Genomic DNA, 55083 nt, shown 5'->3' with positions numbered 1-55083 from the left:
GCCCATCAGCGACGAGGCGGTCCCCGCCATGTGGGGATAGCGCTGCAGCGCCATGGCCATGGAGTTGGGGCCGATCAGGCTGATGGTGGCCAACTGCGGCACGAGGCAGAGCAGGAACGGCCACAGGCCGATCGCGCCGGTGCGCGCCTCGATCCAGCCCATCACCATCGCCGCAGGGCCGGCGACCGCCGGCACGATCACGGCGTAGCGAAGAATCCTGCCGGCGCCGAACACCGGCGCGAAGCGGGCATTGAGCAGGCTGCCGACCGTCATGAACACGACCATGCCGCCGAAGATCAGGCCGAAGTGGCGCGGCGCCACGCCGTAGCGCTCGATGAACACGAACGGCGATCCCGACAGGAACGAGAAAAGCGCAGCGAACTGGAACGCGCCGGTGAAGGCGTACCCCATGAACGCCTTGTGCCGGAACAATTCGCCGAAGCGCTTCAGGATGGACGACAGCACCAGCGGCTGGCGGTATTCCGGCCGCAGCGTCTCCGGCAGGCGGATCCAGGCGAGCACCAGCGCCATCGCGCCGATCGCCGCCAGCACCCAGAAGATGGCGCGCCAGCCCAGGAACCACAGGACCTGCCCGCCGATCAGCGGCGCCAGCATGGGCGCGATCGAGGTGCAGGCCATCATCAGCGACATGGCCCGCGCCGCCTGGTCCTTTTCGGCGAGGTCGCGCACCATCGTACGCGCCAGCACCACGCCGCCGCAGGCCGCCAGCCCCTGCATGAACCGCAGCCCGACCAAGTGCCCGGCCTCGAGCGCGAAGGCACAGCCGATGCTGGTCACGACGTAGATGGCGAGGCCCACCAGGACGACCGGGCGACGGCCGAAGCGGTCACCGGCCGGGCCATAGAAGATCTGGCCGAGGCCGAAGGCGATCATGAAGGCCGAGAGCGTGAGCTGGATGTCGCCCGCGGTGCCCCTGAGATCGACGGCGATCACCGGCAGCGCCGGCAGGTACATGTCGATCGACAGCGGCGTGAACGACGACAGCAACGCCAGCAGGATCAACAGGACCGGCGTCAGGGTCGGGCGGCCACTGGTCGAAGTTGGGGTCGAGGTCATCGGGCAGGCTGTAGCAGCATTGGTCGCATGGTCCCATGCTATAAGCGGACCATGACGTCGCTGCCCGACCTCACCGAGCCGCAGATCCGCCGATACGCGCGCCACATCGTGCTGGCGGAGATCGGCGGCGTGGGCCAGGCGCGGCTGATCGCCGCGAGGGTACTGGTGGTCGGCGCCGGCGGCCTCGGCGCACCCCTCCTGCAGTATCTCGCCGCCGCCGGCATCGGCACGCTGGGCGTGATCGACCACGATACGATCGACCTCTCCAACCTGCAGCGCCAGGTCATCCATCGCACCGCCGATGTGGGCGTCTCCAAGGTGGAGAGTGCCCGGCGCGCGCTCGGCGACATCAATCCGGAAGTCCACGTACGCCCGCACGACGAGCAGCTCGCCGCGCACAACGCCGAGCGGATCCTCGCCGACTACGACATCGTGGCCGACGGCAGCGACAACTTCGCCACGCGCTATCTGCTGAACGACACCTGCTATCGCCTCAAAAAGATTCTGGTTTCTGCCGCGATACTTCGTTTCGACGGCCAGATCTCGACCTACAAGGCGTGGCACGGGCCGGAGCATCCCTGCCTGCGCTGCATCTTTCCGGCAGCTCCCTCCGAAGACGCCGTGCCGAGCTGCGCCCAGGCGGGCGTGCTGGGCGCGCTGGCCGGCACCCTGGGGGCGCTGCAGGCCACCGAAGTGGTGAAGGAGATTTTGGGCATCGGCCGGTCCCTGTCGGGCCGGCTCGTGACCTACGACGCGCTCGACGCCTCGTTCGAGGAGATCGCGATCACCAAACGCGCCGACTGCCCGACGTGTGGCAAGTCATGATGGGCAGCAAGCCATGAAGACTCCGGAAGGCGGTCTCTCGATCATCCTGCGCGCCGGCGACTATGAGAGCGCCCACTACGCCCTGGCGCTGGCCGCCGCGGCGCTGGCGGTCAACAAGCCGGCTGTCCTGTTCTTCACCATGGGCGGCATCCGCGCCCTCACGGGCCCGCCGCCGGCACTCGAGGATTGGGGCCGCGACGTGATCAACCGCGAGCGCGGCGTCGGCGACTTCGAAACGCTGCTGCAGGCCTGCGTGGAACTTGGCTGCCGCTTCATCGTGTGCGAAATGGGCCTGCGCTCGCTCGACATCGACCGCGCCAGCCTGCGCGCCGACGTTCCCTTCACCATCGCCGGGATCGTGACCTTGCTGGAAGAGACCAAGCCGGGCATGCACCTGGTTTCGCTTTAGGGTGGATTTCGCTTACATGGCGTCGTCCTTCGCCGCACATCGGTGTCATCCCGAACGTAGTGAGGGATCTTTTACTGCAGATGACCAAGGGTCCCTCGCCACGCTCGGGATGACATCGGCTTTTTGATGACGTCCAGTCCGAACACGCTTGCAGACATTCAGGAGATTTCATGACATCCGCCGCCTTCGACGTCCTGGGAATCGGCAACGCCATCGTCGACGTCATTTCACATTCCGACGAGGCCTTCCTCGGCCAGCATGGCCTGGTGAAGGGCAGCATGATGCTGATCGACGAGGCGCGGGCGGAGACACTCTACGCTGCCATGGGTCCCGGCATCGAAGTCTCCGGCGGCTCCTGCGGCAACACCATGGCGGGCGTCGCCTCGTTCGGCGGCAGGGGTGCCTACATCGGCAAGGTGCGCAACGACCAGTTGGGCTCCGTGTTCGGCCATGACATCAAGGCAATGGGCGTGTCGTTCGAAACGCCGAGTGCAACGGAGGGCCCGGCCACCGCGCGCTGCCTGATCATGGTGACGCCCGACGCGCAGCGCACCATGAACACCTATCTCGGCGCCTGCACCGGCCTTGGGCCGGCCGACATCGACGCCAAGCGCGTGGCGAGCGCCCAGGTGACCTATGTCGAGGGCTACCTGTGGGATGCACCGGCCGCCAAGCAGGCCGTGCTCAAGGCCTTCGACGCCGCCCACGCCGCCGGCCGGCTGGTCTCGATCACCTTGTCAGATTCGTTCTGCGTCCACCGCTACCGCGACGAGTTCCGCGCCCTGATCCGCGACAAGGTCGACATCCTGTTCGGCAACGAAGCCGAGATCAAATCGCTCTACCAGGTCGAAACGTTCGAGGAGGCCCTCGAGGCGACACGCCTGGAAGCCAAGATCGCCGCCCTCACCCGCAGCGAGAAAGGCTCGCTCGTCATCAAGGGCAAGGAAACCCATGCCGTACCGGCAGCACCGGTGGCCAAGGTCGTCGACACCACGGGGGCGGGCGATCTCTACGCCGCCGGCTTCCTCTTCGGCTTCACGCACGGCAAACCGCTCGCCGAATGCGCCCGGCTGGGCGGCGTCGCCGCCGCCGAGGTCATCTCCCATGTCGGCGCGCGGCCCGAGCAGGCGCTGAAGGGCCTGATTTGATCACCCCCTCCGCCCCTTCGGGGCACCTCCCCCGTATGACGGGGGAGGAGATGAATCCGACTCCTCCCCCGTCTTCGGGGGAGGTGGCCGAAGGCCGGAGGGGGTCATGAGCGACGTGCAGACCCGAAGCTGGCGCGAGGCGCTGGCCACCTACGGCCATCCGCGGGTCGTCCAGCTGTTGTTCCTGGGCTTCTCGGCCGGGCTTCCGTTCCTGCTGGTCTTCTCCACGCTATCGGCGTGGTTGCGCGAATTCGGCATCAGCCGCACCGCCATCGGGTTCGTGAGCTGGATCGGCATCACCTACTCCTTCAAGTTCGTGTGGTCGCCGGTGGTCGACCGCGTGCCGCTGCCGCTGCTGACGCGCTGGCTCGGCCGCCGCCGCTCGTGGATGCTGCTGGCGCAGACCGGCATCGCGGGCGGTCTGCTCGGCATGGCGTTCTGCGATCCACGCACCGATCTCTGGTGGATGGTGGCCTTCGCGCTGCTCGTCGCCTTTTCCTCGGCGACGCAGGACATTGCCCTCGATGCCTTCCGCATCGAAGCGACCGATGCCAGCCTGCAGGGCGCTACCGCCGCCACGTACCAGCTCGGCTATCGGATCGCCGTGCTCGCGGCTGGCGCAGGCGCGCTCTACATCGCCGAGTTCGTCTCCTGGCTCGCGGCTTACCAGACGATGGCGGCGCTCGGTCTTGTCGGCATCGTCACCACATTCGTCATCTCCGAGCCCGAACGAAGGATCTCGGCGGGCGCCGCCGAGGTCGAAGGCAAGGTCGCGGATTTTGCCGACCGCACCGGCCATCTGCCCAACTGGGTGCGTCAGGCGCTGGTCTTCGTCTACGGCGCCATCGTCTGCCCCTTCGTCGACTTCTTCGTGCGCTACGGCTGGCTGGCGGTGGTCCTGCTGCTGTTCATCGGTCTCTTCCGGCTGTCCGACATCGCCATGGGCGTCATGGCAAACCCGTTCTATATCGACCTCGGGTTCACCAAGGACCAGATTGCCAACGTCTCCAAGATCTACGGCTTTGTGATGTCGATCCTGGGCGCGCTGCTGGGCGGCGCGCTGGTGTTCCGAATGGGTGCCGCGCGGTTGCTCATGCCGGCGGTCTTCCTGATCGCGGCGAGCAACCTCACCTTCTCGTGGCTCGCCCTGGTCGGCAGTCCCGACACGACGATCCTCACCATCGCCATCAGCATCGACAATCTCGTGGGCGGCATGTCGGGCTCGATCTTCATCGCCTTCCTGTCGGGACTCACCAACACTGCCTACACGGCCACGCAGTACGCGCTCTTCACCTCGATCATGACGCTGCCCGGCAAGCTGCTGGGCGGTTCGTCGGGCTGGGTCGTCGATCGGCTGCAGGAGGAATTCTCCGCCACCTACAAGTTCGGCGGCTACGCGATCTTCTTCGTCTACACCGCGCTGCTCGGCCTGCCGGCCTTCGTGCTGGCGATGGTGGTGCGCCGCCGCTTCGAAAAAGAAACCCCTCCTTCCTGAGGGAAGGAGGGGCAGTAAATCGGCGTCGGGGTGTCACCGCGCCGGGGGAACCTGCCCGTTCCGGGCGGGGCGTGGGGTTGCCGGCCGGGAACGCGCAACCCCGTTTAAGGGCCGGACGCTACAAAACCGTGACTGGCAGTGTGGAAAACCTCCGGGGCCCTCATCCTCCGAAAGCCCTCTCCGCCTGCGTCTTCGCGGGGGGAGAGGGAGGGGACCCGCGCGTGAGCGTGGGGTCGGGCGGGGTAATTCCCCGCCCTGTGGTGAGGTGGGTCTTCGCGCTCACAACCCGCACATCGCCTTTGTATCCAGCACCACCTCACCTTCCCATTGCTGCGCAATGGGCCCCTTCCTCTCCCCCGCTACGCGGCGGAGAGGATCATTAAGATGGGTTAGCGGAAGAGAAGAATGAATCAGCCCGGCGTCGAGTCCAGGGCGTAGCCAGCGGCGCGGACGGTGCGGATGAGGTCGGCCTGGCTCTCGCCGTTCAGCGCCATGCGCAAACGGCGGATATGGACGTCGACGGTGCGGGCCTCGACATAGACATCCTTGCCCCACACCGAATCGAGCAGCTGCTCGCGCGAGAAGACACGGCCGGGATGCTCCATGAAATGGCGCAGCAGACGGAATTCGGTGGGGCCGAGGTGAACGGGCTTGCCGGCCCGGATGACCCGATGGGCCACCAGGTCCATCACGATGTCGGCGTAGGAGAGCGCCTCGTCGGCGAGCGCCGGGCGGATGCGCCGCAGCACGGCACGGATGCGCGCGACCAGTTCGGTGGGCGAGAACGGCTTGGAGACGTAATCGTCGGCGCCGGCGTCGAGCCCGCGCACCCGGTCGCCTTCCTCACCGCGCGCCGTCAGCATGATGATGGGCACGTTGGCGGTCGAGGTCTGGCGGCGGAGCTGGCGGCAGACCTCGATGCCCGACATCAGCGGCAGCATCCAGTCGAGCAGGATGAGGTCGGGCACATCGTCCTGGACCGAGGCCAGTGCCTCCTCGCCGTCGCCGGCGACGGCGACGCGGAAGCCCGACTGCTCGAGGTTGTAGCGCAGCAGCTCGACCAGTGCCGTCTCGTCCTCGACGATCAGCACGCTGGGCTTCATCGACGACGTCTGGCTGTCGCGCCGGGAGGTCGTGGCCCCTGCCATGCTCACGGCGCGTTGCCCGTCGCGTACATGGCGGCACTGCCCTTGGGCCGCGCCTCGTCGAAGCCGTGGCCGGTGGAGCGGAAGCTCACCAGCTCGGCGATATTGGTGACGTGATCGCCGGCGCGCTCGATGTTCTTGGCCATGAACAGCAGATGGGTGCAGGCCGTGATGGTTCGCGGATCCTCCATCATGTAGGTCAAGAGCTCGCGGAACAGGCCGGTGTAGACCTGGTCGATCTCCTCGTCGCGCTCCCAGACGGCGTGCGCCTTGACGACATCGCCCTGGGCGAAGGCATCGAGCACGTCCTTGAGTGCCGTGCGGACCAGGCGGCCCAGCCGATCGATGCCGTTCACGGCCGCGACCGGCGCCGTGCCCTGCGTGAGCACGATGCTGCGCTTGGCGGTATTCTTGGCGTAGTCGGCGATGCGTTCCAGCGCCGCCGCGATCTTGATCGACGACAGGATGACGCGGAGATCGACCGCCATGGGCTGGCGCAGCGCCAGGAGCTTGACCGTCTGTTCCTGGACGGCGATGTCGAGGGCATCGACCCGCGCATCCTCGGCGATCACCCGTTCCGCAGCTTCGGTGTCGCGTTCACGCAGCGCGACCAGGGATTGCGCGAGCTGGCTCTCGGCCAGGCCGCCCATCTCGCTGATGGTGGCGCTCAGCCGCTCCAGCTCCTCGTCGAATCGCTTCAGCGTATGTTCGGCCATGTTCTATCCCTTCTGATGCCCGGCGCCGTCTCAGCCAAACCGGCCGGTGATATAGGCCTGCGTGCGCTTGTCCCGCGGGGTCGTGAAAAGCGTTTCCGTCGCGCCGAACTCGACGAGCTCGCCGAGATACATGAAAGCCGTGAAGTCCGAGACGCGGGCGGCCTGCTGCATGTTGTGGGTGACGATGACGATCGTGTAGTCCTTCTTCAGTTCGTCGATCAGCTCCTCGATCTTGGCGGTCGAGATCGGATCGAGCGCCGAACACGGCTCGTCGAACAGGATGACCTCGGGCTTCACCGCCACCGTGCGGGCGATGCACAGGCGCTGCTGCTGGCCGCCCGACAGGCTCTGGCCGTTGGCGTCGAGCTTGTCCTTGACCTCGTCCCACAGCGCGGCACGGCGCAGTGCCGATTCCACGCGACCATCCAGTTCCGAGCGCGGCAGTTTCTCGTAGAGGCGGATACCGAAGGCGACATTTTCGTAGATCGTCATCGGAAACGGGGTCGGCTTCTGGAACACCATGCCGATGCGCGCCCGCAGGAGATTGATGTCCTGCCCTTCCCTGAGGATGTTGTCGCCGTCGAACAACACGTCGCCGGTCGCGCGTTGCCCCGGATAGAGGTCGTACATGCGGTTGAGCACACGCAGCAGGGTCGACTTGCCACAGCCCGACGGGCCGATGAAGGCCGTCGCCTTGTTGGCATAGAGCGACAGGCTGATGCCCTTGAGCGCCCGGCTGTCGCCGTAGAAGAACTCGAGGTTGCGGAGCGAGATTTTCTCGGGCAGCCCCGTCGTATCGATGCTGTGGTGCGCCGCAACCGGCGTGGCGAAGGTCGGGGCAGCCCCGGAGGTCATGGTCATGACGACTTCCTCGGTGAGGTGAGAGAGCGGGCTATGATGCTGAGGGCCAGCACCGTCACGGTGATGAGGAGCGCGCCGGTCCAGGCCAGCTTCTGCCATTCCTCGTAGGGCGACAGGGCGAACTGGAAGATGACCACCGGCAGGCTGGGCATCGGCGCGTTCATGTTCATGCTCCAGAACTGGTTGTTCAGCGCCGTGAACAGGAGCGGTGCGGTCTCGCCGCTGATGCGCGCGATGGCCAGCAGGATGCCGGTGACGATGCCGGCCTGGGCGGCGCGGTAGGCGATGCGGACGATCATGTGGGCGCGCGGCAGGCCGATCGACGCCGCCGCCTCGCGCAGCGTATCGGGCACCAGGGTCAGCATGTCCTCGGTCGTGCGCACGACGACCGGGATCACGATGACGGCCAGCGCCACGGCGCCGGCCCAGCCCGAGAAGTGGCCCATCGGCGCCACCATGATCTCGTAGATGAACAGGCCGATCACGATCGAGGGCGCGCTCAGCAGGATGTCGTTGATGAAGCGCACGACGCTGGAGAGCTTGTCGTGGCGACCGTACTCGGCGAGGTAGGTGCCGGCCAGGATGCCGATCGGCGTGCCGATGATCACCGCCAGGATCGTCAGGACCAGGCTGCCGACAATGGCGTTGAGCAGGCCGCCGGCGGCACCGGGCGGCGGCGTCATCTCGGTGAACACGGACAGGGAGATCCCGCCGATCCCCTTGTAGACCAGGATGCCCAGGATCAGGACGAGCCAGCCGAGGCCGAAGATGGTGGCGGCCAGCGCCAGGCTCTTGGCGATGGCATTGCGGCGGCGGCGGCCGGCATAGAGCGGGCTGTTCGCAGAGGCGATCGATGAGTCGGCCATGGCGTTACCCCGCCCGCATCTGCAGGCGCATCAGCATGTAGCGCGCCATGGCGAGTACGCAGAAAGTGATGAAGAAGAGGATCAGGCCCAGCGCGATCAGCGAGGAGGTGTAGAGATCGCCCACCGCCTCGGTGAATTCGTTGGCGATCGAGGCCGAGATCGTCGTGCCCGGCGCGAAGAGCGAGGCGGAGACGTGGTGGGCGTTGCCGATGACGAAGGTGACCGCCATGGTCTCGCCGAGCGCGCGGCCGAGGCCCAGCATGAAGCCGCCGATGACGCCGACCCGGGTGAAGGGCAGGACGACGTAGCGGAACACTTCCCAGGTCGTGCAGCCGACACCGTAGGCCGCTTCCTTGAGAACCGGCGGCACCGCGTCGAACACGTCGCGCGAGATCGAGGTCACGAACGGCAGCACCATGATCGCGAGGATGAGGCCGGCGGTGAACATGCCGATGCCGTACGGCGGGCCGGCGAACAGCGTCGACAGGACCGGCACATTGGCGAATGTGTCGATCATGAAGGGCTGGAAGTATTGCTGCACGAAAGGCGCGAAGACGAACAGGCCCCAGATGCCATAGATGATGCTGGGAATGCCGGCCAGCAGCTCGATGGCGATGCCGATCGGGCGGCGCAGCATCGGCGGGCAGAGCTCGGTCAGGAAGAAGGCGATCATCAGGCCGACCGGCACGGCGATCAGCATGGCGATGGCCGAGGTCACCAGGGTGCCGTAGATCGGCGCCAGCGCCCCGAACCTCTCGGTGACCGGATTCCAGGATTCATCGAAGAGAAAGCCGAAGCCGAACGTGCCGAGTGCCGGCGCGGCGCCGACGACGAGGGAGATGATGACGGCGCTCAGGAGGGCCAGCACCATCATCGCCGCCGTACGCGTCAGGCCGTGGAAGACCATGTCCGTGACCCGCAACCGCTTGAGCACGGCGCTGCGCGAGGCAGCTTCCGTCGCCGTCACGGTCGAGCCCTTCAATACAACTTCGCTCACGTCGCGCTCCCCCGAGTCCATGCCCCTCCCCGCGAAAGGGGACGGATGGAGACCACCCGCCCCCGCGTTGTCAGTTGGTCGGCGAGAACAGGGGCTTGCCGCCCGCGTCCTTGACCTCCTGCGACCACATCTTCTGGATGTCGTTCACGACCTTGTCCGGCATCGGCACGTAGTCGAGGTCTTCCGCCATCTTGTCGCCCTTGGCGAACGACCAGGCGAAGAACCTCAACGCTTCGGCAGTCGCCGCGGCATCGACCGGCTTCTTGTAGAGCAGGATCCAGGTGGCGGCCGTCATCGGCCAGGACTGGTCGCCGGGCTGGTTGGCGAGGATGACACCGTAGCCGGGCTGCGACTTCCAGTCGGCGTTGGCGGCGGCGGCCTGGAAGGTCGCCGAATTCGGCTCGACCGTCTTGCCGGCCTTGTTGATCATCTTGGTGTGGATGAGCTTGTTCTGCTTGGCGTAGGCATACTCGACATAGCCGATCGAGCCCCTGGTCTGGGCGACGTTACCCGCAACGCCTTCGTTGCCCTTGGCGCCGATGCCGACCGGCCATTGCAGCGCCGTGTTGACGCCGACCTTGGACTTCCACTCCGGGCTGATGTCGGCGAGGTAGTAGGCGAAGTTGTAGGTCGTGCCCGACCCATCCGAACGGCGCACCGGCACGATGGCCTGCTTCGGCAGCTTGGTGTTGGGGTTGAGCTTGGCGATTGCGGCATCGTCCCAGCTCTTGATCTGGCCGAGATAGATGTTGGCGATGGTCGGGCCGTCGAGGGTCAACTCGCCGGGCTTGATGCCCTCGAGGTTCACCACGGGGACGATGGCGCCCATCACCGCCGGGAACTGGGCGAGGCCCGACTCGTCGAGCTCCTTGCCCGGCAGCGGCGCGTCGGTGGCGCCGAAGGTCACGGTCTTGGCCTTGATCTGCTTGATGCCGCCACCCGAGCCGATCGACTGGTAGTTGAGGCCGTTGCCGGTCTCTTTCTTGTAGGCGTCCGCCCATTTGGCATAGATCGGGTAGGGGAAAGTGGCGCCGGCGCCGGAAATGTCGATGGCGTGAGCCGTCCAGGACACAAGCGCGAGGGCGGTAGCCGCCACAGCGATCTTCGCGAATTTCATAGGAACCTCCTTGGTGCGAGCACGAGGCCAGTCACGTACGGGGCGGGTGTCACTCTCCTATGACGGTTACGTGACACTACGATGACACTCCCGGCGGCCTTGAGGACTGATCCAGCTTAAAATGGGGAAAACTATTATTTCCGTACTTCCGGAAATACCGTTGACAACTCCGGCGGAGCTGCCTATTTAAATTTTATGAATCTCGACGACGCCGCTGCGCGCCTCGAAGCGCTCGGGAACCCGACCCGCCTCAAAATCTACCGCACCCTCGTGCGGGCAGGTGCAGAAGGTCTGTCGGTCGGTCGCCTGCAGGCCAGCATCGACATCGCCGCCTCGACCCTGTCGCATCACCTGAAGTCGCTGGTGATCGTGAACCTGGTGACGCAGACCCGCGAGGGCACCACCCTCGTCTGCCACGCAAACTACGACCTCATGCGCGACCTGCTGGGCTACATGGTCGAGGAATGCTGCGCTGAAGGCACCTGCGCGCCCGTCGTACTGCCCTCCGTCAATATGGCCAAGGTGGCCTGAGTTTTTTTGCCTGCCTATTTCGATGATTCTAGGAGAACTGGAGTAGATCATGACCGAAGCCAGCAAGATCAAGACCGTCGCCATCCTGGGCGCGGGCCCGGTGGGCCTGGCGGCCGCCGCGCATGTCCTGGAGCGCGGCATGGAACCGGTGGTGTTAGAAGCCGGGCCTACCGTGGGCCATGCCGTGCGCCAGTGGAGCCACGTGCAGGTCTTCTCGCCCTGGGAATACAACATCGACAAGGCGGCCGAGCGGCTGCTGGTCGAGACCGGCTGGAACAAGCCGCAGCCCGACCACTACCCGACCGGCGCCGAGTTGCTGGAGCAGTACCTCGAGCCGCTGGCCACGCGCACGAAGCTCAAGGACCGCATCCGTACCCAGAGCATGGTGACCAGCGTCGGCCGCGTCGGCTTCGACAAAGTGAAAACGAAAGGCCGAGAAGCCGCCCCCTTCGAGATCTGCTACCAGAACGGCAAGGGCCCCGAGATGCTACGCGCTGATGCGGTGATCGACGCCACCGGCACCTGGTTCTCGCCCAACCCCGCTGGCGCCAACGGCCTGCCGGCGATCGGCGAGCGCGAGGTCCAGGACCGCATCGCCTACGGCATGCCCGACGTGCTGGGCCGCGACCGCGCGCGCTACGCCGGCCGCAGCGTCGCCGTACTGGGCGGCGGACATTCGGCCATCGGCACCCTGATCGATCTCGCCAAGCTCAAGGACGAAGTGCCGACCACCGAGATCGTCTGGCTGCTGCGCAGCGAGGACCCGTCGAAATCGTTCGGCGGCGGCTCGGCCGACCAACTCGCCGCCCGCGGTGCGCTGGGCAGCGCCTTCGCCGCCCTGGTGGCGAGCGGCAAGATCAGGACCGAGACCGGCTTCCGCGTCTCCCATCTCAGCCGCGACGGCGAACATCTGCGCATCGGCGGCGGCTCGGCCTGCTGCGGCCGCTACGGCACCGTGCAGGAGCTGATCGTCTCGACCGGCTTCCGGCCCGAACTCGATTTCCTGCGCGAGATTCGGCTGTCGCTCGATCCCGCGCTCGAATGCCCGCCGACCCTGGCGCCGCTGATCGATCCCAACGAGCACAGCTGCGGCACGGTGCGTCCGCACGGCGCCCGTGAGCTGGCGCAACCGGAGCCCGGCTTCTACTTCGCCGGCATGAAGTCCTACGGTCGCGCACCGACGTTCCTGATGATGACGGGCTACGAGCAGGTGCGCTCGATCGCTGCCGAGGTCGCGGGCGACCATGAGGCTGCGCGCAAGGTCGAACTCGTGCTGCCGGAGACCGGCGTCTGCAATGGACCCGGCCCGTCGCTCTCGGAAGCCGGCGAGCCCATTGCGGCCGGCTGCTGTGCCCCGGCGGCGAGCGCCCTGCCGGTGGTCGGCTGCGGCGCATCGGCGATACGAACCGTCGACACGGGCAAGAAGGCGGCCACGGGCTGCTGCGGCTGAACGGGAACAGCGAGGAGGCTGCCATGTCGTTGGTGGAAGCGAAGACCGGACCTCCGATGCCACCGGGACCTCTCGGCGGCTCCTTCGCCTGGCAGGCCGAAGCGTTCCACGACTACGATTCCTGGGCCCTGCATGTGACGGCAGCGGACGTGGCCGAGATCGAGGCCGCCGCTGCCGCGACCCAAGCGGCCGGCCTCGACATCCGCAGGATCGAGCGCAAGGACTTCCCGCTCCCGGGTTTCGCCCCGAAGCTCGCGACGCTCCGCCATCGCATCCTGGGCGAGCTGGGCTTCGGCTATGTCCGCGGCCTGCCGGTCGAGCGCTGGGATCCCGACTTCCGCATGCGGGTCTATTGGGGCATCTCGCGCCACATCGGCGATCCGGTGCCGCAGAACCGCAACGGCCACCTGATCGGCCATGTGATCGACATCGGCACCTCGGTGAACGACGCCAACAAGCGCATCACCCAGACCAATGCCGAGCTCTCGTTCCATGTCGATTCCTGCGATGTCGTGGCGCTGCTCTGCCTGGCGACCTCCAAGTCGGGCGGCGAGAGCGCCATCGTGAGCGGTGTCGCCGTGCACGACGAGATGATGCGCACAAGGCCCGACCTCTGCGCCGCGCTCTACGGCCCGATCCCGATGGACCGCCGCGGCGAAGTACCGGCCGGCGGCAAGGGCTGGTACGAGATGCCACTCTTCAACTGGCACCGCAATTCCTTCACCGGCTTCGCGCCCGTGCGGCTCTACGTCGAATCCGTGCGCCGCTTCCCCGATGCGCCGCCGCTGACGCCGATTCTCTCGGAAGCGCTCGACCTCTTCTACGAACTCTGCGCCGATCCGCGCTTCTGCCTGATGATCCCGTTCCGGCCGGGCGACATCCAGTACATCCACAATCATGTGGTATTCCACGCCCGCACCGCCTACCTCGACCATCCGCCGCCCGCGCCCAAGCGCCATCTCATGCGCATGTGGCTGTCGGCGGCCGACGGCCGCGAGTTGCCACAGGCACTGTTGGCCAAGTGGCCGGTGGTCGAGCGCGGCAAGCTGCGCGGCGGCGCCGTGATCGCGCCCGACCGCGAATGGATCGTGCCTCTGGAAGCCGAGACGCCCGCCTATTGATGGACAAGTCCGTCCGGGGCGCTTCTTCGACCACCCGCGGGGGCATCGTTGCCGCAGCGGCGCTGATCGGCGTTTTCGCCACCACACCCGGCCAGACCGTCGGCGTGTCGGCCTTCATCGACCCGATCGCCGCCGATCTCGGTCTCAACCGCGCGCACGTTCTCGTTCTCTATAGCCTGGGCACGTTCCTCGGCATCCTGGCGGCGCCTCTCATCGGCCGCCTTGTCGACCGGTTCGGGCCGCGCCGCCTGATCGTGCCGGCGGTCGCCGCCGTCGCTGCGGCCTGCGGCGTCATGAGCCTCGCCCACGGCGCCTGGTCGCTGGGACTGGGCTTCCTCGTCCTGCGCGCCGCGGCCATCGCCGGCTTGAGCCTCGTCACCATGCAGATGGTCAATCTCTGGTTCGACCGCTTTCGCGGCCGCGTCACCGCGCTCGCCATGATGGGACTGGCGCTGGGCGGCCTTGTTATTCCGCCGCTGGTCGAGCCGATCATCCAAGGTCCAGGCTGGCGCACCGCCTATGTCGCGCTGGCAGTCGGTGTCCTTGCGATCATGTTGCCGGTGGGGCTCGCGTTCTATCGCAACCGGCCGGAGGAAACGGGCGCCGCCCGCGATTTCGGCCGCGCTTCCGCCGGCCGCGGCGCCATGCCGGCGATCAGCCTCACGCTGGCCGAAAGCATGCGGACGAACGCCTTCTGGTACTTCAGCGCCCTCACCGTGCTCTCCAACGGCGTCGGCACCGCGCTCATGCTCGACCATGTCCGCGCCATGGCCGAGGCCGGGCTGGCGCGCGACAACGCCATCGGTCTGCTGGGCGCGATGACGACAACGCAGGCAATCGCCACGCTGTGCAGCGGCGCGCTCATCGACCGCTTCGGCGCGCGGCCGATCGGCCTCCTCGGCCTCTGTCTCCTCGGCTTTTCCGTTGCCTGCCTGTGGACCAGTCCCGCGCTTGCCGGCGGTCTGGCCTACGCCATGACGCTGGGCGCCATGATCGGCACCTTGCAGATCGTCTATTCGGCCGGGCTCGCGGAGTCCTTCGGCCTAAAACACCTCGGGACCATCCGCGGCACCCTGTTCGTGGTCGGTGTTTCCGGCGCGGCGGCGGGACCGCTCGCGTTCCTGTGGTCACCGGCGGCGGCCTATTCGATTTTTCTTGGGATCATGGTCATTGCTGCCACACTCGGCCTCGTCGGCATGCGGTTCAGGGCTCGAGAGACGTGATGGGGACAAGCGGAGCACAGTCGGGCGCGAGGCTCGTCGCCGTCGTCTGCACCGCGCAGATCTTCGTGCAAATCGGCGCCGGCTTCTGGCCGGCGCTGCTGCCGCAGATGATGCAGCTCTGGCAGCTCTCCAACAGCGAGGCCGGCTGGATCACCGCGATCTTCTTCGGCACCTACATGGTCTCTGTGCCGGTGCTGGTGACGCTCACCGACCGGGTCGACGCCAAGCGGGTCTATCTGTTCGGTGTCGCCTGCACGGTGGCGGGCCATCTTCTTTTCGGCCTCTATGCCGACGGCTTCTGGTCGGCGCTCGCCATGCGCGCGCTGGCCGGCATCGGCTGGGCCGGCACCTACATGACCGGATTGAAACTGCTGGCCGACCAGGTCGACGCCAGGATGATGTCGCGCGCCGTCACCGGACACGCCGCCAGCATCGGCATCTCGGGCGCCCTCTCCTTCGTGCTGGGCGACGTTCTGGCCGAACATTTCGGCTGGCGCGCGGCCTTCACGATCTCCGCCGGCACGGCCCTCATCGCCTGGCTGATGGTGGCCTTCGTCGTGCCGTGGCGCGCCGCCCCGCCGCCGCGCGCGAAGGGGCCAGATGGAAAACAGGCCGCCCTGTTCGACTTCCGACCGGTCGTGCGCAACACGTCGGCATTTGCCTACTCCATCGTCTACTGCGTGCACACGCTCGAGATGAGCGCGCTGCGCGGCTGGGGGGTGGCCTTCCTCGCCTTTGTCGCGAGCTACACCGGCCTCGCGGACGAGACCCTTTCGCCGGCGCTGGTCGTCACGCTGCTGGCGCTGCTCGGTACCTTGACCAGCATCGGGGGTAACGAGGCCTCGATCCGCTTCGGTCGGCGACGCCTGGTGGCCACGGCCATGATCCTGTCGATCCTGTTCGCAGCCGTCGTGGGCTTCGTGGGCTCGATCAACTACTGGCTCGCCGTTGTCCTGCTGATCGCCTACGGAATGGTGGTGTGGCTGGATTCCTCGTCGGTAACGGCAGGTGCGGCCGGCAACGCCGAACCGTCGCGGCGCGGCGCCACCCTCGCTGTCCACTCGACACTGGGCTACGCTGGCGGCTTCGTCGGGCCGCTGGTCGTCGGCTGGACGCTCGACCTCGCTGGCGGCATGTCGCCCACGGCCTGGGGGCTCGCCTTCCTCGTCGTGGCGGCGTTGATGTTGCTGGCGCTCGGAGCGTTCCTGATCATGCGGCCGCGCGAGCTGGAGGGCGACCGCGGTCGCTGAGAGCGGCGCCTGAGAGAGTTAGGTCTCAGTTGCTGTTCACGATGCGCCTGACGACGAAGCTCCGACCCTCGCGTTCGACCTCGAAGCGCACCTTGTCGCCCGGCGCGAGGCTGGTCAGCAGCGCGGCGTCCTGAACGGCGAAATTCCGGGTACCGCCCTCCAGCAGGAGCTGCGGAATCGGTGGATATTCGAGGGTCACCTTGCCGGCGGTGCGGTCGACGGCAACGACGCGACCGGACGCAAACGATCCGCTCTGCGCGGACTGCGCTGAGCCCAGGGTTTCGTCTTCGTGGGGCCAAGGATCGTACATTGTTTCCGCCGCCACGACCGACCCGGCCAAGCCAATCGTCGCAATCAACGTGAGTATTCCGAGAATCGATTTTTGGGACATTGTCATCCCTCCGTAGCCTCATCTGGGAACTCTCGGGTCGATTGCCAGAGGTTTCGTGAGGGTTACCGGCACGCTTTCCCTCACATTTTCGGGAGCAACGTCGTTACGCAGCCTGCTTGGAGTCGTCGATCCCGTCGACATGCACCGGCAGCAGGAACGTGATCGCCCAGCAGGCGGCTAACATGACCGCGGATCCCGCGAGACAGGCCGTCATGCCGCCAACCTGATAAAGTGCGCCCGACAGAAGGATTCCAATCAACCGGCCGGTCGCGTTGGCGGCGTAGTAGAAGCCCACATCCTCGGCGGCTTTCTCGGAGCCGGCATAGGCGAGGATCAGATAGGAGTGCAGCGAGGAATTGACCGCGAACGGCAGGCCGAACAGCGCAAGACCCACCACCACCACAACGTCCGGCTGCCAGGAATCCGGGCTCTGTAAAAGGACAATAAGCACCACCGGGATGGCAACGAGCAGGCCCGCCCAAAGCCGCGAGTTCGGCACCTCACGGCTGAGGCCGTCGGAGCTGCGGGCGACCAGAGCCGGCGCGATCGCCTGAATGCCACCGTAGGCGACGGTCCATGCTGCCAGGAACGCCCCGACTTCGACGAAGCGCCAGCCGGCGGCATAGAGAAAGACCGGCAGGCCGACCACGAACCAGACATCGCGCGCGCCGAACATGAAGACCCGCGCTGCGGCGAGGAGATTGACGCCGCGCGATTTGGAAAACAGCTCACGCATCGTCCTGGAGGACTTCGCCTTGCCGAGCTGCCGCGGCAGCAGCAACAGTCCGGCAACAAGGATGACGCCGATCAGCGCGGCCATCAGCCAGAGTGCAGGCTTGAAGCCGATCACATCGAGCAGCAGGCCGCCGACGAAGAAGCCGACACCCTTCATCGCGTTCTTCGACCCGGTGAAGTAGGCCACCCACTTGAAGAGTTGCCCCGCGCCTTCTGCCGCCGTCGCCTTGATGGCCGACTTCGACGCAGTCTTGGTGAAGTCCTTTGCCAGGCCGGCGATGCCCTGAGCCGCGACGACCCAGGCCACCGAAGCAGCAGCGGTCCAGGCCGGGTCGAGCGCCGACAGCATGACGAGACCGGCGACCTGAAGGGTTTGGCCGGCCGCCAGCATGCGCGGGATGCCAAAGCGCGTCGCCAGCCAGCCGCCGGCGAGATTGGCCACGATGCCGGCGAACTCATAGAGCAGGAACAGGAACGCGAGCGTGAACGGCGAATAGCCCAGCTTGAAGAAATGCAGCAGGACGAGCATCCGCAAGGCACCGTCCACCAGTGTGAATCCCCAGTAGGACGCGGTGACGATGAGATAGTCGCGAACCGCCGGCGCCATCACGCCTCCGCTTCGATCACCATGCTGGCGATGTCCACCATGCGGCAGACATAGCCCATCTCGTTATCGTACCACGCATAGACTTTGAGCAGCGTGCCGTCCGTCACCATGGTGCTGGGCGCGTCGACGATCGAGCTCCGCGTGTCGTTACAGTAGTCGGCCGACACCAGCGGCCGCGTCTCGTATCCCAGGATCCCGGCAAGAGAGCCCTTGGCAGCTGCCGCGAACAACTCATTGACCTCGGCCTCGGTGGTCGGACGCTTGAGCTCGAAGACGCAGTCCGTAAGGCTGGCGTTGAGCACCGGCGCACGAACGGCATGACCATTCAATTTGCCCTTGAGTTCCGGATAGATCAGCGCGATGGCGGTGGCGCTACCCGTCGTCGTCGGCTGGAGCGAGAGCATGGCCGAGCGCGCGCGGCGCAAATCCTTGTGCGGCGAATCGACGACGACGTTGGTGTTGGTCGGATCGTGTATGGTGGTGATCTGGCCATGCCTGATCCCGATGGCCTCCTGGATCACCTTGACCACGGGCGCCAGGCAATTCGTCGTGCAGGAAGCCGCGGTCACCAGCCGGTGGCGTTGCGGATCATAGAGCTGGTGGTTGACCCCGAGGACGATGTTGAGCGCGCGGTCGTCCTTGACCGGGGCCGCGACGATGACCCGCTTCACGCCGCAGTCGAAGTAGGCGCCGAGCTGCTCCGGCTTCAGGAACTTGCCGGTGCATTCGAGAACGATGTCGCAGCCGAGATCGCCCCAGGGGATGTCGGACGGCGATGCCGCCGAACTGAAGCCGAGATACTGGCCGCCGACCGCGATGCCCTTGTCGCCGTCGACCTCGAAGGAGCTGTGCCAGCGCCCATGGATACTGTCGAATTCGAGAAGATGAGCGGTCGCCGCGGCGCCGCCCTTGATCTCGTTCAGGTGCACGACCTCGAGACGATTGCCGGCACGCGGATCGTCCGCCCCGCGATGCACCCCACCGAGCGCCGCGCGTAGCGCCAGCCGGCCCATCCGGCCCATGCCGTTGATGCCAACCCTCATGCCGTTCTCCGCTAGACCGATGCCCTGGTGCTGTCACCGAGTTCGTCGAGACGCTTCTTGAGCGCCATCCGATCGAGCGAGGCGTAGGGCAGGTTGATGAAGATCTCGAGCCGCCGGCGGATCATCCCGTAGAGCTCGTTGATCATCGTGGCCCGCTCGATCGCCGTGCCGGAGAATTTGGCGGGGTCCGGAAGCGGCCACGCGGCCGTGACGGGTTTTTCACCGAAATCCGGGCAACGCTGACCCTGGAGCGTGTCGCACAAGGTGATCACGAAATCCATGCGCGGCGCATTGGGCCCCGCAAACTCATTCCACGACTTGCAGCGCAGCTCGGAGACGTCGTGACCGAGGGTCTTCAGCTTCTCGATCACCTCTGCCATGGGGGCCCGTGCAGGCTCCGATCCGGCCGAATAGGCGTTGAACTTTCCCTTGCCGATATGGTTGAGGATGGCCTGGGCCACCAGCGAGCGGGCGGAGTTGTGCGTGCACAGGAACAGGACATTGAATGCGGGCGTCATACTTTCATCCTCCAGCGTTTCCTCAGGCAGCAGCCGCACCAAGTCACCGCACAAGTCCGGTCGTCCGGCACAGCAGGTCTCGGTCAGGAAGCTGAAGAGCGCGCGCAGGCCGGCGAAGCGCACCGCGTAGATGACGTGCCGCCCCTGACGGGTGGACTGCAGGAGGCCCGCCTGCTCGAGCGCCGACAGATGGAACGACAAGGTCGAGGGTGCCTGGCGCAGCGCGGCGGCAAGATCGCCCGCCGCCATGCCGGAGGCGCCCCTTGTCGCCAGCAGCCGCATCAGTTGGAGACGCGTCTCCTGCGACAGTGCCGCAAATCCCAGGGCCGCATCCGTTGCTTCCATTCTTCTGGAATAGTCCAACGGTATGACAAGGCTGTTACAGGGGCGGCCCCTTGGCCCCCCCGACGCGCCGCGTGACGGCGGGTCCGGCCTCGTACCAGGGCTTGCTGGCGTTCACGATCCAGACGACCGAAAGCATCACCGGCACCTCGATCAGCACGCCGACCACGGTGGCCAGCGCCGCGCCGGAGGAAAATCCGAAGAGGCTGATCGCCGCAGCGACCGCGAGTTCGAAGAAGTTGCTGGCGCCGATCAGCGCCGACGGTGCTGCCACGCAATGGGCTTCGCCCGTCGCCCGGTTCAGCAGATAGGCAAGGCCCGAGTTGAAATAGACCTGGATCAGGATGGGCACGGCCAGAAGCGCGATGATCATCGGCTGGTTGATGATCTGCTCGCCCTGGAAGCCGAACAGCAGCACGAGCGTGGCGAGCAACGCGAGCAGCGAGGCCGGCTGCAGGCGCGCGAGCAACCGTTGCAGGGCGGGCTGCCCGCCGCGCGACAGGATACTGGCCCGCAGGAGCTGCGCCAAAGCGACCGGCACGACGATGTAGAGGCCTACCGAGAGCAGCAGCGTCTGCCATGGCACGGTGATGGCCGACAGGCCGAGCAGCAGCCCCACGATCGGGGCGAAGGCGAACACCATGATCGAGTCGTTGAGGGCGACCTGCGTCAGGGTGAAATCCGGCTCGCCGTCGGACAGATTGCTCCAGACGAATACCATGGCCGTGCAGGGCGCTGCCGCCAGCAGGATGAGGCCGGCGATGTAGCTGTCGATCTGGTCGGCCGGCAGCCAGGGCGCGAAAAGATAACCGATGAACAGCCAGCCCAGCGCCGCCATCGAGAAGGGCTTTACCGCCCAGTTGATGAACAGCGTCACGCCGATGCCGCGCCAGTGTTCGCGGACCTTGCCGATGGCCGCGAAATCGACCTTCACCAGCATCGGAATGATCATCAGCCAGACGAGGAAGGCGACCGGCAGGTTGACGTGCGCGATCTCGGCGCCGCCGACGACCTGGAAGACCGCGGGGAAGAAGTGCCCGAGGGCAATGCCCGCGACGATGCACAGCGCGACCCACAGGGTCAGGTAGCGTTCGAAGAGAGACATCAGCTGGGCCGGGCCGATCGCGCCACACGTCGGCGCACGAGCGTCGCGGACTCGGGCTCGCAGATCGGGACGCGGCAGGCGGCGGCATCGCCGCCGCAGCAATTGTCGGTGAGGAACGCCATCAGCCCGTTCATGGCGTCGTAGTTCACGGTGTAGATCAGCGAGCGTCCGTCGCGCCGCACCTGCACCAGCCCGGCGTGCTTCAGCTGCGCCAGATGGAACGACAGCGTCGGCGGCGCGATCTTCAGCCGCTCGGCGAGCTGACCCGGCGGCAGGCCGGCGAGGCCCGCCCGCACCAGCAGGCGGAACACTTCCAGCCGGTGCTCCTGGGCGAGGGCGGCCAGGGCCAGGACGGCAGTTATTGATTCCATGATTTGATAATTATCGAATTGATGACGATCGGTCAAACCGATTCAGCGATCAGACCGCCGGCAGGGTCACCGTAAAAGTCGAGCCCTTGCCGGGCGTGCTCTGGATGTCGAGCCGGCCGCGGTGGCGGTTGACTACATGCTTCACGATGGCGAGCCCCAGGCCGGTGCCGCCGAGCTGGCGCGAGCGGGCAGTGTCGACGCGATAGAAGCGTTCGGTAAGGCGCGGCAGGTGGGCGGCCGGGATGCCGTCGCCTTCGTCGCTCACGGCCACGGCAACGCGGTCCAGGCCAGCGGGCTCTGCCGTGACCCGCACCACGGTCGCGAGCTTGGCGTACTTGATCGCATTGTCGATCAGGTTCTGGAACACGATGGTGAGCTCGTCGTGATCGCCCACCGCCCTGGCAAGGCCCGCGGCGACGGAAAGCTCGATCGCGACGCCACGCGATGAAGCCTTGAGCTGCAGGAGGTCGAGGACGCCGCGCAGCACGCTTTCGAGATCGATCGCTCGGTCGGGTCGTGCGTGCTCGTGCTGCTCGATGCGCGACAGCATCAGGAGGTCGTCGACCAGGCGGCGCATGCGGTCGGCCTGCTCGGCCATGATGCCGAGAAAGCGCTCGCGCGCGGCCGGATCGTCGCGGGCCGGGCCGCGCAGGGTCTCGATGAAACCCGCGAGTCCGGCGATCGGCGTCTTGAGCTCGTGGCTGGCATTGGCCACGAAATCGGCACGCATGCGCTCGGCGCGGCGCTGCGCCGTGGTGTCGTGCAGCACGATCAGCGCCAGCGATCCGTCGGCCGCCGCCCGTGGCAGGCGCCGCAGGTGGGCCACGACATCGAGCTCGGGCGGACCCGCCAGCACGAACTCGACCGCGCTCTGGTCGGCGGCGGCAAAATTGCCGTCCGGACCGGTCTCGAGCAGGGAATCGACCGCCGACAGGAGTTCGGGATGGCGCATCGCCGTCGACAGGTCGCGTTCGGCCCCGACCGGACCCAGCAACGCCAGGGCCGCCAGATTGGTGCGGACGACGCGGCGCTGGCGGTCGACCGCGATCAGCGGATTGGGCATGCCGTCGACGATGACCTGCGCCGAGGCCGCAAGATTGTCGATCGAGGCGCGCTGACGGCGCCAGCCGGCCGAGAGCGTCGCCGCCGCCGTCGCCAGCTCCTCGGTGGCGGGCGCGAACGACAGGCGCGGCATCACCGGCTCGCGCTCGTCCGACAGTTCGCCGACGAAGCGGGCAAAGCGCGCCAGCGATCCGAGATAGCGCTGCACCAGGAAGGCGGTGACCGCCGCGATGCCGGCCATCGCGATCAGGGCCGGTGGGCCGGCGAGCGCGCCCGACCAGTAGAGCGCGCCGAGCGCCAGGCCCGACGGCACCAGGGCAACGGTGTTGGCCGCGAGGTAGCGCCGGAGGGGGATGGGCTGCTCGGCCATGGCGGCCCGGTTACGGGCCCGGACGCGGCATGAAGAGGCGGATGGCGGCGAGACCGTAGATGAAGCCGCCGATATGGGCGGTCCAGGCGACCGGATCGCCGCCGGCGCCGGGCGTGCCACCCATGACGCCGAAGAAGACATTGAGTGCGATCCAGATGCCGGCGATCGGCAACAGCGACGGGATGCTGCCGACATAGCGCATCAGCATCAGCACGGCGCCGAACACGCCGCTGATGGCGCCGGACGCCCCGACCACGGGATCGGTCGAGGCGGGAAAGAAGAAGACATGGACGAAACCGGCGACGATGCCGGCGGAGAGGTAGAACAGCAGGAAGCGGCGCGCACCCAGGGCGCGCACGACCGGCACGCCGAAGGCGGCCAGGGTCACCATGTTGATGCCGAGGTGCAGCCAGCCGCCGTGCAGGAACTGGTAGGTGATCGGCGCAATCAGCAGCGACAGCATGTCGGCGCCGGCGTCCGAGGTATAGGCCGCCGGCACCAGGCCGAACTGCAGGACAATGTCGCTATCGGCGGCTTCACCCAGCAGCTCGCGGCCGAGCTGGATCGCCACGTTGATGCCGATCAGCCACAGCAGCACGGGCGGCAGGTTGATCGCCCGCTGGCCCGCGCCGCGTTGTGGTTCGGGGTGGCCGCTCTCGTCGAAAGGCATCCGGAACTCCGTTACCGGGCAAGACTAGCCGTCACGGCCGGCCCTTGCACTGTCCTTGCACTGACCTTGTCGGATCAGCGCTTGGGCCCGCCCTGCCCGATCGCACGCAACCGGAGCCGAAGCGCGTTCAGCTTGATGAAGCCCTCGGCGTCGCGCTGGTTGTAGGCGCCCTGGTCTTCTTCGAACGTGACATGCTGCATGGAATAGAGCGACTTGGGCGACTTGCGGCCGACCACCGTCGTGTTGCCCTTGTAGAGCTTGAGCCGCACCGTGCCCGTCACGTTCTCCTGGCTCTTGTCGATCAACGCCTGCAGCATCTCGCGCTCGGGCGAGAACCAGAAGCCGAAATAGACCAGCTCGGCATACTTCGGCATCAGCTCGTCCTTGAGATGGCCGGCGCCGCGGTCGAGCGTGATCGATTCGATGCCGCGGTGGGCGGCATGCAGGATGGTGCCGCCCGGCGTCTCGTAGATGCCGCGGCTCTTCATGCCGACGAAGCGGTTCTCGACCAGATCGAGACGGCCGATGCCGTTCTGCTTGCCGAGTTCGTTGAGCTTGGTGAGGAGCGTCGCCGGCGACATCTTCTTGCCGTCGATGGCGACCGCGTCGCCCTTCTCGAAATCGACGGTGATGTAGGTCGCCTTGTCGGGCGCGTCCTCGGGAGAGATCGTGCGCTGGTAGACGCTCTCGTCGGCCTCCTCCCAGGGATCCTCCAGGATCTTGCCCTCGCTGGAGGAGTGCAGGAGGTTGGCATCGACCGAGAACGGCGCCTCGCCGCGCTTGTCCTTGGCGATCGGGATCTGGTTCTTCTCGGCGAACTCGAGCAGCTTGGTGCGCGAAGTGAGTTCCCATTCACGCCACGGCGCGATCACCTTGATGTCGGGCTTCAGCGCATAGTAGGCGAGTTCGAAGCGGACCTGGTCGTTGCCCTTGCCGGTGGCGCCGTGACAGACGGCATCGGCGCCAGTCTTCAGCGCGAGCTCGATCTGGTGCTTGGCGATCAGCGGACGCGCGATCGAGGTGCCGAGCAGGTACTGGCCCTCGTAGAGCGCGTTGGCGCGGAACATCGGGAAGACGAAGTCCTTCACGAACTCTTCACGGACGTCGTCGATAAAGATGTTCCCGGGCTTGATGCCCAGCATCTCGGCCTTCTTGCGCGCCGGGCTCAATTCCTCGCCCTGGCCGAGGTCGGCCGTGAAGGTCACGACCTCGCAGCCGTAGGCGGTCTGCAGCCACTTCAGGATGACGGAGGTGTCGAGACCACCCGAATAGGCCAGGACGACCTTCTTGATGTCGCCCTTCTTATAAGGACCGGTATAAGTAATGCTCATGGCTCGCCTCGCCGCCGTCGGTGTCTGTTCCGTGAAAGCGCGCGAATATAGCGACCGACCCCGTCCGGGCAAGCGGCCGCAAAGTTGCTATAGTGCGTCCCTAGAATAACTCATCATGGCCACAGCCCTCGATCGCCTGACCTACGCCGCCCGCCAGACCGCCCGTGTCGCCTGGTATGCCGGCCATTACGCCGCCGGTCGGCGCCTGCTGAAGCCGATGCCCAAGCCCGACTTCGCGATCGGGCCCACGCCCAGCCGCGCCGAGTTGACCGCCGACATGCGCGCTCTATTTGAACGCGAATGGCGCGATATCGCCGCGGGCTTGTTTCCCGCGCCGCGCGGCCTCGGACCCGAGCCCGCCGAATTCCTGCGCCGGAGTCTGCTTTACTTCCGCGACCTGCCGCAGGTCGACGCGCGGCGGCACGGCACGCTCGACGATGAGCTGCCGCCCGGCACCCAGGCCGACGGCCTGCCCGACTACTATCGGCAGAACTTCCACTTCCAGAGCGACGGCTGGCTGTCGGACCACTCCGCTGCACTCTACGACACGCAGGTCGAGGTCCTGTTCACCGGCGCCGCCGATGCCATGCGCCGCCGCGCGCTGGCGCCGATCGCCGAATGGATGCAAGGCCGCGACCAGCGCGAACTCCGCGGCCTCGACGTCGGCTGCGGCACCGGGCGCCTGCTCGCTTCCCTGCACGGCGCCTGGCCCGGCCTGAAACTCATCGGCATCGATCTCAGCGCGCCCTATCTCGAGGAGGCTCGCCGTCTGATCGGACGCACAGCGAGGGTGAAGTTGAGCGAAGGCGCTGCCGAGTCGCTGCCGTTCGACGATGAGAGCCTCGACCTCGTCGTCTCCTCGTTCCTGATGCACGAGCTGCCGAAGAAGATCCGCGCCGACGTCATCGCCGAGATGGCGCGCGTCGTGAAACCCGGTGGTCTGGTGGTGCTGGTCGATTCGATCCAGAAGGGCGACCATCCAGCCTGGGATGGCCTGCTCGACCTGTTCCCGCACTATTTCCACGAGCCCTACTATGCGGATTACGTGAACGGCAGTCTCGAGGCCTGGTGCGTCACCGCCGGTCTTGCGCCGGTGAGCAGCGAACGCGCGTTCCTGTCGAAGGTCGCCGCCTTTACGCGGGCGTGACCACTTTCTCGCGCCGGCCGCGCAGGCTGGCGCTCTTGAGCTGGCCGCAAGCGGCCTGGATGTCGCGGCCGCGCGGTGTGCGCACCGGTGCGCTCAGTCCGCCGTCGTTCACGATCTCGGCGAAGCGGTGGATACGGTTGTTGGAGCTGCACTCGTAGGGCGCGCCCGGCCAGGGATTGAACGGGATCAGGTTCACCTTGGCATGGATCGGCGTCAGCAGACGGACCAGCTCGCGGGCGTCGGCGTCGCTGTCGTTGATGCCCTTCAGCATCGCGTATTCGAAGGTGATGCGCCGGCTGTTGCGGGCGCCGGGATAGTCGGCGCAGGCTTTCAGCAACTCGGCGATCGGCCACTTCTTGTTGATGGGCACCAGCGTGTCACGCACCTCGTCGCTTACCGCATGCAGCGACACGGCGAGATTGACGTCGAGCGCCTCGCCGACCTTGGGGATCATCGGCACGACACCGGAGGTCGAGAGGGTGATGCGGCGGCGGCTGAGGGCGATGCCCTGATCGTCCATGGCGATCTTGAGGGCCGCGACGACGTTGTCGAAATTGTAGAGTGGCTCACCCATCCCCATCATGACGATGTTGCTGAGCATGCGCGTGGCGTCGGCGGTCGGCGTCGGCCATTCGCCGTAGCTGTCGCGCGCCACCATGAACTGGCCCACGATCTCGGCCGGCGAGAGGTTGCGCACCAGCGGCTGGGTGCCAGTGTGGCAGAAACTGCAGGTGAGGGTGCAGCCGACCTGGCTCGACACGCAGACCGAGCCGCGGTCCTCCTCGGGAATGTTGACCGTCTCGGCCTCGTTGCCATCGGAAAAGCGCAGCAACCACTTGCGCGTGCCATCGGTCGAGCGCTGCTCGGTGACGATCCCGGGCCGGTCGATGATGAACAGCTCGGCCAGCCGCTCGCGCGTCTTCTTGGCGATATTCGTCATCAGGCCAAAGTCGGTGACGCCGTGCCAGTAGATCCACTGCCAGAGCTGGCGGGCGCGGAATGGCTCCAGGCCCGCCTCGACAAGGACCTGCTTGAGGTCGTCGCGCGACAGCCCGATCAGGCTGCGACGCAGGTCGTTGCGGCCGTGCGCAGCAGACTGCGGCTCCACGATCTGGAGGGGTTCGGTGGGCAGGAGGGCCATGTGGCGGCTGAGATAGGCGTCATGCCCGCCGGGCGCAACCGGGCTCAGCCAATCTACTGTTTTGACAGCGCTTTTTGGCGTATGCGCGCCCGCCGCGCGTAAACCGGATCGCCGAACACCGGCAACGGGACGGCTTCCGTTGGCGCCCCCTCGGCGACGGGTCGCGGGGCGTGACGGCCGAGGGTCAGCAGCCGGTCGTACATGACCAGGGCACCGGCGACTCCCAGATTGACCGAAAAGCGGGTCGGGATCTTCACCACGTAGTCGCAGCGCGACTGAAGGTCGGCCGACAGGCCCTCGCGCTCCGAGCCCACGATATAGGCGGCCTGGCGCGGATGGCGGAAGCTCGGCAGGTCGATGGCGTCGTCGGTGATTTCCACCCCGACCAGCCGACAGCCCAGCGGCAGGCGGAAGGCCTCGAGGTCGGCAAAATGATAGGTCGGTACCGAACGCGGCGTGTCGGAGGTGTCGCTGGCCGAACCCTGGCGCGGGTTGTATTGGGCCCGCACGGTGAACACGAAGGAAGCCCCGAAGGCATGCGCCGTCCGGAACAAAGTGCCGACATTCACGGCCTTGCTCGCCCCTTCGATTCCGATGCCGAAATAGCCTTTCATGACCGGTCGTTTTGTTGCACTAATCCGTTGCGGGCGTTGCTGTCCCCCGGGTAGCGGCCCGCTCGCCGTGAAACAAGGCCATAATGACCGTTCCTTCGCCGTTGGAAGACGTTCGCGCACAATACGAGGCCCTGCCCTACCCGCCGCGCGACCCGCGCGACGAGGCGATCCGGCTGATCACCGGCACGCCCAGCCACGTCCTGGAAATCAATCACTATCTCTTTTCGGGCCGGCTTAACTTCACGCGTCCCTTCCGCGCCCTGGTGGCGGGCGGCGGCACCGGTGATGCCTGCATCATGCTGGCCCAGCAGCTCGCCGACCGGCGCTGCCCGGGCGAAGTCATCTACCTCGACCTCTCGACCGCCTCGCGGCAGATCTGCGAGGCCCGCGCCAAGGCGCGCGGCCTGCGCAACATCCAGTTCGTGACCGGCTCGCTGCTCGATCTGCCGGCGATGAATGTCGGCCAGTTCGACTACATCGACTGCACCGGCGTGTTGCATCACCTGCCCGAGCCGGCCACGGGCATGCGCGCCCTGGTCAGCGTCCTGCAGCCCGACGGCGGGATCGGCGTGATGCTCTACGGCGAGTATGGCCGCAGCGGCGTCTATCCCCTGCAGGAAATGCTGCGGACACTGGCGCCGCCGTCGATGGCGCTGGAGGACCGGCTGGCGATGGCCAAGCGCCTGATCCGCTTTCTGCCCACCACCAACCTGTTCCGCCGCAATCCCTATCTCAACGATCACGTCACCGGCGGTGATGCCGGCCTCTACGACCTGGTGCTGCACAGCTGCGATCGTGCCTTCACCGTTCCTGACATCGGCGCCATGGCCGCGGCGGCCGGCCTGCGGGTGGTGGCATTCCTCGAACCGGTGCGCTACGAGCCTGCGACCTACATGAGCGACCCGGTGATCTCCCGGCAGATGAGTTCGCTGCCGCTGCTCGAGCGCGCGGCGTTCGCCGAGCGGCTGGCCGGCAACCTGCGCACGCACGTCTTCTATGCCACGCGGGCCGGCTTCGATACCGTGGCCCGGCCCGAGGACACGTCGGCCATTCCGGTGCTGCGCGACATGGATGCGCAGAAGCTGGCGGCCGGCCTGCAGCCCGGCTCGCCCCTGATCGCCAACCTCGACGGCTTTCCGTGGCGCGCCCAGCTGCCGGCGCTCGCGCCCCGCATCATCTCGCAGATCGACGGCCGCAAGACCGTCGCCGAGATTTATACCTCGCTCGGCGCCCAAGGTGGCCTGCCGCAGTGGGAGGACTTCTACACTCAATTCGAAGACCTCTACGTCAAGCTGAACGGCGTCAATCACCTGTTGCTGCGTTTCCGCACCTGAGGCGGCAATGAACGGCCATGTCCTGGCGATCGCGCTGGGCAATTCGTTGCTGTGGTCCGTCTATCTGCTGCTGACGCGTCATGTCGTGAGCGGCGCCCATCTCGATGCTTGGGCCTACACCCTCGTGCAGTTGCTGAGCGCGGGACTCGCGATGCTTTGGGCCGGCCGGCGAACGCCGGGAAATTGGCGCGATCTGCTGGCGCCGTGGACGATCGGCTACGCCTTCATGCGGGTCGTCATCAACGGCTGCACCGCCGCCGCCATCGTCTGGCTCGCCGTCACGCAGAGCACGCTGCTCGCGACCATGAGCGTGCTGATCGGCGCGGCCTCGGGCTGGGTCCTGACACGCAAGGCGCCGGCGCGGCGCGACTGGCCGGGTCTGGCGCTCCTGGCCGTCGGGATCGTGGCGTTTGCCGCCGCACTCGCGTCGGACACCGCCTGGCGCGGCATGCTCTGGCTGGTCCTGTCCGAGGCGACGGCGGTCGCGGCGTCCTGGATGATCGCCTACCACCCGCGCAACCGCGTGACCGACCTGGCGGCGCGCAGCCGCTTCACCGGCGAGATCCTGGTGGCGGCCTCGCTCGCCTTCATTCTCGTCTGGTCGTTGGCGGGGGCGGTCGGACTCATGGCCTCGCCCTGGGCTGGCGCAGGCGACGCCTTCGGACGCATCGACCTGTGGCTCTACGCAGCGCTGGCCGGGCTGTTGTTCCGCGCCCCCGGAACCTGGCTCGGCTTCTGGACGATCAACACCACGGGCGTGCAGACCTACCTGATCGCGCTCACGGCCATGCCGTTTTTCGCTATCGCCCTCGAAGCCGCCGCGGCGCGCCTGGGCTGGCTCTCTCCGCCCGGCTTGTCGACGGCGGAATGGGCGGCCGCCGCGATCATCCTGGCCGGCGCGCTCTGGTTGATTGCCGTCCGGTTGAAAGCGCCGACAGGCGGCGCTCCATGAGCCGGCGCTCGGGCGTCGTTCGTACCAAGGCCAGCGCGCGCTCGAGATGTGTCCGCGCCTCGGTCTCGCGCTGAAGGTCGATCAGGAAGGCTGCGGCGGCGGCGTGACCGTAGGGGCCGGCGACGAGCAGCGGCAGGCAGGCATTCACGGCATCGAGCCCGGCGATCGCGCCCCGGGCGTGGCCGATTGCGACGGCCCGGGCGAGCGCCGCCATCGGCGAGTCATCGATCGCGACGATCTGGTCATAGATCGCGGCGATCCGCGGCCAGTCCGTCTCCGCCGTGCTTCGTGCGACCGCATGCAGCGAGGCGATCTCGGCCCGCAGGTGCCAGATGGTCAGTTCCTCGCCGGCGGCGGATCTCTGAAGATGATCGAGGCCGAGCACGATCAAGCCAGCGTCCCACCGCTCGCGCGGCTGATCTTCCAGGAGCTGGGCCGCGCCCTCCGGATCGACGCGCGTCGCCAGGCGCGCCGCCGTGAGCGCCAGCAGGGCCGCAAGCGCATCGCTTGCCGGGCCGCGGGTCATGGGATGCGCTGCCAGCGCCCGCGCGAGGCGCACCGCTTCGATGCAAAGCTCGGGCTGCACCAACACCTCGCCCGAGGACGCCGAATAGCCCTCGTTGAACATCAGATAGAGCGCGGTGCGGACCGACTCGGCACGGTGCAGCAGGGCATCGGGCGGCGGCGGTTCGATCGGCACGTCGGCCGCCTCGAGCTGCCGACGCGCCCGCACCAGCCGTTGCGCGATCGTCGTCGGTTCGGCCAGCAAGCCCGATGCGATCTGCGCCACGGTGAGGCCGCACACGGTTTTTAGCGCGAAGGTCACGCGCAGGTCGGGCGACAGGGCCGGGTGACACACCGCGAACAGAAGCGCCAGTTCGTCATCATTCAGTTCGCGATCGAAACGGCCCGCGCCCTCTTCGTCGCCTGGTGCGAGCGGCATCAACTCCTCGGCCAAGAGAAGGCCGCGTTGCTCATGACGCAGCAGATCGAGCGCGCGATTCTTCGCGACGACCGCAAGCCAGGCCTCGGGCTTGGCCGGCGCTCCCTTGAACGGCCAGGACGACAGCGCCTGCAGCAGGGCATGCTGCACGGCGTCCTCGGCGATGGCGATACGGCCCGCGCCCAACCGCCTCGCCAGAGCGGCGACGAGGCGGTGGGTCGAATCGCGCGCCAGCGACGCGACGAGGTCGTGGACGGGAGCGCTCAGCCGGCCGCCTTTGCCTGCTCGACTGTCATGGCATCGACCGGCCTGAGCTCGATCCAATTGGTGCCGTTCCACAGGTGCGGGCACTCCTTGGCGATCGCCTCGGCCTCGGCGAGATCCTTGGCCTCGATCGTAAAATAGCCGCCCACCACGTCCTTGGCCTCGGCATAAGGACCATCGCTCGCGACGGGTTTACCGTCCTTGACCGTGATGTGGCGGACGCCACCGGCGGCCAGCTTCTCGCCACCCACCATCTTGCCCTTCTCGCGCATCGAAGCGGACCAGGTGGCGTAACGCTTGACCACTTCCAGCATCTTCTCGCGCGGCAGGTCGGCCATGTTGCCGGGGGCTTGGTGCAGCAACAGCATGTATTGAGCCATCTCGATCTCCTGGGTTGCGGCGGCCAAATTGCTTGCCGTCACCTCATCGACGTTCGAGCCGGTCCAGACTCGACATCACGCCGGCTTTTTGTTCAGCACCTCGGGATTGAGGAGGTTGATCGGCTTGCCGTCCAGCCAGGCCTCGATGTCCTTGATCGTGCCGTCGTAGAAGTGCCGATAGCTCTCCTCGACGACGTAGCCCAGGTGCGGGATCAGGGTGATATTGTCGAGCTTGGTGAAGGGATGGTCGGCCGACATCGGCTCCTTGTCGTAGACGTCGAGACCGGCGTGCATGATGGTGCGGTTCTTGAGCGCCGCGATCAGGGCAGCTTCGTCCACGATCGGCCCGCGCGAGGTGTTCACCAGGATCGCGGTCTTTTTCATCTTGGCAAGGTCGGCCGCGCCGATCAGGCCGCGCGTGCGATCCGAAAGAGCCAGGTGGATCGACACGAAGTCCGATGTCGCCAGCAGCTCGTCCTTGCTGACGTACCTGGCGCCACCCGCTTCAGCCTTCTCGGGCGTGAGGTTCTGACTCCAGGCCACGACGTCCATGCCGAAGGCCTTGCCATAGTGCGCTGCGCGGCTGCCCAGCTTGCCGAGGCCGAGAATGCCCAACCGCTTGCCTTCGAGCACGACCATCTGCTCGATGCCGTCGTGCCACTTGCCTTGGCGCGCCAGCCGTTCGGCCTTGGCGAGATCGCGCGCGCACATCATCAGCAACGCCCAGCCGAGCTCCGCCGTCGGAGCGTTCGATCCACCGCCGGGCGTCGTGGAGATCGGGATGCCGCGCTCGGTCGCTGCCTTGTCGTCGAGACTGGCCGCGCGCGCCCCAGTCAGCACCATGAACTTGAGGTTGGGCAGCTTCTCGATCAGGGCGCGCGGGAAGGCGGTGCGCTCGCGCAGCAGGCCCAGGATCTGGAACGGCGCCAGTTTTTGCACTGCATCATCGACTGAGGAGAACGGCTCATGGAAGACCATGATCTCGATGCCGCGCTTCTTCAGCCGGTCCCAGTCGCCCAGACGCATGGCTACTTTCTGATAATCGTCGAGCAGGGCGAGCTTGATCGTTTGCGGCATGGCGTTTCCTGGGAGATGATGGGTTGGCCCGATACTATAGCCGCAGGAGGCGGTTCTGAGCATCACCCTCAAGCCGACCCAGCCGCAATTCTTCGCCGAGATTTCCGGGATCGACCTTGCGCAGCCGTTGAAGGCCGCCGATCGCGACGCCATCCAGGCCGCCATCGACCGCTATGCGGTCGTGGTCTTTCATGACCAGAAGCTCTCCGACGACCAGCAGATCGAGTTCGCCGGCCACTTCGGGCCGATCCATTCATCGGCGCAGAAGGCGCGGCATCGCGGGATCAAGCATCGCCTGGCACGCGACGAAATCGCCGACATTTCCAATCTCGACGGCGATTCGAATGTCCTCGAGGAGAACAGCAAGCGCCGGCTCGATTGGCTGGCCAACCGGTTGTGGCACACCGACGCCTCGTTCCGTGCCGTCCCGGGGGCGCTGTCGATGCTCTACGCCCACGTCGTGCCGCCCGAGGGCGGCGACACCGAGTTCGCCGACCTGCGTGCGGCCTACGATGCATTGCCTGAAACAAGGAAGCACGAACTCGAGGGTCTGATCGCCGAGCACTCGATCTGGCACTCGCGCGGCCAGCTCGGCGTGACCAAGTACACGCCCGAGGAAATCGCCAGCCTGCCGCCGGTGCCGCAGCGCGTGGTGCGCACCCACCCCGGCTCCAAGCGCAAGACGCTCTACGTCGCCGCCCATGCCTCGCATATCATCGGCATGCCGATCGCCGACGGTCGCCTCCTGCTGCTCGACCTGATCGAGCACGCGACCCAGCCCAGGTTCGTTCATGCCCACACCTGGAAGCAGGGCGACCTGGTGATCTGGGACAATCGCTGCACCATGCATCGTGCCCGTCCCTTCGACACCACCCAGGTGCGCGATCTCCGGCGCGTCACCACCCGCGACGTCGCCTCGACACTGGAACAAGCCGCCTAGGAGCACTCCATGCCACGGCCCGTCGATATCTGGCTGGCGTCGGGCGTGCGCACGCCCTTCGCCAAGGTCGACGGCCCGCTCGGCGCCTTCGACGCCATCCAACTGTCGGCACCGGTGGCGCGCCACATGGTCGACCTGCTGAAGGGCGGCAAGCCCGACTTCGCGGTATGGGGCGCGGTCGTGCCCAATCTCACCTGGAGCAACATCGCCCGCGAGGTGCTGATGGATGCAGGCGTCGACGCCACCGTTCCCGCCTTCTCCACCGTCATGGCCTGCTCGACCAGCATGGTGGCCGCCATCGAGGCCGCCGGCATGATCGACGGCGATGCCTACAATCTGGCCCTCGTGGGCGGCGTCGACAGTCTCAGCCGTATCCAGGTCGGGCTTGGCCAGCGCCTTTCCGACTGGCTGCGCAAGTTCCAGCAGGCGCGCTCGCTCGGCCAGAAGATCGACCATCTCACCGACCTTCATCTCAAGGACGTGCGCCTCTACATCCCGGCCATCAGCAATCGCACGACCGGCATGAGCATGGGCGAGCATACCGAGATCACCGCCAAGGAATGGCTGATCGGCCGCGCCGAGCAGGACGAGATCGCGCTTGCCAGTCACCAGACGGCCGTCGCGGCGTGGGAACGCGGCTTCTTCGACGATCTGGTGATCGCGATGGGCGACGTCAAACGCGATACCATCCCGCGCAAGGACACGTCGCTGGAAAAGCTCGCGCGCCTGCCGCCGTCGTTCGACCGCAGCAGCGGCAAGGGCAGCCTCACGGCCGGCAACTCTTCGCCGCTCACCGATGGCGCGGCGGCCATCTGGGTCGCATCATCGAAGGGCCTGGAACGCCTGCCGACGAACACGCCGCGCGTAAAACTGGTCGACTGGGAGATCGGTTCGGTCGATTTCCGCGTCGAGGGACTCCTGATGGCGCCGGCCTTCGCCATCCCGCGCCTGCTGGCACGCCACGACCTCACCTATGCCGACGTTCATCTGTGGGAGATCCACGAAGCCTTCGCGGCCCAAGTTGCCTTCCACCTGAAAGCGCTGCAGGACAAAGCCTTCCTGCGGGACCGCGCCAGGGTGCCACGCGACTTCGGCCCCTTCCCGCGCGACCGCATGAATCCCAACGGCGGCAGCACGGCCTTAGGTCATCCCTTCGGCGCCACCGGCGCGCGCATCATCAGCCAGGCAGTGAAGGAACTGGCCGCGATGCCACGAACGAGCCAAGGGGGCCAACGCGCCATCGTCAGCATCTGCGCCGACGGCGGCCAAGGCAGCGTGTTGTTGCTCGAAGCGGCCTAACGTCAGTCGACGGCGATATTGTCGATGAGACGCGTCCGGCCCAGGCGCGTGGCGGCGATGATGCGGGCCGGGCCGGCAACCTTGTCGAGCGGCTGAAGACTCTCGGCATCGACCACGGTCAGGTACTCGACCTTGTCGAAACCCGCCGCGAGCAGCGCCTGGCTCGCCGCCGTCGTCACAGCGGTGCAGGACGCCTTCCCGTCTCGAACGGCCGCTGCGACCGCCGTCATCTGGCGATGAAGCTGCAGCGCCGTCGTTCGCTCGGCGGGGCTGAGGTAGCGATTGCGCGACGACATGGCGAGGCCATCGGGTTCGCGCACCGTCGGCATGCCGACGATCTCGATCGGCATCGCCAAGTCGCGCACCATGGCTTTTATGACCTGGAGCTGCTGAAAATCCTTTTCGCCGAAATAGCCGCGATCGGGCATCGCCATCATCAGGAGCTTGGTGACGACCGTCGCCACGCCGTCGAAATGTCCCGGCCTGAAAGGGCCGCAGAGCCCGTCGGTGACGCCGGTCACCTTGACGGTGGTCAGCATCGGCGCGGGATACATCTCCTCCTTGGCCGGCGCGAAGACGATTCGGCAGCCCGCCGCCTCCAGCTTGGCGAAGTCGCCGGCTTCGTCGCGCGGGTAGGCCGCGAAATCCTCGTTCGGGCCGAACTGCGTCGGATTGACGAAGATCGACGCCACCGGCGCGTCGCCGCGCGCGAGCGCGCCCGCCACCAGGCTGACATGGCCCTCGTGCAGCGCGCCCATGGTCGGGATCAGCCCGACGGTGCGGCCGGCGGCCTTGTGGGCCGCAACCGCATGGCGCAATTCCGCGACGGTTCGTACGATTGCGAGTTTCTCAGGCATGATCATCTTTCATCTTCAAACGATATCCGAAAGAAATCCATGTTGCCCAGACCTGGTGTTACCCAAGACCTCGCCCGTTTCGTTGCCGAAGCCAAATGGGAAAACATTCCCGATAAGGTGCGTCACGAGGCCAAACGCGCGCTGCTGAATTTCTTTGCCGTGTCGATCGCAGGCTGCCGCACCGCACCGGTCGAGATGGCGCTGGCATCGCTCGCCGAATTCTCCGGCGGCAAGCAGGCGAGCATCATCGGCCGAACCGACCGCATCGATGCGCTCGGCGCCGCCTTCCTGAACGCCGCGGGCGCCAATGTCTTCGACTACTGCGACACCCATCTGCCCACCGTCGTTCATCCGACCGCGCCCGTGGCGCCGGCGCTGCTGGCCCTCGCCGAACTGCGGCGCGTGCCGGGACCCGAACTGCTGCTGGCCTTCGTTCTCGGCTTCGAGATCGAATGCCGGGTCGGCGGCGCAGTCTCCCCTGGCCACTATCCCAAGGGCTGGCACATCACTTCTACGTGCGGCGTGTTCGGCTCGGCCGCCGGCGCGGCGAAGTTGCTGGGGTTGAGCGAGAAGCAGGTCGTCTGGGCGCTCGGCAACGCGTCCACGCAATCGGCGGGGCTGTGCGAGTGCCTTGGCTGGCCGGCGAAAAGTATCAGCGTCGGAAACGCCGCGAAGAACGGCCTGTGGTCGGCGCTTCTCGCCGAAAAGGGCTTCGAGGGACCGGCCGAACCGATCGCCGGCGCCCAGGGCTTCCTCGCCGCCATGGGCGAGCCGCCGAACTGGCCGGCTCTGACCGACGGCCTCGGCGAGACCTGGGAACTCAACGACAATTCGATCAAGCCCTATCCCTGCGGCTTCGTCATCCATCCCCTGCTCGACTGCGCGCTCGACTGGCGCCGCGACCATCCCACTGCGACCGTCACGCGCGTGGCCGTGCGCGGCAATCCGCTCCTGCTGCAGCGGACCGACCGGCCCGACATCGCGACCGGCCGCGAGGCGCAGGTGAGCCTGCAGCACGCCGTCGCTGCCGCCCTGGTCCTGGGCAAGGCCGGCCTCGACCAGTTCACCGACGCCTGCGTCAACGACCCTGCCGTCGCAAAAATGCGCGGCAGGATCGAGGTCGCGAGCGATCCGGCGATCTCGACCATCGCGGTGGAGATGGATTTCTTCACCGCCGACGGCAAGAAGCACGGCGTCGCGACCCAGGCCGCGCGCGGCAGCTCGTCGAACCCGATGAAGGACACCGAGATCGAGGACAAGCTCCGCGCCGAAGCCGGCCGCTGGCGGCCCGGCCACGACATCCAGCCGCTGATCGACGCGGTCTGGACACTGGAGAAGAGTGGCGACGTCTCCAACCTCGCCGCCCTCACGGTGCCGCGCTAGCTGTGTTCTGGCCCAACTTTTCTGGCCCAACTTTTCAAATTTGGCCCAACTCGACCGACAGATATTTGGCTTTTCAGTCGCCTGAAAGCCAACAAAATGGAGCTTTTCAGGGCCTCGGCGGGCCCACCTGAAACGTGGGAGTGTTGGGCCCGAAAGTGGGCCCGCACGTGGGCCCGCATTTGTGCCTTGGCCTTCCCTCAGGCGCATCATTCGTTGGATGCGTTGCAGTCGTCGGCCGTTGGTCTCCACATGCCCGATCGCGCCCGCTGGCTGCGGCGTCGTTCGATGCCCGCCCGACGGCCGTCGGGAAGGCGGGTCTGTTGTTGTCTCACCCACGGGTCAGGACCCGCGGCGGCTGCACCAAGCGCTTCTGCGCGAACCCGCGGGCGGCCGCGGACAGGTCTTGCCGAAAAGGAAAAGGCCGGCGCGAGAAGGGCCAGCCTATCAAAATAATAGGCTAAAACCTGCTGAACTGTCAACTTTATCTCGACTGCGGCACTCACTCATTCCGCCGCTCGCCCCGCAACGTCGGCAGACCGACGCCGGCTGCGTCGAAGCCGCCATCCACCGCCAGCACCTGGCCGGTGATATATTCCGCCTGGTCGCCGCACAGGAAACAGATCGCATTGGCGAGTTCCCGCTCGAGGCCGTAGCGGTTGAGCGGGATATGGTCGTGATAGTCGGCCCGGATGGCCGGCGTGTGCACGGCCTTGGCCATGGCGGTATCGACGGGTCCCGGCGCCACGGCATTGACGCGGATGCCATACTCGCCGAGCTCGGCCGCCTGTTGCCGGGTGAGATGCGCCAGCCCGGCCTTGCTGGTGCCATAGGCGACGCGGAGCGTGGAGGCCCGCAGGCCCGAGATCGAGGTGATGTTGACGATGGCGCCGGAGCCCTGGTCCCGCATGATCGGCGCCACCGCCTGGGTCATCAGGAAGGGGCCGGTGAGGTTGACCGCCAGAACGCGCTGCCATTCCTCCAGCGTCACGTCGAGCAGCGGCTTGAACACGGCGATGCCGGCATTGTTGACCAGGGCATCGATGCGGCCGAACTGCCGCCGGACCTGCTCCACGGCGGCCTGAACCGATTCAGGATCGGAGACATCGGCCTCCAGCGCCAGGGTGGCCTCCGTGCGGTCCAGGGCATCGACCGTGGCGCGCAGCGTGTCGCCCAGGATATCCAGCATCGCAACGTGCCAACCGTCCGCCAGGAAGCGGGTCGCCGCCGCGAGGCCGATGCCGCGCGCCGCGCCCGCGACAAGGGCAACCTTTTTCAACCCAGACGCCATGCCGTGTCTCTCCTTGCTTCTCTCCTGCCGACAGACTTAGCACTCCGCGTGGTCGCAAGTTCGAATTCAGTCCAGCCAGCGATTTCGTTCCAGATCCAGGCGGTTGCTAGCGTCAAATTTGATGCCTTCCTTTTCCAGCAGGCGTCGCTGGAGAATGTCCCCGCCATTGCGCGAGAGGCTGAACGACACTTCGCCCTTGGCGTTGACGACGCGGTGCCACGGGACGTTCGTTGTCGGCTCGAGGCGCTGAAGGACCCGGCCGACAAGGCGGGCACGTCTCGGCATGCCGGCCATCGTGGCGACCTGGCCATAGGTTGCCACCCAACCGCGGGGAATGCGGCGAACCACGGCGCAAATCGCCTCGGCGGCCGCATCGCCTCTCAGCGTGACGGCCGGGCGCGGCTTTCGGATCGGAAGCCCCGGTGGCTTCCGACGTGCCGCTGCCGAGCCTTCGACGACTCTCGAGGCAGGACCGACGCTGACTCGAGGCCATTTGGGAGAACGTTTCACACTGCCTATCCTCCTTGGTCCTCGACCCAAAGAGAAGCAATCAGCACTGAATGCTGATGCCCATCGAATCCCGATTGTTGGTAGAAATTGGAGCGGGCGAAGGGATTCGAACCCTCGACCCCGACCTTGGCAAGGATCAAGACTAAGCTAACTCTTTGATCTTGCTAAGCATGGAGTACCACGGCCTGCCACGATACGCAGGAACATAGCACGAATAGCGCGCAACTTGCGCGCTGCCTATCTGTGCTTAACCGGCTATTGATTCGTCGCACCGTCAGCCGATTATTCACACATGACCACTGATTCCAGGATATCGGCGGATTTGGGCGAGCCGATCCTTTTCCGGACGACAATTTCTGACGTCTACAACGCTGCCGTAAAGGAGGGATCGTTGTGGTTACGATCCGCAGAATATTATCGGCAACTCGAAGACAAAGTTCGGAACGATTGCTCAGAAGGCGTGAGCGCTGGAAGAACAACAGTTCCTTTGCGCGTAGGCTTCGGCGACGACAACATGCTCAACATACAAGGAGCCGGAACGATTGGTCAGGTGATAGTCCCGCACTACATTCTGTCACTACACGGAAGCAGCATCTCGCCAGCGCAGTTGCAGTCCTTTGGGGGCTTCACCTTCGGCATCCGGAGCCTGTTCAAGCTGACAATGGAGATCTTTCATCAAGCATCACAAGTAATCGATTGCTATCGATATAGGTTCGGAGCCATTTCCTACCGATACACAGCATTGAGCCAAGCTCGCGCTGTAACTGGCTCGGGTGCGATCCAGCTTAGCGAAAATCCCCCTCTCTATCTCAATCCTTCAGACACAGACGTTCTTAGAAAATTGCCAATCACGCCATTCATCGAACAAGACGAGTGGAGGATTGTTGTGTTCACGAATGGCCACATAGATGGCGATGCGAACGCTCCGCTAAAGATTAAAGTGCGACCTTCTCATTTCTATCCGTACTCTTCTGCCTCTGGTTAACCGCCCAAATGGCAGGCAAGACTTTATCGGACTTGGTTTCGGATTGGGGAGGCTTTGAACGTCTCGTGGCGCAGCTACATGAGACGGGGTCTGTGACCGTGGAACACAACGTCACACTACCAGGCCGCTCAGGCGCTCCGCGTCAAATTGACGTGCTCGTGCGCCACAAGGAAGGCCTCTATGAGCACCTGATAGTAGTCGAGTGCAAGTATCGAAATGCACCAATCGAAAGGCTGCATGTAGATGCACTAGCCACGACGATCCGAGAAGTCGGTGCGTCCCGCGGCGTCATCTTCTCCACAGAAGGCTTTCAAAGCGGCGCAATCGACCAAGCGCGACACGAAGGCATTTCGTTGTTTCGGCTTCGAGAGCCAACTGACGTTGAATGGGGGCTTCCCGGTCGGCACGTTGATATCTGGCTGCACATCATATCGACGGCACTTGGCGCCTTCGAAATGCCGGTTTATCCATTCGGCCTACCTCCCACGAGGCCCCTGAAGCTCGATATCCGGCTCGGGTTTCCCGACAACATATCCGCGACTCCAATTAAGGTGGCGGATCAAAACGACACCACGTTAGAAGAACTAGTCCTTCGGCTCGCAAACGTTACAACCAAACTTGCCTACAAGCCACTGCGGCTGGATTTCAACGGGTCGTTTGACGGCGAGACAAAGCGAGTCATTCGGGTGAATTTCGCCCCGGAAAAGCCAATGCTGCTTCTTGCCGATGGGCATACGTTGATCGTGCCGCGCATCAGCTTCAGGATTGGCCTCAAGATCAATCAGTCTCGACTTCTAATCGACCGTGGCGAGAAATATGGGTTCGTCTTAGCAGTCGAAGACTGCGTGAAGAATCTGGTCACGACGGCTTCTCGTTCACAGGAAGAACAAGTCACGCAGCTTGCCGATCTCAAACCTCCGACGGAGGCATCGGAAGCCATCTATCAGAATGGATCGATAATCACCGTTAAACTCAAGTCGTTCGAACAATTCTCCGAATTTGATGGGATCGAGCCATCTGGCGGCTCCGAGATGACGATGAAACTGTCAGATATCGAAAAGGGATAACCTCACTCGATATCTGGTCCCGCACGACTGCCCCCCTAGAACTGCCTACTCACTACCGCAATGGCTCATAGCCTTTTCGATCTTTTCCGCACTGGCCACCTTCAGCAAGGGCAGCCACGGCGGCCACCTCAAATTGCGCGCACCAATCCTTATAGTCTTCACTCGATTGCCACCTGCAGCCCGCACAGACATGCTCAATGCCTTCGTCCAAATCCGGCTTTGGATGAATCCTGTCGTGACATACATCGCACAACGCGACCAACTCGAACAAAAATTCTTCGCGAACGTGCTTGTAGGTCAGATGGTGGACCTGAGTAGCCGGTCGTTCGCCACAGCCTTCGCAAGTACCGCTCGCACGCTTCAAAACTTTGTCTCGCTTGCTTCTCCACTGCGGCGACTTCAAATACTCATCATAGCTGCGGCTCCATTCGTCGCTTTCCGACCGTTGCGCCCGCACAAATCGTTGCATCATGTTCGCATAGGCGCGCTCTTGTTGCGCTTTCCATCGTTCGCAGATGCCTTCGTCCTTTGGTGGCACTTTACCCGCTACTGAAATCTTTGCGATCGCACTTCTGGTTAGCTCTCCGCATCGCAAGCATTGTCTATAGAAATGCTGTGCACCATTACTAAGCGTCACTTCGCGAATATCTGTCTTCTCGTGCTGGCATCGGTTGTAGTGTTCGCGCAATGCCTGTGCGATCTCGTCGGTCACATACAAATCGAACGGCAGCCCCGTATCGTCGTCTACAACTTCCATAGACTGTGCCCTCGCGAATTGCTCTAGCTGTGACTACGTCTCTACTTCTCCATCACCTGTAGCTGCCCGACCTTTGTTTTGCTTCTCGATCTCTTTGATAACTTCTTTCAGGTCGACAGCTATTGTGAATTCGATCTGTGCCGAGGACGACGGCGGTGCGTAGTAGCGGTGGTCCTCGTTGGTCAGCACTTCATTGACAAGTCCTTGACCTATGCCGAGTCCGGTTAGGTATTGCGCGCGATCTTGACGCCAAGCCTCCCAATCGAACTTGAAGCGCAGCATTGGTTCCTCTTTGTCGAGGTAGCGTTGAACCCTACCTAGTTCGCTGGCAGTGTAGAATGATTGCGGAGATTTCTCGTTCTTTCGGCTGTTACACGACGTGCACAACACTCCGATGTTCCCCGGCGTCAACCGGCCACCCAGACTAATGGGAACATGATGATCTCGCTCGAGGCCACGCCAAAACGGCACATGCTCCATCGACTTGAAGTCGGTCCGTAAGATGCCGGGCTTAGAGCATTTCACGCAGCTGTAGTCGAACAGGGCGAATAGCTTGTTGCGAAAATGATTTTCGATAACCCGCAAGCAATACTTTTTGTCCCACTCCCACTTGTCACGCTGCCTAATTTTCTGAATGTCAACTGCAGGCACCGTTGTCGGCCACACGATGTGACTATCTAAATCCGAAATCACCTCTCCGGTTTGGGCATCTGCCAAAGAAACAATTCTGGCGCGGTTCAATAGGTGACGACCTCCACCGTACGTCGCAAGAAGCGCATCGTCTCCCACACGGCGAAGATCAAAGCACAACAGTCTTGTGGGTGGTCCGCCGCCGTACTCCCGGTATTCCATGACGTACTGGCGATGGTCGGGCATTGTGGCTGCTCGACTATGTCGCGTTAGATCGTGGGTTGCAGAGAGCACATCGCAGCAAAGTCGGTCTCTCTGAGAATGCGGAGGAATTGCCCCTTCGCAATCAGCGCTTCGGCCTTCAATTGCTTGCTGCTTCGCGTAGCCCCGCCTGCAAGACGCGCTACATCTTGATCGCCAACGATCAACAGCGTTGTTTCCTTGGTCACACCGGTGTCAACGCGACAGCCTACTGCCGCTGCCATGTCCGCGGCCTTGCGGCGTGGCATTGAAAGAGCGCCGGTAAACACAGCAACTTCACCAAAGAATTGTCCCTCTACGTTTCCTGTACGCCGTAATGGTTCAGTGTCAGCCAGATTGATTGGCAGCTTCACGCGCGCAAGGCATTCCTCAAGCGTCATCTTCGTTTCGCTTAGAGCGCGCAACAAGATCAGTCCGGTAGTGCGCGCATCTTCTGCTGCATCGTGGTGACGAAATTTGATGCCAAGATCACGAGCCAAATTCTCTAGCCCATACCCCCTATGGGCATACTGCGTCCAAGTACGTCGGACGACCATTGTGGTATCTAACCATTGGCATTCGATGCCTCTTAGCGTGTAGCGACTCTCCGCTTGTCTAAGTGCGGCCCTATCAAAGAACGAGTGGGAAACAACCGTGTGGCCCGTTACGAAATCGGCAAGTTGAGGATGAACCGCTGCCAACTTCGGCGCGCCCCGCACCTTGTCTTCGTCAATGCCGTGGATGCTGACGTTTATCGGGTCGAAGTAGTCGTCCGGGTCAACCAGTGTTGAAAAGGTCCGACGAACTTCTCCATTCTCAAATTCAACTGCGCCAACTTGGCATATGCTGCTCAAGTCGGCATTGGCTGTCTCAGCGTCCATTGCAACGAAGCGCACGCTCGCCCCCCGGCCCGTTTCCGCTTTGCGTTAAGGACTGGATAGTGGGCCAACTGGCGGTCTTTTCGCAATGGTTGCAAATTCCTGCGCGGGTGCGACCAGTTATCTGTCAGCAGATTTGCAATCGATTGCAAAAGGAAGGCTGAGAAGCCAGAGCGCATCCGGTCAAGGCGAACACCTCCGGGACGCCGAACGCGCAACAACGGCGCAGCGCGTACAATTAGCTGCGCACCAGTCCAGTCGGCGGGGCATGCCGAAGCGGCCAAAACCACTGCAAGGACGGGAAGAAAATTGGAGCGGGCGAAGGGATTCGAACCCTCGACCCCGACCTTGGCAAGGTCGTGCTCTACCCCTGAGCTACGCCCGCGCTCCGATCCGGCCGGGTAGGTGCCGGAAGGCGGTGGTGATAGGGGTTTTTCCGCGCCTTGGCAAGCCCGCCAAAAACTCAGCCGCGGGCGAGCAGACGCTGCAGGTATTTGCCGTATTCGCTTTCCTTTATGGGCTCGATGAGACGCGCGAACGCGGCATCGTCGACGTAGCCCTTGCGCCAGGCGACCTCCTCGGGGCTGCCGATCTGCAGGCCCTGGCGATCCTCGACCGTCTCGACGAACTGGGCGGCCTTCAGCAGGCTGGACGGCGTGCCGGTGTCGAGCCAGGCATAGCCGCGGCCGAGCTTCTCGACGGTCAGCCGGCCCGCCTTCAGGTAGTGGGCGTTGACGTCGCTGATCTCCAGCTCGCCGCGCGCCGAACGCGGCATCCCGGCCGCAACATCGCAAACGTCGGAGTCGTAGAAATAGAGACCGGTGACGGCCCAGTTCGAGCGCGGATTTTTCGGCTTCTCGACGATGCTCGTCGGCCGGCCCTCGGCATCGAATTCGACGACGCCGTAGGCCTGCGGATCGGACACCCAGTAGGCGTAGATCACCGCGCCCCGGCCGTTGGCGCCGCGCTGGGCAACCTCCGGCAGCGAATCGCCGTAGAAGAGATTGTCCCCCAGGATCAGGCCGACGCGGCTGTTGCCGATGAAATTCCTGCCCACGAGGAAGACCTCGGCGATGCCGCCGGGCCGTTCCTGGGCGGCGTAGCTGATCTCCAGTCCCCATTGGCGGCCGTCGCCGAACAGGCGGCGGTAGGACTCGACGTCCTGCGGATTGACGACCAGCAGGATCTCGCGACAACCCGCCAGCATCAGGGTGGTCAGCGGATAGTAGACCATCGGCTTGTTGTAGACGGGCAAGAGCTGCTTGTTGGCGGCCCGTGTCATCGGGTAAAGCCGCGTGCCGCTGCCTCCCGCCAGAACGATACCTTTCATGCCGACACTCTAGGGTGTGTTCCGTGAACATGGAATCATACAAACCTCACCCTGAGGAGGCTGCGAAGCAGCCGTCTCGAAGGGTGGGCTACCGGCACCCCCCGTTGCCCATCCTTCGAGACGCGCCGCTTCGCGGCGCTCCTCAGGATGAGGTAGGTCTTTCACAACGAGATATGCTCTGACAGGCCCCATGTACGACCCGCAACAACTATTCGCCAAACTCGAGGCGCTGGGGATCGCGCAGCACACCGTCGAGCACCCGCCGGTCTTCACCGTCGAGGAGGCCAAGGCGCTGCGCGGCAACCTGCCCGGGCATCACATCAAGAACCTCTTCCTGCGCAACAAGAAGGAGGAGATGTGGCTGGTGGTGGCGCTGGAAGATCGCGCCATCGACCTCAAGCGGCTGGGAGAAGCCCTGGGCGCCGGCCGGCTGTCGTTCGGCAGCCCCGAGCGGCTGCGGCGCGTGCTTGGCGTCGAGCCCGGATCGGTGACGCCGTTCGCCCTGGTCAATGACGAGACGCAGGTGGTGAGACTGGCGCTCGACCGCGGCCTCACAGAAGGCGGGCCCATCAACGCCCATCCCCTGGTCAACACCATGACGACGGCGATCGCTTCGGCGGATCTGCTGCGGCTGTTCGCGGCCACCGGTCACACCCCGCTGTGGCTCGACTTTCCCGTTTGATGTTCCGGGTTGACGTTATATTATAACGGTATGTTTCGTCGTTTCCTGCTGTCGGCAGCGCCGCTGCTGGCCGTCCTGCCCGCCTCCGCCCAAACCACCTCAACGGGGGCCAGGATCAGGGTCGTGGCGACCTTTTCGATCCTGGGCGATCTCGTGGGCGAGGTCGGCGGCGAGCGCGTCGAGCTGTCGACCCTCGTCGGGCCCGACACCGACGCCCACACCTATCAGCCGCGGCCGACCGACGCCCGCACCCTGGCGGCCGCCCAGGCGCTGGTGAGCAACGGCCTGGGGTTCGAGGGCTGGATCGATCGTCTCGCCAAGGCCGCCCCCTTCAAGGGCCGCGCCGTCGTGGCATCGACAGGCGTGGCCACGATCGCGGCCGGACCGGCACATGGTACATCCCAGGGCCACAGCCATGCTCACGGTCCCGATCCGCACTGCTGGCAGGACGTCGCCCACGTCAGGCGCTACGTGGCCAATATCGCGCAGGGTCTCGCCGAGGCCGATCCGGCCAATGCCGCGGCCTACCGCGAACGCGCCGCGGCCTATGACAAGAGGCTGGCCGACCTCGACCAGTGGGCGAAGGCGGAGATCGGCAAGGTGCCGCCGGCCCAGCGCAAGGCGATCACCGGGCACGACTCGTTCCGCTACTTCGCCAAGGCCTATGGCGTGCAGTTCATGGCGCCGCGCGGCTACAACACCGAGAGCGAGCCGTCGGCCAAGGACGTGGCGGCGCTGATCCGGCAGGTGCGCGAGCAGAAGATCAAGGCGCTGTTCGTCGAGAACATGACCAACCCGGGCATGGTCGAGCAGATCGCGCGCGAGTCGGGCGCCATCGTCGGCCCGCGTCTCTACAGCGACGCGCTGTCGAAGCCGGGCGGACCGGCGGCGACCTACGAGGCGATGATGCGCCACAACGTGACGGCGCTGGTGGCGGGGATGATGAAGAACTGAATCTTGCTGGGAGCGCGCCACTCCAGTGGCGCATCTTCTCTTAAGCACGAGCGCCACTGGAGTGGCGCGCTCCCAGCGAAGACTAGACCGAAACCACCTTCAGTCCTGCCGCACGTCTCGCGGCCTGGAGCGTGTTGAACATCAGGCACGCCACCGTCATCGGGCCGACGCCGCCCGGTACCGGCGTCAGATGGCCCGCCACCGGCAGGATCTCGGCGAAGGCCGCGTCGCCCACCAGCTTCGTCTTGCCTTCCGCCGCCACGATGCGATTGATGCCGACGTCGATCACCGCGGCGCCGGGCTTGATCCAGTCGCCGCGCACGAACTCCCGCTTGCCGATGGCGACGACGACGATGTCGGCCTGGCGGCACAGGCCCGGCAGGTCGCGCGTGCGCGAGTGGGTGATGGTGACCGTGCAATCGGCGCGCAAGAGAAGCTGCGCCACCGGACGGCCGACCAGATTGGACCGGCCGATGACGACGGCATGCAAACCCGACAGCGACTTCAGCGCATCCTGCAGCAGCATCGAGATGCCCAGGGGCGTGCACGGCACCGGGAAATCGAGCGGCGCGCCCGCGGCGATCGAGCCCAGCCGGCCGACATTGATGGGATGGAAGCCGTCGACGTCCTTGGCCGGATCGACCGCCAGCAGCACGTGCGACGTGTCGATGTGCCTGGGCAACGGAAGCTGCACCAGGATGCCGTTGATGGCGGGGTCGGCGTTGAGCGTCGCGATCAGGGCCAGCAGCTCGGCCTCGGTGGTCTCGGCGGGCAGCCGGTGATCGAAGCTCGCCATGCCGAGTTCGGCCGCGAGCTTGCCCTTGCTGCGGACATAGACCTGGCTGGCCGGATCGGCGCCGACCAGAACCGTTGCGAGACCCGGCTTGGGTGCGCCCGTCGCCACCAGTTCAGCGACACCCGCGCCCACGCGCTGGCGCAGTCCCAGGGCGAAGGCTTTTCCATCTATCAGTTTCGCATGAGGCAGTTTTGCATCAGCCATGTTCGCGCACCCATTCGGCTATCCGGTCGGCGAGCGCCGCAGGCTCACCGGAAATGCTAAAAACCTTGTCGCGCGCGGCGGCGCCTCTCAGGACAGCGAAGGCCGACCGGGGCAGGCGCCACTCGGCGGCCAGCAGCGCGACCACGGCGGTGTTGGCCTTACCGTCCTCGGCCGGCGCCGTCACCGCGGCTTTCAGCGCACCCCCCTTGGAATGTCCGAGGGCGGTGCGGCGCGCCTTGGGCTGGGCGCGCAATTCGACCGTCACGCCCCGCTCGGTGCGGCGCAGGAATGCCGGATCGGTCAAGACGGAGCGCTAGCGAATGAAGGCCGGCCAGACGTATTCCCACAGCAGGCTGCGGACGAAGAACAGGCCGAGCAACAGGATGACGGGCGAGATATCGACGCCGCCGAGGTTGGGCAGAATCCGGCGGATCGGACGCAACGCCGGTTCGGTCAGCCGATAAAGCACATCGACCGCCATGCGGATGAATTTGTTGCTGATATTGACCACGCCGAACGCCACCAGCCAGCTCATGATCGCACCCGCAATCACGATCCAGGTATAGATGTCGATCACCTTGTCGATCAGCACCGCTAGCGACAGCATCGCGTCCCCGCCTCCAGAGACCGGCTGGCTGCCGGCCGCGCGCACCCTACTCGTCGGGGATTGCCGATCACAAGTCTATTTGAGGTTTGGCCCATTTCAGGCGCGAGACAAGACAAGTTCGACGCTTCCCAGGCGGATCCCACGGGCGGCGCTGATGTCGCGCGGCCCATGCTCGGGCAACAGGCGCGCGCCGTCGATGAAGGTGCCGCCGGGACTGCCGAGGTCCTCGAGACCCAGCCGGCTGCCTGCCGTCAGCAACCGGGCATGGGGCCTGCCGACCGACGGGTCGGGCACCGAAAGATCGGAGGCATGTGCCGCGGGCGCCCCCGTGAGCACGTAGGTTCCAGACGTCCCGTCGACAGCCAGCGCCACGATCCCGCCACCGGCGACCGTGCCGGCAAGCTGCCAGCCGCGCCGGTCGGCCAATGCCATCGAGGGTGGCGCGAGGGCGGGCGGCGCGGAAGGATTCGCACCACCGGCCGGTCCTCTGGCGGTCGGTCCTCTGACGGGCGATCCGGCAAAGCCGGGTGCCGCGCCCGTGGCGGGCTCATCGCGCGGCCAGCGCATGAAAGCGAACACCCACAGCAGGATCAGCGGCACGATCGTGCCGATGCCGGTCAGCGTCAGCAGGATCGCGCCCAGTCCCGTCCATCCCGGCAGGCCCGCCTTCTCGACGATGCGCCAGGCCATCCACGCCGCCAGCACGGTGCCGACGAGGGCAAAGGCCCCGGTGAGGCCGAAGAAGCCCATCAGCGCCGCGATCTCCGCGCCCATCACCTAGCGCCGACCCGGCGAGGCTTCGCCGTTGGGCCAGGTGCTGAAGGCCAGCACCGCCATGACGATGAACGAGCCGATCAACGGCACGAGGTGGAACAGCGACAGCGCGCCGGAAAAGCCCGCCCGCGTACAGATCCGCCAGGTCGGGATGATCAGCACCAATGCCACGAGCAAATGCAGCACCACGATCCCGAACAACAGGAACGAGCCAAATCCGAGGATCCAGGCCATGGGATTGTCCACGCGCTAGACGAGCGCCACGACTTCGATCTCGACCATGACGTCGCGCGGCAGGCGCGCCACTTCCACCGTCGAGCGGGCGGGCGGGTTGGCGCCGAAATATTCCGGCCGGCCGTAGACCTCGTTCATGGCGGCGAAGCTGTCCATGCTCTTCAGGAACACGGTGGTCTTGACCGAGCGATCGAGATCGCTGCCGGCCGCCTTCAGCACGGCGCGCAGGTTCTTCAGCACCTGGTGCGTCTGTTCGGCGATGCCGCCCGTGACGATGTTTCCCGTGGCCGGATCGAGGGGGATTTGCCCCGCGCAGAAGACCATCCCGTTGGCCACGATCGCCTGCGCGTAAGGTCCGAGCGCCTTGGGCGCCGCCTCCGTCTGAACCGCCTTCTTGCCGTTTGCCACTGGTTTACCTCTCCGTCGAAAAAGCCGGCAGGACGCTAACATAGACCGGTTTGCTTGACAGGTGGCCCGGCAACCATTATCCGCGCGGTTCTCCGGGTCGGAGGGGGCTGTAGCTCAGCTGGGAGAGCGCCTCGTTCGCAATGAGGAGGTCAGGGGTTCGATCCCCCTCAGCTCCACCAACCACCCCGACCCGCTTCACGACCCGCTTCACGACCCGCTTCTCTGGCCGCATTCACTGGCTTGCCGCACGTCCTCGCGGCACTATTGCAGTCAATGCGCAGACGCAAACAGCCCATCTCAGGCGACCTCGGCCTCTCGGCCGACGAGGGCCGCGTTCTGGCCGCATTGCGCACGCCGCAGCGCGTGCAGGAGTTCGTCGCCGGCCTGCCCGCCAATTTCGAGCAGGAAGGCGATACCCTGCGGTCGGTCCGCGGCGTGCTGCGCCACCGCAAGGCGCATTGCATCGAAGCCGCCTTCGTCGCGGCCTGCGCGCTGTGGCTGCATGGCGATCCGCCGCTGCTCATGGACCTGACGGCCGCCCAGGGCGATTCCGACCATGTCGTCGCCCTGTTCCGCCGCAACGGCTGTTGGGGCGCGATCTCCAAGAGCAACCACGCCTGGCTGCGCTGGCGCGATCCCGTCTATCGCAGCCTTCGCGAGCTCGCGATGTCGTACTTCCACGAATATTTCAACAACGGCCGCAAGACGCTTCGCACCTATTCGGCATCGGTCGACCTGCGCCGCTTTGCGCCCGGTATGTGGATCACCAACGAGGAGAACTGCTGGGATGTCGGTGCCGCCGTCGACGATGCGCGTCACTACCGGCTGATCAAGCCGGTTCAGATGCGCTGGCTCATGCCGCCCGACGCCACCGTGATGCGTGCCGACAACCTGCTTCAATACGAAAGCCGCGATCGCAAGACGGCCCGCAAATATTAGGGAGCACCACGATGAGGCGAGCGATCTCGATCCTGCTGCTGGTCCTGCTCGCTGCCGCGCCGGCCGCCGCGCAGATCCCCGCCGAATGGCAATCCGCGGCGCAGGCGGTGATCGGCGAACTCGAACGCGACACGCCTCAGGCTGCCAAGCCGTGGTCGGGCGTGGAGCTCACGCAGGGCTGGAACCTTGCGCGCGCCTGGCGCAAGCACAACAACGGCAACGTCGAGATCATCCTGGCCGAGTACCTGTCGTTCGTCGCGCTCTGCCGCCGCGGCTGCGCCAACAGCACGATCGAAGGACAGGGCTATGTCGGCGTGGCCGAACAGGCGAAGGCGCTGCGCAACCAGAATGGCGGGGCCTATGCGATGGCCTCCAATGCGCATGCCTGGCTCGCCGGCCTGCCCGATCCCAGCGGCGCTGCGCAGAAGAACGCCGCTCTCTGGGCGAAGGACCTCGACGTGGCGGCGGCCGACTTCGCCACCAGCAACATCTATGCGCTGGCCTGGCTGCTGGCCCGCAACCGGCCGACGCCGGCCGAGCAGGCCGACGCCTTCGCGCGGTTCGCGATCTTCGTGCAGGGCAGGGCGTGGATCGGCACGCGCTGCCTCGACATCTCGAAGGTGGCGACCGTGCTCGACGCGCCGCCCAGGATCGACGCCTGCAAATGACACCGGGCAAATAGAAAGGGGGCGCCATGCGCCCCCTTTTTTGATCTCGATCGAAGGATCGCTATTCGGCCGCGATCGAGTCCTGCACGAACTTCTTCTTGTCGAAGTCGTCGGCGACCTTGAGGTCGTTGCCGATCAGCTGGTTGATGTCGATCTTGGCGTATTCCATCACGCCCATGTCGCCCAGCGCCTTCTGCACCTTGGGTCCGAACAGGCCGATCTCCTTGAGGATCGGCACGATGCGGGTGAAGAGCCTGGAGCGGAACGCCTGCATGGCGCCCGAATTGTAAGCGTACTCCATCAGCTTATCGACCGGCAGGCCCGAGCGCATCCAGACCTCGGCCTGGTTGAAGCGGTCGCGCATGAAGTAGAGCGCCTCGACGACGAACTCCTCGCGCTCGGCACGTTCGGCATCGGAGAGGTGCGGATAGTATTCGCGCAGCGCCATGCGCCCGAAGGTGACGTGGCGCGCCTCGTCCTGCATGACGTAGGCATTGACCGACGCCGCCAGGTTGTTCTTGGCACTGTCGCGGATGCGCTGGAAGGCGGCGAGCGCCAGACCTTCGATCATCACCTGCATGCCGAGATAGGTCATGTCCCAGCGGCGGTCGGTCAGCGTCTGCTCGAGCAGCTGCTTGAGCGACGGCGTGATCGGATAGGCGCACTTGAACTTCTCGTGGATCAGCCGCTTGTAGCTCTCGACGTGGCGGGCCTCGTCCATCACCTGGGTGGCGGCGTAGAACTTGGCGTTCATGTCCGGAACGGTGTTGACGATCTTGGCGGTGGCGATCAGCGCGCCCTGCTCGCCGTGCATGAACTGGCAGATCGAATGGCACTGCAGGTTGAAGCGCAGCCAGTCCTTCTCCTTGTCGGTCATCTTTTCCCAGAAGGGCGAGCCGTAGATCGGGATCGATTCGTCGGCCATGCCCATCGGGTTGCCTTCGAACAGCTCCTGGCTCCAGTCGATGCGCGTGGTGGTGTCCCACTGCTGCTGCTTGCCCTTCTCGTAGAGGTTCAGCAGGTCGGACGAGCCTTCGTCGTATTCCCAGTTGAAGGCAATCTCGGTGGCGCCATCGAATTTCCAGCCCGTCGTTTCGACCGGCAGCGCGTAGATCTTCTGTGTGCTCATGTGTCTCTTGCCTCCTGACGCTGAAAGCGGTCCCATCCCGGGGGGCCGGAGCGGCAAACATGACGCTCCGTTCATTTTTCTAGCCGGAAACTATCACAAGCTGTTAGACGAGTCCCGCGGTTTTCAGGGTACGTGAGCACGGATTTTCCCATGGCCTATCATCAGTTGCGCATCGCCAAAATCATCCAGGAAACGTCAGATGCGCGCTCTTTCGTGCTCGAGGTTCCAGCCGATCTGGCGGCGAAGTTCCAGTACCGGGCAGGCCAGTTCCTGACCTTCCGGGTGCCGCACGCCGACGGCGCCTTCAACCGCTGCTATTCGCTGTCCAGCGCACCGGGGATCGACGGCCTGCCCAAGGTGACGGTGAAGCGCGTCGATGGCGGCAAGGGCTCCAACTGGTTTCACGACACGCTGAAGGAAGGCGGCACGCTGGACGTCCTGCCCCCGGCCGGCCGCTTCGTGCTGGGCGACGGCGATCAGCCGCTGCTGCTGTTCGGCGGCGGCAGCGGCATCACGCCCATGATGGCGCTGATCAAGAGCGCACTCAAAAGCAGCTCCCGCCGGATGCGCCTGTTCTACGCCAACCGAGACAAGCCCTCGATCATCTTCGACACCGAGTTCGAGGCCCTGGTGAAGGCCAACTCCGGACGCCTCGAGGTGATCCACCATCTCGACGCCACGCAGGGCCTGACCAAGCCCGAGGAAATCCTGGCCGCGCTGAAGGGATTCGAGAACGCCGAGGCCTATCTCTGCGGTCCCGGCCCGTTCATGACGCTGGTCGAGAACACCCTTCTGGGCGCCGGCATGCCGCGCGAGCGCGTGCGCATCGAGCGCTTCGAGGCGTCGGGCAACGACGCGGTGCCGGTCGAGGCCGCGGACGGCGACGTGATCCCGAGCGAAATCACCATCCATTTCGAGGGCAAGACACACAAGGTGCCCTACCAGAAGGGCCAGACGATCCTGGTCGCGGCGCGCGCCGCCGGGCTCAATCCGCTGTCGTCGTGCGAGGAAGGCTTCTGCGCCTCATGCGCGGCCAAGCGCGTCAAGGGCAAGATCGTGCTGGCCAACAACGACATCTACACTGACGACGATCTCGCCAACGGCTGGATCCTCACCTGCCAGGGCCATTGCTTCGGCCCCGAGGTCGAGATCACTTATGACGTCGTCTGAGGGCGACGTCGTGTAGCTACCCGCTCACTCCGCCGCGATCGCCTTCTCGACGAACATCTTCTTGTCGAACTCCTCGGCCACCTTGCCGTCGTTGGCGAGCTGTTCGACGACGTTGATATCGGCGTATTCCATCACGCCCATCTCGCCGAAGGCCTTGCGCACGCGCGGGCCCCACAGGCCGATGTCCTTCACCGTCGGCACGACGCGGCTGAACAGCCGGCCGCGGAAGGAATTCATCTGCTTGGAATTGTAGTGGATGTCGTCGAGCGTCTTGGCCGGCAGGCCGAGCCGCTCCCACACTTCCGACTGGTTGAACCGGTCGCGCATGAAGTAGAGCGCCTCGACAACGAACTCCTCGCGCTCGTCGCGCTCGGCATCGGAAAGATGCGGATAATATTCGCGCAACGCCAGGCGGCCGAAGGAAACGTGACGCGCCTCGTCCTGCATGACGTAGGCGTTGACCGCACCGGCCAGGGTGTTGCCGGCCTTGTCGCGGATCGACTGGAAGGCGGCGAGCGCCAGCCCCTCGATCAGCACCTGCATGCCGAGGTAGGTCATGTCCCAGCGCCGGTCGGTCAGCGTCTGCTCGAGCAGGGTCTTCAGCGCCTTGTTGATCGGATAGGCGACCTTGAACTTCTCATGCAGCAGCCGCTTGTAGGCCTCGACATGGCGGGCCTCGTCCATCACCTGCGTGGCGGCATAGAACTTGGCGTTCATGTCCGGGACCGTGCCCACGATCTTGGCGGTCGCGATCAACGCGCCCTGCTCGCCGTGCATGAACTGGGAGATCGAATTGGCCTGCAGATGCAGCCGGAGCCAGTTTCGCTCCTTGTCGGTCATCTTGTTCCAGTAATCCGTGCCGTAGATCGAGATCGCCTCGTCCTTGAGCTCCATCGGATTGTCGGGATTGAGCTCGAGCGACCAGTCGAGCCGCGTGCTGGCGTCCCACTGCTGCTGCTTGCCCTTTTCGTAGAGCTCGAGCAGCGGCGCCGAGCCGTCGTCGTACTCCCAATTGAACTGGAGATCGGTCGCGCCATCGAACTTCCATTGGGTGAGTTCGACGGGCAGGGCGTAGATGCGCTGCGTGCTCATGGCGGAGCCCTCCCGGGCGATTGTTCTGTCTGGTTGGCAAAAAGATGACGCAGCGGTCACCTTTTGGCAAGTCGATTACGGCTGCAGGCGATAGCCGCCCCGGTCGGTGATCAGGATGGCGGCGCTGGCCGGGTCCTTCTCGATCTTCTGGCGCAGGCGATAGATGTGGGTTTCCAGCGTGTGGGTGGTGACGCCGGCGTTGTAGCCCCAGACCTCGTTCAGCAGCACGTCGCGCGCCACCGGACGGTCGCCGGCGCGGAACAGGTACTTCAGGATCGAGGCTTCCTTGTCGGTGAGCCGGACCTTCTTCTTGCCGCCCTTCTCCATCAGCAGCTTGGCCGCCGGGTGGAATTCGTAGGGCCCGATGGTCATGACCGCGTCCTCGCTGCGCTCGTGCTGGCGCAGGTGGGCGCGCAGCCGGGCCAGCAGGACGTTGATGCGGAAGGGCTTGGTGACGTAGTCGTTGGCCCCCGATTCGAGGCCCAGGATCGTATCGGCATCGCTGTCGGCGGCGGTGAGCATGATGACGGGCGAGCGCACGCCCTGGCGCCGCATCAGCTTGCAGAGCTCGCGGCCGTCCATGTCGGGCAGGCCGATGTCGAGCAGGATGGCGTCGTAATGGGCGAGCTTGGCC

Annotated in this window: 59 protein-coding genes and 2 tRNA genes (2 of these 61 cut by a window edge); 23 read left to right on the top strand and 38 right to left on the bottom strand. The window is 65.4% G+C overall.

Annotation, left to right across the window (positions count from 1 at the left end):
- Positions 1-1077, bottom strand: the 5' portion of a protein-coding gene (locus tag EPO55_RS02205; RefSeq protein WP_296334746.1) for a Bcr/CflA family multidrug efflux MFS transporter. Its footprint begins 144 nt before the window's first position; the window shows 1077 of its 1221 coding nt (coding positions 1-1077); it begins with the start codon at positions 1075-1077; its stop codon lies off the left edge, out of view.
- Between the two features lie 51 nt (positions 1078-1128).
- On the opposite strand from EPO55_RS02205, the gene moeB reads away from it, so the two are divergent.
- From moeB to EPO55_RS02185, 4 genes are all read left to right on the top strand, one after another.
- Positions 1129-1902, top strand: coding sequence for a molybdopterin-synthase adenylyltransferase MoeB (moeB, locus tag EPO55_RS02200; RefSeq protein WP_296334745.1), 774 nt, complete (start codon positions 1129-1131; stop codon positions 1900-1902).
- A gap of 13 nt (positions 1903-1915) precedes the next feature.
- The gene (locus tag EPO55_RS02195; protein ID WP_296334744.1) at positions 1916-2311 is read left to right on the top strand and encodes a DsrE family protein; all 396 of its coding nucleotides are present in this window, start codon (positions 1916-1918) and stop codon (positions 2309-2311) included.
- 170 nt (positions 2312-2481) lie between these two features.
- Complete coding sequence (locus tag EPO55_RS02190; protein ID WP_296334743.1) at positions 2482-3459, top strand: adenosine kinase; 978 nt, start codon at positions 2482-2484, stop codon at positions 3457-3459.
- Positions 3460-3565: 106 nt separating this feature from the next.
- The gene (locus tag EPO55_RS02185; protein ID WP_296334742.1) at positions 3566-4954 is read left to right on the top strand and encodes an MFS transporter; all 1389 of its coding nucleotides are present in this window, start codon (positions 3566-3568) and stop codon (positions 4952-4954) included.
- A gap of 410 nt (positions 4955-5364) precedes the next feature.
- On the opposite strand, the gene phoB is transcribed toward EPO55_RS02185, so the two are convergent.
- From phoB to pstS, 6 genes are all read right to left on the bottom strand, one after another.
- The gene (phoB, locus tag EPO55_RS02180; protein ID WP_296334754.1) at positions 5365-6057 is read right to left on the bottom strand and encodes a phosphate regulon transcriptional regulator PhoB; all 693 of its coding nucleotides are present in this window, start codon (positions 6055-6057) and stop codon (positions 5365-5367) included.
- Positions 6058-6104: 47 nt separating this feature from the next.
- Positions 6105-6815, bottom strand: a complete 711-nt coding sequence (gene phoU / locus EPO55_RS02175) for a phosphate signaling complex protein PhoU (RefSeq protein ID WP_296334741.1) — start codon at positions 6813-6815, stop codon at positions 6105-6107.
- Between the two features lie 30 nt (positions 6816-6845).
- Positions 6846-7670 (bottom strand): phosphate ABC transporter ATP-binding protein PstB, encoded by an 825-nt coding sequence (gene pstB / locus EPO55_RS02170; protein WP_296334753.1) that lies wholly within the window; start codon positions 7668-7670, stop codon positions 6846-6848.
- Positions 7671-7672: 2 nt separating this feature from the next.
- The gene (pstA, locus tag EPO55_RS02165) at positions 7673-8542 is read right to left on the bottom strand and encodes a phosphate ABC transporter permease PstA (protein WP_296334740.1); all 870 of its coding nucleotides are present in this window, start codon (positions 8540-8542) and stop codon (positions 7673-7675) included.
- Positions 8543-8546: 4 nt separating this feature from the next.
- Positions 8547-9449, bottom strand: a complete 903-nt coding sequence (gene pstC, locus EPO55_RS02160) for a phosphate ABC transporter permease subunit PstC (RefSeq protein ID WP_296334752.1) — start codon at positions 9447-9449, stop codon at positions 8547-8549.
- 160 nt (positions 9450-9609) lie between these two features.
- On the bottom strand, positions 9610-10656 hold the full coding sequence (pstS, locus tag EPO55_RS02155) for a phosphate ABC transporter substrate-binding protein PstS (protein WP_296334739.1): 1047 nt from the start codon (positions 10654-10656) through the stop codon (positions 9610-9612).
- Positions 10657-10851: 195 nt separating this feature from the next.
- Here pstS and EPO55_RS02150 point away from each other — a divergent pair, with 195 nt between their 5' ends.
- The 5 genes from EPO55_RS02150 to EPO55_RS02130 are packed head-to-tail and all read left to right on the top strand — an operon-like array spanning position 10852 to position 16231.
- Positions 10852-11187 carry a metalloregulator ArsR/SmtB family transcription factor gene (locus EPO55_RS02150; protein WP_296334738.1) on the top strand — a complete coding sequence of 112 codons (336 nt, stop codon included), beginning with the start codon at positions 10852-10854 and terminating at the stop codon, positions 11185-11187.
- A gap of 49 nt (positions 11188-11236) precedes the next feature.
- Positions 11237-12637, top strand: a complete 1401-nt coding sequence (locus EPO55_RS02145; RefSeq protein ID WP_296334737.1) for an NAD(P)-binding domain-containing protein — start codon at positions 11237-11239, stop codon at positions 12635-12637.
- Positions 12638-12660: 23 nt separating this feature from the next.
- Positions 12661-13758, top strand: coding sequence for a TauD/TfdA family dioxygenase (locus EPO55_RS02140; protein WP_296334736.1), 1098 nt, complete (start codon positions 12661-12663; stop codon positions 13756-13758).
- Positions 13758-14981 carry an MFS transporter gene (locus tag EPO55_RS02135; protein ID WP_296334735.1) on the top strand — a complete coding sequence of 408 codons (1224 nt, stop codon included), beginning with the start codon at positions 13758-13760 and terminating at the stop codon, positions 14979-14981. The genes EPO55_RS02140 and EPO55_RS02135 overlap by 1 nt, the downstream gene beginning before the upstream one ends.
- Positions 14981-16231, top strand: a complete 1251-nt coding sequence (locus tag EPO55_RS02130) for an MFS transporter (protein WP_296334734.1) — start codon at positions 14981-14983, stop codon at positions 16229-16231. The genes EPO55_RS02135 and EPO55_RS02130 overlap by 1 nt, the downstream gene beginning before the upstream one ends.
- A gap of 25 nt (positions 16232-16256) precedes the next feature.
- Here EPO55_RS02130 and EPO55_RS02125 read toward each other — a convergent pair whose 3' ends face one another.
- The 9 genes from EPO55_RS02125 to EPO55_RS02085 form a co-directional block, all read right to left on the bottom strand.
- Positions 16257-16541, bottom strand: coding sequence for a copper-binding protein (locus EPO55_RS02125; RefSeq protein WP_296334732.1), 285 nt, complete (start codon positions 16539-16541; stop codon positions 16257-16259).
- Positions 16542-16725: 184 nt separating this feature from the next.
- Positions 16726-17964 (bottom strand): organoarsenical effux MFS transporter ArsJ, encoded by a 1239-nt coding sequence (gene arsJ / locus EPO55_RS02120; protein WP_296334731.1) that lies wholly within the window; start codon positions 17962-17964, stop codon positions 16726-16728.
- The gene (locus EPO55_RS02115) at positions 17964-19007 is read right to left on the bottom strand and encodes an ArsJ-associated glyceraldehyde-3-phosphate dehydrogenase (RefSeq protein WP_296334730.1); all 1044 of its coding nucleotides are present in this window, start codon (positions 19005-19007) and stop codon (positions 17964-17966) included. Before EPO55_RS02115 ends, arsJ begins: the two co-directional genes overlap by 1 nt.
- 11 nt (positions 19008-19018) lie before the next feature.
- Positions 19019-19870 carry a metalloregulator ArsR/SmtB family transcription factor gene (locus tag EPO55_RS02110; RefSeq protein WP_296334729.1) on the bottom strand — a complete coding sequence of 284 codons (852 nt, stop codon included), beginning with the start codon at positions 19868-19870 and terminating at the stop codon, positions 19019-19021.
- A gap of 34 nt (positions 19871-19904) precedes the next feature.
- The gene (gene arsB, locus EPO55_RS02105; protein WP_296334728.1) at positions 19905-20972 is read right to left on the bottom strand and encodes an ACR3 family arsenite efflux transporter; all 1068 of its coding nucleotides are present in this window, start codon (positions 20970-20972) and stop codon (positions 19905-19907) included.
- Positions 20972-21343 carry a metalloregulator ArsR/SmtB family transcription factor gene (locus EPO55_RS02100; RefSeq protein WP_296334727.1) on the bottom strand — a complete coding sequence of 124 codons (372 nt, stop codon included), beginning with the start codon at positions 21341-21343 and terminating at the stop codon, positions 20972-20974. Before EPO55_RS02100 ends, arsB begins: the two co-directional genes overlap by 1 nt.
- A gap of 49 nt (positions 21344-21392) precedes the next feature.
- Positions 21393-22775 carry an ATP-binding protein gene (locus tag EPO55_RS02095; RefSeq protein ID WP_296334726.1) on the bottom strand — a complete coding sequence of 461 codons (1383 nt, stop codon included), beginning with the start codon at positions 22773-22775 and terminating at the stop codon, positions 21393-21395.
- Positions 22776-22785: 10 nt separating this feature from the next.
- Positions 22786-23445, bottom strand: a complete 660-nt coding sequence (locus tag EPO55_RS02090) for a rhomboid family intramembrane serine protease (protein ID WP_296334725.1) — start codon at positions 23443-23445, stop codon at positions 22786-22788.
- A 74-nt stretch (positions 23446-23519) separates the two neighbouring features.
- Positions 23520-24776, bottom strand: a complete 1257-nt coding sequence (locus tag EPO55_RS02085; protein WP_296334724.1) for an argininosuccinate synthase — start codon at positions 24774-24776, stop codon at positions 23520-23522.
- Positions 24777-24891: 115 nt separating this feature from the next.
- On the opposite strand from EPO55_RS02085, the gene EPO55_RS02080 reads away from it, so the two are divergent.
- Positions 24892-25923 carry a class I SAM-dependent methyltransferase gene (locus EPO55_RS02080; RefSeq protein WP_296334723.1) on the top strand — a complete coding sequence of 344 codons (1032 nt, stop codon included), beginning with the start codon at positions 24892-24894 and terminating at the stop codon, positions 25921-25923.
- Here EPO55_RS02080 and rlmN read toward each other — a convergent pair.
- Together rlmN and EPO55_RS02070 are read right to left on the bottom strand one after the other, a co-directional pair.
- Complete coding sequence (gene rlmN / locus EPO55_RS02075; RefSeq protein WP_296334722.1) at positions 25910-27064, bottom strand: 23S rRNA (adenine(2503)-C(2))-methyltransferase RlmN; 1155 nt, start codon at positions 27062-27064, stop codon at positions 25910-25912. The two genes, EPO55_RS02080 and rlmN, sit on opposite strands and share 14 nt — an antisense overlap.
- Positions 27065-27117: 53 nt before the next feature.
- Entirely contained in the window at positions 27118-27678 is a 561-nt protein-coding gene (locus EPO55_RS02070; RefSeq protein WP_296334721.1) for an RNA methyltransferase, read from the bottom strand.
- Positions 27679-27761: 83 nt separating this feature from the next.
- Between EPO55_RS02070 and EPO55_RS02065 the strand changes: the two genes are divergently transcribed.
- Entirely contained in the window at positions 27762-29012 is a 1251-nt protein-coding gene (locus EPO55_RS02065) for a class I SAM-dependent methyltransferase (RefSeq protein WP_296334720.1), read from the top strand.
- Between the two features lie 7 nt (positions 29013-29019).
- The gene (locus tag EPO55_RS02060) at positions 29020-29964 is read left to right on the top strand and encodes a hypothetical protein (protein WP_296334719.1); all 945 of its coding nucleotides are present in this window, start codon (positions 29020-29022) and stop codon (positions 29962-29964) included.
- On the opposite strand, the gene EPO55_RS02055 is transcribed toward EPO55_RS02060, so the two are convergent.
- The 3 genes from EPO55_RS02055 to EPO55_RS02045 form a co-directional block, all read right to left on the bottom strand.
- Complete coding sequence (locus tag EPO55_RS02055) at positions 29897-31246, bottom strand: sigma-70 family RNA polymerase sigma factor (RefSeq protein ID WP_296334718.1); 1350 nt, start codon at positions 31244-31246, stop codon at positions 29897-29899. The two genes, EPO55_RS02060 and EPO55_RS02055, sit on opposite strands and share 68 nt — an antisense overlap.
- Entirely contained in the window at positions 31171-31551 is a 381-nt protein-coding gene (locus EPO55_RS02050) for a YciI family protein (protein ID WP_296334717.1), read from the bottom strand. Before EPO55_RS02050 ends, EPO55_RS02055 begins: the two co-directional genes overlap by 76 nt.
- 75 nt (positions 31552-31626) lie before the next feature.
- Complete coding sequence (locus tag EPO55_RS02045) at positions 31627-32628, bottom strand: D-2-hydroxyacid dehydrogenase family protein (protein ID WP_296334716.1); 1002 nt, start codon at positions 32626-32628, stop codon at positions 31627-31629.
- A 55-nt stretch (positions 32629-32683) separates the two neighbouring features.
- On the opposite strand from EPO55_RS02045, the gene EPO55_RS02040 reads away from it, so the two are divergent.
- Together EPO55_RS02040 and EPO55_RS02035 are read left to right on the top strand one after the other, a co-directional pair.
- Positions 32684-33568, top strand: a complete 885-nt coding sequence (locus tag EPO55_RS02040; protein WP_363718305.1) for a TauD/TfdA family dioxygenase — start codon at positions 32684-32686, stop codon at positions 33566-33568.
- A 9-nt stretch (positions 33569-33577) separates the two neighbouring features.
- A complete protein-coding gene (locus tag EPO55_RS02035) occupies positions 33578-34867 on the top strand; it encodes an acetyl-CoA C-acyltransferase (protein WP_296334715.1) in 1290 nt (429 codons plus the stop codon).
- Between the two features lie 2 nt (positions 34868-34869).
- Here the strand turns inward: EPO55_RS02035 and panC are convergent, their stop codons facing one another.
- Positions 34870-35724, bottom strand: a complete 855-nt coding sequence (gene panC / locus EPO55_RS02030) for a pantoate--beta-alanine ligase (protein WP_296334714.1) — start codon at positions 35722-35724, stop codon at positions 34870-34872.
- 39 nt (positions 35725-35763) lie between these two features.
- On the opposite strand from panC, the gene EPO55_RS02025 reads away from it, so the two are divergent.
- Positions 35764-37107: an MmgE/PrpD family protein gene (locus EPO55_RS02025; RefSeq protein WP_296334713.1), complete on the top strand. Its 1344-nt coding sequence runs from the start codon at positions 35764-35766 to the stop codon at positions 37105-37107.
- A 499-nt stretch (positions 37108-37606) separates the two neighbouring features.
- Here the strand turns inward: EPO55_RS02025 and EPO55_RS02020 are convergent, their stop codons facing one another.
- Both EPO55_RS02020 and EPO55_RS02015 read right to left on the bottom strand, forming a co-directional pair.
- Positions 37607-38395: an SDR family oxidoreductase gene (locus EPO55_RS02020; RefSeq protein WP_296334712.1), complete on the bottom strand. Its 789-nt coding sequence runs from the start codon at positions 38393-38395 to the stop codon at positions 37607-37609.
- Between the two features lie 66 nt (positions 38396-38461).
- Positions 38462-38905, bottom strand: coding sequence for an MGMT family protein (locus tag EPO55_RS02015; protein ID WP_296334711.1), 444 nt, complete (start codon positions 38903-38905; stop codon positions 38462-38464).
- A gap of 292 nt (positions 38906-39197) precedes the next feature.
- On the opposite strand from EPO55_RS02015, the gene EPO55_RS02010 reads away from it, so the two are divergent.
- Together EPO55_RS02010 and EPO55_RS02005 are read left to right on the top strand one after the other, a co-directional pair.
- The gene (locus EPO55_RS02010) at positions 39198-39890 is read left to right on the top strand and encodes a hypothetical protein (RefSeq protein WP_296334710.1); all 693 of its coding nucleotides are present in this window, start codon (positions 39198-39200) and stop codon (positions 39888-39890) included.
- An 8-nt stretch (positions 39891-39898) separates the two neighbouring features.
- Complete coding sequence (locus EPO55_RS02005) at positions 39899-40957, top strand: restriction endonuclease (RefSeq protein ID WP_296334709.1); 1059 nt, start codon at positions 39899-39901, stop codon at positions 40955-40957.
- A gap of 52 nt (positions 40958-41009) precedes the next feature.
- Here the strand turns inward: EPO55_RS02005 and EPO55_RS02000 are convergent, their stop codons facing one another.
- From EPO55_RS02000 to rfbA, 5 genes are all read right to left on the bottom strand, one after another.
- Positions 41010-41714, bottom strand: a complete 705-nt coding sequence (locus EPO55_RS02000; RefSeq protein WP_296334708.1) for a hypothetical protein — start codon at positions 41712-41714, stop codon at positions 41010-41012.
- Between the two features lie 33 nt (positions 41715-41747).
- The gene (locus EPO55_RS01995) at positions 41748-42590 is read right to left on the bottom strand and encodes an HNH endonuclease (RefSeq protein WP_296334707.1); all 843 of its coding nucleotides are present in this window, start codon (positions 42588-42590) and stop codon (positions 41748-41750) included.
- Between the two features lie 23 nt (positions 42591-42613).
- The gene (locus tag EPO55_RS01990; RefSeq protein WP_296334706.1) at positions 42614-43480 is read right to left on the bottom strand and encodes an exonuclease domain-containing protein; all 867 of its coding nucleotides are present in this window, start codon (positions 43478-43480) and stop codon (positions 42614-42616) included.
- 292 nt (positions 43481-43772) lie between these two features.
- A tRNA-Gly gene (locus tag EPO55_RS01985) sits at positions 43773-43847 on the bottom strand.
- Positions 43848-43925: 78 nt separating this feature from the next.
- The gene (gene rfbA, locus EPO55_RS01980; RefSeq protein ID WP_296334705.1) at positions 43926-44792 is read right to left on the bottom strand and encodes a glucose-1-phosphate thymidylyltransferase RfbA; all 867 of its coding nucleotides are present in this window, start codon (positions 44790-44792) and stop codon (positions 43926-43928) included.
- 190 nt (positions 44793-44982) lie between these two features.
- Between rfbA and EPO55_RS01975 the strand changes: the two genes are divergently transcribed.
- Positions 44983-45474 (top strand): prolyl-tRNA synthetase associated domain-containing protein, encoded by a 492-nt coding sequence (locus EPO55_RS01975; RefSeq protein WP_296334704.1) that lies wholly within the window; start codon positions 44983-44985, stop codon positions 45472-45474.
- Between the two features lie 30 nt (positions 45475-45504).
- Positions 45505-46428, top strand: a complete 924-nt coding sequence (locus EPO55_RS01970) for a zinc ABC transporter substrate-binding protein (RefSeq protein WP_296334703.1) — start codon at positions 45505-45507, stop codon at positions 46426-46428.
- Positions 46429-46510: 82 nt separating this feature from the next.
- On the opposite strand, the gene folD is transcribed toward EPO55_RS01970, so the two are convergent.
- From folD to EPO55_RS01940, 6 genes are all read right to left on the bottom strand, one after another.
- A complete protein-coding gene (gene folD, locus EPO55_RS01965; protein ID WP_296334702.1) occupies positions 46511-47428 on the bottom strand; it encodes a bifunctional methylenetetrahydrofolate dehydrogenase/methenyltetrahydrofolate cyclohydrolase FolD in 918 nt (305 codons plus the stop codon).
- Positions 47421-47732: a DUF167 domain-containing protein gene (locus EPO55_RS01960; protein ID WP_296334701.1), complete on the bottom strand. Its 312-nt coding sequence runs from the start codon at positions 47730-47732 to the stop codon at positions 47421-47423. The genes folD and EPO55_RS01960 overlap by 8 nt, the downstream gene beginning before the upstream one ends.
- 9 nt (positions 47733-47741) lie before the next feature.
- Positions 47742-48035, bottom strand: a complete 294-nt coding sequence (locus tag EPO55_RS01955; RefSeq protein ID WP_296334700.1) for a YggT family protein — start codon at positions 48033-48035, stop codon at positions 47742-47744.
- 96 nt (positions 48036-48131) lie between these two features.
- Complete coding sequence (locus EPO55_RS01950; RefSeq protein ID WP_296334699.1) at positions 48132-48809, bottom strand: FHA domain-containing protein; 678 nt, start codon at positions 48807-48809, stop codon at positions 48132-48134.
- 3 nt (positions 48810-48812) lie between these two features.
- Entirely contained in the window at positions 48813-49043 is a 231-nt protein-coding gene (locus EPO55_RS01945; protein ID WP_296334698.1) for a hypothetical protein, read from the bottom strand.
- Positions 49044-49058: 15 nt separating this feature from the next.
- Complete coding sequence (locus tag EPO55_RS01940; RefSeq protein ID WP_296334697.1) at positions 49059-49451, bottom strand: RidA family protein; 393 nt, start codon at positions 49449-49451, stop codon at positions 49059-49061.
- A 103-nt stretch (positions 49452-49554) separates the two neighbouring features.
- Between EPO55_RS01940 and EPO55_RS01935 the strand changes: the two genes are divergently transcribed.
- The 3 genes from EPO55_RS01935 to EPO55_RS01925 all read left to right on the top strand — a co-directional run bounded on the left by EPO55_RS01935 (position 49555) and on the right by EPO55_RS01925 (position 51058).
- Positions 49555-49630, top strand: a tRNA-Ala gene (locus EPO55_RS01935).
- A gap of 94 nt (positions 49631-49724) precedes the next feature.
- Positions 49725-50390, top strand: a complete 666-nt coding sequence (locus EPO55_RS01930) for a hypothetical protein (RefSeq protein WP_296334696.1) — start codon at positions 49725-49727, stop codon at positions 50388-50390.
- Positions 50391-50401: 11 nt separating this feature from the next.
- Positions 50402-51058 (top strand): hypothetical protein, encoded by a 657-nt coding sequence (locus EPO55_RS01925; RefSeq protein ID WP_296334695.1) that lies wholly within the window; start codon positions 50402-50404, stop codon positions 51056-51058.
- Between the two features lie 61 nt (positions 51059-51119).
- Here the strand turns inward: EPO55_RS01925 and EPO55_RS01920 are convergent, their stop codons facing one another.
- Complete coding sequence (locus tag EPO55_RS01920; RefSeq protein ID WP_296334694.1) at positions 51120-52187, bottom strand: ferritin-like domain-containing protein; 1068 nt, start codon at positions 52185-52187, stop codon at positions 51120-51122.
- 150 nt (positions 52188-52337) lie between these two features.
- On the opposite strand from EPO55_RS01920, the gene EPO55_RS01915 reads away from it, so the two are divergent.
- Entirely contained in the window at positions 52338-53357 is a 1020-nt protein-coding gene (locus tag EPO55_RS01915; RefSeq protein ID WP_296334693.1) for a ferredoxin--NADP reductase, read from the top strand.
- Positions 53358-53381: 24 nt separating this feature from the next.
- On the opposite strand, the gene EPO55_RS01910 is transcribed toward EPO55_RS01915, so the two are convergent.
- Both EPO55_RS01910 and EPO55_RS01905 read right to left on the bottom strand, forming a co-directional pair.
- Entirely contained in the window at positions 53382-54449 is a 1068-nt protein-coding gene (locus EPO55_RS01910; RefSeq protein WP_296334692.1) for a ferritin-like domain-containing protein, read from the bottom strand.
- Between the two features lie 75 nt (positions 54450-54524).
- Positions 54525-55083, bottom strand: the 3' portion of a protein-coding gene (locus tag EPO55_RS01905) for a response regulator transcription factor (protein ID WP_296334691.1). 140 nt of this gene lie beyond the right edge of the window; only the last 559 of its 699 coding nucleotides appear in the window; the start codon falls outside the window, past its right edge; its stop codon occupies positions 54525-54527.

It is taken from the genome of Reyranella sp. (genome assembly GCF_004296935.1).
Taxonomy (GTDB): Bacteria; Pseudomonadota; Alphaproteobacteria; order Reyranellales; family Reyranellaceae; genus Reyranella.
Note: the sequence above shows the minus strand (reverse complement) of the source record. Positions and strands in the feature narration are given on the sequence as shown.

Coding starts and splice junctions, on each gene's coding strand:
- moeB (WP_296334745.1), top strand. CDS start 1,129: ATGACGTCGCTGCCCGACCTCACCGAGCCGCAGATCCGCCGATACGCG.
- EPO55_RS02195 (WP_296334744.1), top strand. CDS start 1,916: ATGAAGACTCCGGAAGGCGGTCTCTCGATCATCCTGCGCGCCGGCGAC.
- EPO55_RS02190 (WP_296334743.1), top strand. CDS start 2,482: ATGACATCCGCCGCCTTCGACGTCCTGGGAATCGGCAACGCCATCGTC.
- EPO55_RS02185 (WP_296334742.1), top strand. CDS start 3,566: ATGAGCGACGTGCAGACCCGAAGCTGGCGCGAGGCGCTGGCCACCTAC.
- phoB (WP_296334754.1), bottom strand. CDS start 6,057: ATGAAGCCCAGCGTGCTGATCGTCGAGGACGAGACGGCACTGGTCGAG.
- phoU (WP_296334741.1), bottom strand. CDS start 6,815: ATGGCCGAACATACGCTGAAGCGATTCGACGAGGAGCTGGAGCGGCTG.
- pstB (WP_296334753.1), bottom strand. CDS start 7,670: ATGACCTCCGGGGCTGCCCCGACCTTCGCCACGCCGGTTGCGGCGCAC.
- pstA (WP_296334740.1), bottom strand. CDS start 8,542: ATGGCCGACTCATCGATCGCCTCTGCGAACAGCCCGCTCTATGCCGGC.
- pstC (WP_296334752.1), bottom strand. CDS start 9,449: ATGGTCTTCCACGGCCTGACGCGTACGGCGGCGATGATGGTGCTGGCC.
- pstS (WP_296334739.1), bottom strand. CDS start 10,656: ATGAAATTCGCGAAGATCGCTGTGGCGGCTACCGCCCTCGCGCTTGTG.
- EPO55_RS02150 (WP_296334738.1), top strand. CDS start 10,852: ATGAATCTCGACGACGCCGCTGCGCGCCTCGAAGCGCTCGGGAACCCG.
- EPO55_RS02145 (WP_296334737.1), top strand. CDS start 11,237: ATGACCGAAGCCAGCAAGATCAAGACCGTCGCCATCCTGGGCGCGGGC.
- EPO55_RS02140 (WP_296334736.1), top strand. CDS start 12,661: ATGTCGTTGGTGGAAGCGAAGACCGGACCTCCGATGCCACCGGGACCT.
- EPO55_RS02135 (WP_296334735.1), top strand. CDS start 13,758: ATGGACAAGTCCGTCCGGGGCGCTTCTTCGACCACCCGCGGGGGCATC.
- EPO55_RS02130 (WP_296334734.1), top strand. CDS start 14,981: ATGGGGACAAGCGGAGCACAGTCGGGCGCGAGGCTCGTCGCCGTCGTC.
- EPO55_RS02125 (WP_296334732.1), bottom strand. CDS start 16,541: ATGTACGATCCTTGGCCCCACGAAGACGAAACCCTGGGCTCAGCGCAG.
- arsJ (WP_296334731.1), bottom strand. CDS start 17,964: ATGGCGCCGGCGGTTCGCGACTATCTCATCGTCACCGCGTCCTACTGG.
- EPO55_RS02115 (WP_296334730.1), bottom strand. CDS start 19,007: ATGAGGGTTGGCATCAACGGCATGGGCCGGATGGGCCGGCTGGCGCTA.
- EPO55_RS02110 (WP_296334729.1), bottom strand. CDS start 19,870: ATGGAAGCAACGGATGCGGCCCTGGGATTTGCGGCACTGTCGCAGGAG.
- arsB (WP_296334728.1), bottom strand. CDS start 20,972: ATGTCTCTCTTCGAACGCTACCTGACCCTGTGGGTCGCGCTGTGCATC.
- EPO55_RS02100 (WP_296334727.1), bottom strand. CDS start 21,343: ATGGAATCAATAACTGCCGTCCTGGCCCTGGCCGCCCTCGCCCAGGAG.
- EPO55_RS02095 (WP_296334726.1), bottom strand. CDS start 22,775: ATGGCCGAGCAGCCCATCCCCCTCCGGCGCTACCTCGCGGCCAACACC.
- EPO55_RS02090 (WP_296334725.1), bottom strand. CDS start 23,445: ATGCCTTTCGACGAGAGCGGCCACCCCGAACCACAACGCGGCGCGGGC.
- EPO55_RS02085 (WP_296334724.1), bottom strand. CDS start 24,776: ATGAGCATTACTTATACCGGTCCTTATAAGAAGGGCGACATCAAGAAG.
- EPO55_RS02080 (WP_296334723.1), top strand. CDS start 24,892: ATGGCCACAGCCCTCGATCGCCTGACCTACGCCGCCCGCCAGACCGCC.
- rlmN (WP_296334722.1), bottom strand. CDS start 27,064: ATGGCCCTCCTGCCCACCGAACCCCTCCAGATCGTGGAGCCGCAGTCT.
- EPO55_RS02070 (WP_296334721.1), bottom strand. CDS start 27,678: ATGAAAGGCTATTTCGGCATCGGAATCGAAGGGGCGAGCAAGGCCGTG.
- EPO55_RS02065 (WP_296334720.1), top strand. CDS start 27,762: ATGACCGTTCCTTCGCCGTTGGAAGACGTTCGCGCACAATACGAGGCC.
- EPO55_RS02060 (WP_296334719.1), top strand. CDS start 29,020: ATGAACGGCCATGTCCTGGCGATCGCGCTGGGCAATTCGTTGCTGTGG.
- EPO55_RS02050 (WP_296334717.1), bottom strand. CDS start 31,551: ATGGCTCAATACATGCTGTTGCTGCACCAAGCCCCCGGCAACATGGCC.
- EPO55_RS02045 (WP_296334716.1), bottom strand. CDS start 32,628: ATGCCGCAAACGATCAAGCTCGCCCTGCTCGACGATTATCAGAAAGTA.
- EPO55_RS02035 (WP_296334715.1), top strand. CDS start 33,578: ATGCCACGGCCCGTCGATATCTGGCTGGCGTCGGGCGTGCGCACGCCC.
- panC (WP_296334714.1), bottom strand. CDS start 35,724: ATGCCTGAGAAACTCGCAATCGTACGAACCGTCGCGGAATTGCGCCAT.
- EPO55_RS02025 (WP_296334713.1), top strand. CDS start 35,764: ATGTTGCCCAGACCTGGTGTTACCCAAGACCTCGCCCGTTTCGTTGCC.
- EPO55_RS02020 (WP_296334712.1), bottom strand. CDS start 38,395: ATGGCGTCTGGGTTGAAAAAGGTTGCCCTTGTCGCGGGCGCGGCGCGC.
- EPO55_RS02010 (WP_296334710.1), top strand. CDS start 39,198: ATGACCACTGATTCCAGGATATCGGCGGATTTGGGCGAGCCGATCCTT.
- EPO55_RS02005 (WP_296334709.1), top strand. CDS start 39,899: ATGGCAGGCAAGACTTTATCGGACTTGGTTTCGGATTGGGGAGGCTTT.
- EPO55_RS02000 (WP_296334708.1), bottom strand. CDS start 41,714: ATGGAAGTTGTAGACGACGATACGGGGCTGCCGTTCGATTTGTATGTG.
- EPO55_RS01995 (WP_296334707.1), bottom strand. CDS start 42,590: ATGCCCGACCATCGCCAGTACGTCATGGAATACCGGGAGTACGGCGGC.
- rfbA (WP_296334705.1), bottom strand. CDS start 44,792: ATGAAAGGTATCGTTCTGGCGGGAGGCAGCGGCACGCGGCTTTACCCG.
- EPO55_RS01975 (WP_296334704.1), top strand. CDS start 44,983: ATGTACGACCCGCAACAACTATTCGCCAAACTCGAGGCGCTGGGGATC.
- EPO55_RS01970 (WP_296334703.1), top strand. CDS start 45,505: ATGTTTCGTCGTTTCCTGCTGTCGGCAGCGCCGCTGCTGGCCGTCCTG.
- folD (WP_296334702.1), bottom strand. CDS start 47,428: ATGGCTGATGCAAAACTGCCTCATGCGAAACTGATAGATGGAAAAGCC.
- EPO55_RS01955 (WP_296334700.1), bottom strand. CDS start 48,035: ATGCTGTCGCTAGCGGTGCTGATCGACAAGGTGATCGACATCTATACC.
- EPO55_RS01950 (WP_296334699.1), bottom strand. CDS start 48,809: ATGGGCGCGGAGATCGCGGCGCTGATGGGCTTCTTCGGCCTCACCGGG.
- EPO55_RS01945 (WP_296334698.1), bottom strand. CDS start 49,043: ATGGCCTGGATCCTCGGATTTGGCTCGTTCCTGTTGTTCGGGATCGTG.
- EPO55_RS01930 (WP_296334696.1), top strand. CDS start 49,725: ATGCGCAGACGCAAACAGCCCATCTCAGGCGACCTCGGCCTCTCGGCC.
- EPO55_RS01925 (WP_296334695.1), top strand. CDS start 50,402: ATGAGGCGAGCGATCTCGATCCTGCTGCTGGTCCTGCTCGCTGCCGCG.
- EPO55_RS01920 (WP_296334694.1), bottom strand. CDS start 52,187: ATGAGCACACAGAAGATCTACGCGCTGCCGGTCGAAACGACGGGCTGG.
- EPO55_RS01915 (WP_296334693.1), top strand. CDS start 52,338: ATGGCCTATCATCAGTTGCGCATCGCCAAAATCATCCAGGAAACGTCA.
- EPO55_RS01910 (WP_296334692.1), bottom strand. CDS start 54,449: ATGAGCACGCAGCGCATCTACGCCCTGCCCGTCGAACTCACCCAATGG.